Source organism: Pseudoalteromonas sp. S2755, assembly GCF_005886535.1.
In the GTDB taxonomy this organism is placed as follows: Bacteria; Pseudomonadota; Gammaproteobacteria; order Enterobacterales; family Alteromonadaceae; genus Pseudoalteromonas.
Genome location: NZ_PNDS01000010.1, coordinates 1 through 57,671 on the forward strand (window position 1 = coordinate 1; position 57,671 = coordinate 57,671).

At 41.5% G+C, this 57,671-nt stretch carries 29 protein-coding genes (1 of these 29 running past the window's edge); 1 reads left to right on the forward strand and 28 read right to left on the reverse strand.

Features of this window, described 5'->3' with window-relative positions; genetic code table 11:
• The 17 genes from CWC03_RS02500 to CWC03_RS02580 form a co-directional block, all read right to left on the reverse strand.
• Nucleotides 1–3,531: non-ribosomal peptide synthetase (locus CWC03_RS02500; RefSeq protein WP_138580447.1), on the reverse strand; the 3,531-nt coding region annotated here is incomplete at its 3' end.
• Nucleotides 3,532–3,736: 205 nt separating this feature from the next.
• Nucleotides 3,737–4,735 carry a TauD/TfdA family dioxygenase gene (locus tag CWC03_RS02505; RefSeq protein ID WP_138580448.1) on the reverse strand — a complete coding sequence of 333 codons (999 nt, stop codon included), beginning with the start codon at nucleotides 4,733–4,735 and terminating at the stop codon, nucleotides 3,737–3,739.
• Nucleotides 4,736–4,841: 106 nt separating this feature from the next.
• A complete protein-coding gene (locus CWC03_RS02510; RefSeq protein ID WP_138580449.1) occupies nucleotides 4,842–8,369 on the reverse strand; it encodes a non-ribosomal peptide synthetase in 3,528 nt (1,175 codons plus the stop codon).
• The gene (locus CWC03_RS02515) at nucleotides 8,366–11,404 is read right to left on the reverse strand and encodes a non-ribosomal peptide synthetase (protein WP_138580450.1); all 3,039 of its coding nucleotides are present in this window, start codon (nucleotides 11,402–11,404) and stop codon (nucleotides 8,366–8,368) included. The genes CWC03_RS02510 and CWC03_RS02515 overlap by 4 nt, the downstream gene beginning before the upstream one ends.
• 215 nt (nucleotides 11,405–11,619) lie before the next feature.
• Entirely contained in the window at nucleotides 11,620–12,651 is a 1,032-nt protein-coding gene (locus CWC03_RS02520) for a 2OG-Fe(II) oxygenase family protein (protein ID WP_138580451.1), read from the reverse strand.
• A 453-nt stretch (nucleotides 12,652–13,104) separates the two neighbouring features.
• On the reverse strand, nucleotides 13,105–14,106 hold the full coding sequence (locus CWC03_RS02525; RefSeq protein WP_138580452.1) for a TauD/TfdA family dioxygenase: 1,002 nt from the start codon (nucleotides 14,104–14,106) through the stop codon (nucleotides 13,105–13,107).
• Nucleotides 14,103–17,756 (reverse strand): condensation domain-containing protein, encoded by a 3,654-nt coding sequence (locus tag CWC03_RS02530; protein WP_138580453.1) that lies wholly within the window; start codon nucleotides 17,754–17,756, stop codon nucleotides 14,103–14,105. The genes CWC03_RS02525 and CWC03_RS02530 overlap by 4 nt, the downstream gene beginning before the upstream one ends.
• Nucleotides 17,756–25,813 carry a non-ribosomal peptide synthetase/type I polyketide synthase gene (locus CWC03_RS02535; RefSeq protein WP_138580454.1) on the reverse strand — a complete coding sequence of 2,686 codons (8,058 nt, stop codon included), beginning with the start codon at nucleotides 25,811–25,813 and terminating at the stop codon, nucleotides 17,756–17,758. The genes CWC03_RS02530 and CWC03_RS02535 overlap by 1 nt, the downstream gene beginning before the upstream one ends.
• 1 nt (nucleotide 25,814) lies before the next feature.
• Nucleotides 25,815–32,534 (reverse strand): non-ribosomal peptide synthetase, encoded by a 6,720-nt coding sequence (locus tag CWC03_RS02540; RefSeq protein WP_138580455.1) that lies wholly within the window; start codon nucleotides 32,532–32,534, stop codon nucleotides 25,815–25,817.
• Nucleotides 32,535–32,552: 18 nt separating this feature from the next.
• Nucleotides 32,553–34,256, reverse strand: coding sequence for a cyclic peptide export ABC transporter (locus CWC03_RS02545; RefSeq protein ID WP_138580456.1), 1,704 nt, complete (start codon nucleotides 34,254–34,256; stop codon nucleotides 32,553–32,555).
• A 13-nt stretch (nucleotides 34,257–34,269) separates the two neighbouring features.
• Nucleotides 34,270–37,602: a non-ribosomal peptide synthetase gene (locus tag CWC03_RS02550; protein ID WP_138580457.1), complete on the reverse strand. Its 3,333-nt coding sequence runs from the start codon at nucleotides 37,600–37,602 to the stop codon at nucleotides 34,270–34,272.
• Nucleotides 37,599–39,632 (reverse strand): AMP-binding protein, encoded by a 2,034-nt coding sequence (locus CWC03_RS02555; RefSeq protein ID WP_138580458.1) that lies wholly within the window; start codon nucleotides 39,630–39,632, stop codon nucleotides 37,599–37,601. The genes CWC03_RS02550 and CWC03_RS02555 overlap by 4 nt, the downstream gene beginning before the upstream one ends.
• A 9-nt stretch (nucleotides 39,633–39,641) precedes the next feature.
• Nucleotides 39,642–40,133 carry a VOC family protein gene (locus tag CWC03_RS02560; RefSeq protein WP_010376909.1) on the reverse strand — a complete coding sequence of 164 codons (492 nt, stop codon included), beginning with the start codon at nucleotides 40,131–40,133 and terminating at the stop codon, nucleotides 39,642–39,644.
• Nucleotides 40,134–40,263: 130 nt separating this feature from the next.
• Nucleotides 40,264–41,934: a hypothetical protein gene (locus tag CWC03_RS02565; protein ID WP_138580459.1), complete on the reverse strand. Its 1,671-nt coding sequence runs from the start codon at nucleotides 41,932–41,934 to the stop codon at nucleotides 40,264–40,266.
• Between the two features lie 59 nt (nucleotides 41,935–41,993).
• Nucleotides 41,994–43,361: a TolC family protein gene (locus CWC03_RS02570; protein ID WP_249313925.1), complete on the reverse strand. Its 1,368-nt coding sequence runs from the start codon at nucleotides 43,359–43,361 to the stop codon at nucleotides 41,994–41,996.
• A 101-nt stretch (nucleotides 43,362–43,462) separates the two neighbouring features.
• Entirely contained in the window at nucleotides 43,463–44,224 is a 762-nt protein-coding gene (locus CWC03_RS02575; RefSeq protein WP_138580460.1) for a thioesterase II family protein, read from the reverse strand.
• A 30-nt stretch (nucleotides 44,225–44,254) separates the two neighbouring features.
• A complete protein-coding gene (locus tag CWC03_RS02580) occupies nucleotides 44,255–44,491 on the reverse strand; it encodes a hypothetical protein (RefSeq protein WP_010376902.1) in 237 nt (78 codons plus the stop codon).
• A gap of 712 nt (nucleotides 44,492–45,203) precedes the next feature.
• Here CWC03_RS02580 and CWC03_RS02585 point away from each other — a divergent pair.
• Nucleotides 45,204–46,283: a ParB/RepB/Spo0J family partition protein gene (locus tag CWC03_RS02585; protein WP_138580461.1), complete on the forward strand. Its 1,080-nt coding sequence runs from the start codon at nucleotides 45,204–45,206 to the stop codon at nucleotides 46,281–46,283.
• A 46-nt stretch (nucleotides 46,284–46,329) separates the two neighbouring features.
• Here CWC03_RS02585 and CWC03_RS02590 read toward each other — a convergent pair whose 3' ends face one another.
• The 11 genes from CWC03_RS02590 to atpF form a co-directional block, all read right to left on the reverse strand.
• Complete coding sequence (locus CWC03_RS02590; protein WP_249313926.1) at nucleotides 46,330–47,355, reverse strand: ABC transporter permease; 1,026 nt, start codon at nucleotides 47,353–47,355, stop codon at nucleotides 46,330–46,332.
• A gap of 123 nt (nucleotides 47,356–47,478) precedes the next feature.
• Entirely contained in the window at nucleotides 47,479–48,180 is a 702-nt protein-coding gene (locus CWC03_RS02595) for an ABC transporter ATP-binding protein (RefSeq protein WP_249313927.1), read from the reverse strand.
• Nucleotides 48,181–48,291: 111 nt separating this feature from the next.
• Nucleotides 48,292–48,861: a hypothetical protein gene (locus CWC03_RS02600; protein WP_138580463.1), complete on the reverse strand. Its 570-nt coding sequence runs from the start codon at nucleotides 48,859–48,861 to the stop codon at nucleotides 48,292–48,294.
• A gap of 89 nt (nucleotides 48,862–48,950) precedes the next feature.
• Nucleotides 48,951–49,133: a hypothetical protein gene (locus CWC03_RS02605; RefSeq protein ID WP_138580464.1), complete on the reverse strand. Its 183-nt coding sequence runs from the start codon at nucleotides 49,131–49,133 to the stop codon at nucleotides 48,951–48,953.
• Nucleotides 49,134–50,272: 1,139 nt separating this feature from the next.
• Nucleotides 50,273–52,399 (reverse strand): winged helix-turn-helix domain-containing protein, encoded by a 2,127-nt coding sequence (locus CWC03_RS02610; protein ID WP_138580465.1) that lies wholly within the window; start codon nucleotides 52,397–52,399, stop codon nucleotides 50,273–50,275.
• A gap of 305 nt (nucleotides 52,400–52,704) precedes the next feature.
• Nucleotides 52,705–53,121 (reverse strand): F0F1 ATP synthase subunit epsilon, encoded by a 417-nt coding sequence (locus CWC03_RS02615; protein WP_138580466.1) that lies wholly within the window; start codon nucleotides 53,119–53,121, stop codon nucleotides 52,705–52,707.
• Between the two features lie 13 nt (nucleotides 53,122–53,134).
• A complete protein-coding gene (gene atpD / locus CWC03_RS02620) occupies nucleotides 53,135–54,520 on the reverse strand; it encodes a F0F1 ATP synthase subunit beta (protein ID WP_138580467.1) in 1,386 nt (461 codons plus the stop codon).
• A 32-nt stretch (nucleotides 54,521–54,552) separates the two neighbouring features.
• Nucleotides 54,553–55,413: a F0F1 ATP synthase subunit gamma gene (gene atpG, locus CWC03_RS02625; RefSeq protein WP_138580468.1), complete on the reverse strand. Its 861-nt coding sequence runs from the start codon at nucleotides 55,411–55,413 to the stop codon at nucleotides 54,553–54,555.
• A gap of 52 nt (nucleotides 55,414–55,465) precedes the next feature.
• Nucleotides 55,466–57,007 carry a F0F1 ATP synthase subunit alpha gene (atpA, locus tag CWC03_RS02630; RefSeq protein ID WP_128727187.1) on the reverse strand — a complete coding sequence of 514 codons (1,542 nt, stop codon included), beginning with the start codon at nucleotides 57,005–57,007 and terminating at the stop codon, nucleotides 55,466–55,468.
• A 14-nt stretch (nucleotides 57,008–57,021) separates the two neighbouring features.
• Complete coding sequence (gene atpH, locus CWC03_RS02635) at nucleotides 57,022–57,555, reverse strand: F0F1 ATP synthase subunit delta (RefSeq protein ID WP_125253645.1); 534 nt, start codon at nucleotides 57,553–57,555, stop codon at nucleotides 57,022–57,024.
• A 15-nt stretch (nucleotides 57,556–57,570) separates the two neighbouring features.
• Nucleotides 57,571–57,671, reverse strand: the 3' portion of a protein-coding gene (atpF, locus tag CWC03_RS02640) for a F0F1 ATP synthase subunit B (RefSeq protein WP_010376882.1). The gene runs 370 nt beyond the window's last position; only the last 101 of its 471 coding nucleotides appear in the window; its start codon lies beyond the right edge, outside the window; it ends in the stop codon at nucleotides 57,571–57,573.

Genomic DNA, 57,671 nt, shown 5'->3' on the forward strand with positions numbered 1-57,671 from the left:
GGGCATAATGTCCTCCGCCGAGCCTCCTTGTAGTTGGTCTATAAACCACAATCGTCGCTGCGCAAAAGAAACTGGCTGGATACTTGATGTACGCGCCACCGCTTCTACAGCTGGACGCATGTCACTGCCTTGGCTCTGATTGATGCGTGTCGCAAGCGCTGCCAAATTCTCCGCATCAAATACTGCCTGCACTGGCAGCGCTACGGCAAACTGCTGTCTTATTTCTGACATTAAGCGAATGCTCAGTAGCGAGTGGCCCCCTAGTGTGAAGAAGTTCGCCGTGGTGCTGATTGTATCGCTCGGTATATTCAGTAAGGCTGACCAAATATCAACTAACTTTTGTTCCACTTCGGTTACCGGTGCTACATACTCTCCTTGCAGTGCACTCCCTTCTGGCTCTGGTAAGGCTTTTCTGTCTACTTTACCATTGGCCGTTAATGGCCATTCATCTATTGCAATAAGTATACTTGGCACCATGTGAGCGGGAAGATCGCCATTTAACTCCTTTTGTATATTTTCTATCAAGTTCTTTTGATCAAAGCCGCCATGGTTATGCGAGGGTTTAAAATAACCAACCAACTGAGTTGAACCTGCAACTTCTTTTGCTAGAACAAGCGCTGAATCAACACTATGTAAACCACTTAACTGATGCTCGACCTCTCCAAGTTCAATACGTAAACCTCTAATTTTAACTTGATGATCAATTCGACCCTGATATTCAATTTCCCCGTCGGCTCTTAAACGTGCAAGATCGCCTGTTTTATATAAACGTGGAGAACAGCTACCTTGTCCTTCATCATAAAAAGGGTTATGAATAAAACGCTCAGAAGTTAGTTGTTCTTGGTTTAAGTACCCTCTCGCGAGACCATCTCCGCCTATATGTAATTCCCCTACTGATCCCTTTGGCACTAGGTTTAAATTAGGGTCAAGAATGAGCAACTGAATATTGTCGATAGGCTTACCTATCGGCACTCCTTTGCTGATATCCCCCGAGCAATCCCAATAACTTACATCAATGGCAGCTTCTGTTGGCCCATAAAGATTATGCAACTGGGTACTTGGTAAAACCTTTCTAAATTCTTCGACATGGCTTTGCTGCAACGCTTCACCACTACAAAATACTTGCTCTAAGCTATGACAATGTGAGAACTGCTTATTTTCCAATATCAGTCCTAACATTGAAGGAACAAAGTGTAGCTTAGTAATTTGGCTCTGCTGGATTAGGCGGCATAGATACTCAGGGTCTTTATGCCCATCAGGACGAGCAACAACCAGTTTCGCCCCGTAGGCTAAAGTCCAAACAAACTCCCAAACCGAAACATCAAAGCTGTACGGTGTTTTTTGTAGCACGTTATCACGATGAGTCATACCATACTTATTGTGCATCCAATGAATCCGGTTAAACAGAGCTTGATGCTCAACCATCACACCTTTTGGTTTTCCTGTAGAACCAGAAGTGTAAATCACATAAGCTAAGTGATTCGCAGTCAAACCTAGTTGTGATTTAGGTCCATTTGTTATGTCATAAGTTGAAAATTGCGCATGCTTATCCAATGCGACAGCGGGTGTTCCCAAGCGTTCAGCTATCTCAATATTACTTCCTTGAGTCAACACAACTCTAAGAGCAGCATCTTCCACCATATAAGACAATCGTGACACTGGGTAGCTAGGGTCAAGAGGGAGATATGCCCCTCCTGCTTTTAATATCGCAACGATACCGACGACCATTTCAACCGAACGCTCAGCGCATAGGCCAACAATATCATCAGGCTTAATATGGTGCTCTTCACGTAAATAGTGCGCTACCTGATTTGCTCTCCTATTAAGTTCTGCGTAGCTGAGCACCTCATCATCAAACACCACGGCGGCCCGTTCAGGATGAAGCGAGGCTTGCTCTTCAATCAATTCATGAATGCACATGTCCTTAGCATAAGGAACTACCGTATCGTTCACTTCATTTAACAAGTAATGTGCTTCTTCCTGAGACAGCATAGGCAGCGAGGGCAAGTCATTATTACCCTCTGCAACCATACAAGCTAACCCATTAAGTAATTTACAAAAATGATCGTTTAAAACTTGGATCCGCTGCTCCATGAAAATGCTAGTATCATACTCCCATACTAAGGCAACACCTGAGTCACTAATACTGATATCAATATCCAGATCAAACTTGGCATGAATGTAATCCGATTGATATGTCTGGAGTTCAACATTTGGTAACTTGAATGCCTGCTCCGAGCCTGGCGTTAAAGCATAGTCACTGTTTGTCGTTAACAATACTTGAAACAAAGGAGAGTGACTTTGACTTCGCGGTATTTTTAAGCGCTCAACTAACTGTTCAAAAGGGACATCCTGATTAGACTGAGCATCAAGGTGTAGCGCTCTAATATGTGCAAAATACTCATCCATAGCAACAAAACTGGTATCAGCTCGAAGTACCAATGTGTTTGCAAAGAAACCAATGAGCGGCTCCAGTTCTGACTGCAGACGATTAGCTATAGGCGTACCAATAACGATGTCATTACTATTACTGTGCTTAGCAAGCAAAAGTGAAAGCATTCCATGTAACAACATAAATGGCGTTAATTGATACATCTTAGCGATATTGATAAGCTCTTTCGCCAATGCAGATGAAAGCTGGCCATGTACGATACCGACTCGGCTGGCCGTCCCTTCAGTGCGAGGCTTATCCAAAGGTAAAGAGTGAACGACAGGAAGATCATCTAGTTGCTTTTCCCAGTATGCTAATTGCTGCTCTAAAACCCCATTGCTCAAGTACTGTTTTTGCCACAGTGCATAATCTGAATACTGGATAGAAAGGGCTGGAAGTGGGTTGGGCATACCAGCTATATACGAATGATATAAGGTAAACAACTCCTTCAAAATGACTTCCATTGACCACCCATCAGACGCGATGTGATGCATATTGAATAATAGAACGCCAGAATCATTCGTCCGTTTGATATAGCTTACGCGGAGCATTAGGTCTTGACTTAAATCGAATGGCTGGCCAATCAGCTCATCGATGTGGCCCTTTAACGCAGTTTGTAATGAATCACCACTGAGATTTGTAAGATCAACTTCTTGAATATCAAAAGCAAAAGCATCTATGCCCTTTAATTGTTGTACAGCCAAGCCATCGTGCTCATGGTAAGTAGTACGTAATATCTCATGTCTTGCAATGATGGTATGGAACGCTTTTTTCAACACCGCAATATTGAGTTCACCTGTTACATCAAAAGCCATCGGCATATTATATTCTTGAGTACTGCCTTTTAAATTATCAATAAACCACAGGCGCTGCTGTGCGTACGATAAGTTATGTTTTTGATCCGTTTGAGTTGCTTTTACAACTTTTTTATATCCGTCACTTCGGAGGTAGTACAGGATCCCTTCTTTATTGTCCTTAATTCGCTGTATTAACTCAGGGATGGCTTCCTCAAAGTTGATTTTGAGTTGGTCATTCTCCGCCAGCTCAAATGAGAACTGTGCCTCGGCACAATCGGCTATTAATTTTTTTATATTTTCCACAGAAATTTTACCTTTTTACATAGTGCAAGGTCTACAGAGCGCATCTTACTTCTCAACGAGCTAATAAGTGCAAACGACCAATTACCAATCCATGACTGGAGTATTAAAACTTTATATTCAACAGAAGCTAGCGACTAGCTGCTTTATCCTCAACCTATTGAGACCTAAAATAACAGAGTAAATCCGAGCTATCCGACCTTGCCCGTTAACTTACATATAAAGTCGACTCTACTTTTTTATTCTTTGCTTTCCACCAGCTTTCGACCACGAGCGTTCTCAACAACCAACGATCTTTGCCATCAAATCTGGGACTGTAGGCATTACGAGAATGAACCACTCTACGATTGTCAAAAACCAGCATTTCGCCTTCAGCTAAGGTCAAAGTCAAACATCCTTTTACGATGGAGTCTTTAAGAGACGAGAAAGCTTCGGCTGATGCGCTACTGCACGCTTCCATATAAGCTGGGTCATAAATAATTTCTGGATCTTCGGTACCATCCAGCACTTTTACCTTGGTACTACGTAAATCACCCTCGTTATTAAATGTGAGATCTTCCCAAATTAAATAGTCTAATTGGCTCAGTTGAGCACGCTCTGCATCTGACAAGCTCAGGTGATTTGCTGGCATCAAATATGTTTTTACTTCAGGGTCATCCCTTAAACATAGCAGTGTAACGAAATCAGCTTTCGTTTCGTGGAATCCATCTTCAACATGCCATTCAAGAAATACACTGTTAGTGCCCACTTGCTTGTTAGAATCTTTCTTTATTGGATAGATATCGTCTACCAGACCAGTGGTAATTTTATCCTTAAAGTTATATACATACCCTAATGATACAGAAATGATCGATTGTAATAGCGCGGCATAATCTCGCTGCTTACCCTTAATTTCATTTTTCGCGAGCGGTGTATCACGAAGCCCTTGTAGTAGCGGCAAATTCTTTATCAATAGATAGCTATGATCACCGCCTTTAAACTTGAATTCAAGCAGTTTTCTTTTAATTCTACGAGGAAATTTATTCCATGTTTCTAGATAGTTAAAAGTGATATCTGCACCATCTTTTGAGTTAACTGTATTATGCTGTCTGACTAGTTGTTCTATTTTTTCTTTTTCATCATCCAATAAAGTGAGGATCAAGCCTCCACAATCAGGCTTCGCTTCTTGTTGATGCTCAGCGGGGCTAAGCTCTTTTAATAATTCCATGTTTTTCTCCGAAAAGTTAGCGCCATCAAATCATTGATATCGTTTGATGGCCAGAGTCATGCTGTAGTAGATTGCGCATAACTCTGACGAGAATAAGGTTTACTTTTTATATTACTATCGAATTTTTCTTTTCTGACACCGTTGTTTCTACTTGCTTAACTGCTGCCGCTTTCGACGCATCCACAAGAGCTGCAATCCCTTTGATTGTAGGCAGTTCGAATACATCTTTTAACACTAGACTAATCTCATACTGTTCATTGAGTGCAGCAACTAAGCGACTGATTAGCAAAGAGTGTCCACCCAGCTCAAAGAAATTAGCTGTAGTGCTAATCTGTTGAACCTCAAGGTTAAGCAATTCAGACCACACTTTAGCTAGATGCTCTTCAACCTCTGTTATTGGTGCAATATATTCTTGTCCGATTGATGCACGGTCAGGTTCTGGCAATGCCTTTTTATCGACCTTGCCATTAGCATTCAATGGCCAGCTATCTATAATCATAACGATTGTGGGTAACATGTATTCTGGTAATTTCTCTTTGAGTACGCTCCTCAACGCCGCTTTAAACTGACTTTCTGAACTTTCCTCTGTGTTTGTCTCCACTGTTAGCTCTATCGGTTTTACATAAGCGACGATTTGCAGGCTACCTTGCACTTCTTTGGCCATCACCACAGCAGAGTCTACATCACTTAAGGCTGCGATTTGTGCTTCAATTTCACTGAGTTCAATTCTGAACCCTCTGATTTTAACTTGCTCATCGACTCGTCCAACAAACTCTAAGCTACCATCTGATAAACGCCTTACAAGATCGCCTGTGCAATAGAGTCGCTGTTCTTTTATATCTGAGCTTTCATTGCGCACAAACTTCTCAGCTGTAAGTTCAGGGTTGCCAAAATAGCCCTTCGCTAAGCCATGTCCCGCAACATATAAAGTACCAGTTACTCCATTTGGTACCAATTGACGGTTATCATCTAACACATAAAGTGCAGTATTTGGGAAAGGTGTGCCCAATGGGATCGACCCACTCTTTAAGTATTCAATTCCATACTTACTGGTATCGAAGTAACTAGCATCAATAACCGTTTCCGTTTGACCATATAAATTGAAAATTCGAGTACTGTTATCAACGACTTGATTTAGTAATTCTAAATCATCAACTTTCCACGCTTCACAGCCTATTGATATGAACTTAAGCCCATGCAACTTCTGCTCATTATTCACAAGGTAATGTCCCAGTTCTCTTACAACACTAGGGACAAAATCACCATAAGTTACTTGATGTATGTTTATCAAATTACAAAGTTCATGTGCTGAAATTAACGTTTCGTACGGGCAAATGATAAGCTTCCCAGCATTACTACAAAGCGCCTTGATTATATCACCCAGTAAAATATCAACCGACAGTCCTGCCATTTGTAAAACTGTCAGCGGTGCCTTATCAATTTCAAAAATATGGTCCCAGCCAGCTTTTCTCGCAAGTAGCCCGCAGTGCTGAACCATGATCCCTTTAGGTTTACCAGTGGTCCCGGAGGTATACATCACATAAGCAAGGTGGTTTGTGGTTAATCCAATCGTACTTTTATCTAAGTTATCAGTAGGATACTCAATAAATGGTGAATTATCTCCATCTATCAAATCGTCAACAATCAAAACCTTTGATGCTGATAACTCAAACTTATTGAGTAACTCAGATTGTGTTAGAACAACTTTAGGCTCTGTTTCTGAGATGATATCCGTCAGTCGATTATTAGGGTGACTTGGGTCTAACGGAACATATGCCGCCCCGGCTTTGAGAATCCCTAAAATACAAACAATCATCTCCAATGAACGCTCAACACATAGGCCGACCAATGTATCTGGCGTAATCTCATGCCTAGCCCTTAAGCAGTGTGCAACCTGATTCGCTTTCTGGTTTAGCTCAGCAAAAGTAAGGGCCTTGTCTGCAAACACCACTGCAGTTTGTTCTGGGGAGTTAGCTACTTGCTGTTCGAAAAGCTCATGAATGCACTTTTCACTATCATAACTTTGCTCGACGCCATTTAATTCATGAACTAAGCGGTTAATTTCAGCTTTCGACATCATCGGTAATGAAGATGGTGCAACCTTTGTAGGGTCATTAATAGAGCCTATGGCTTCAAATAATGAACAAAGGTGTTGGTTTAATTGTTCGATATGCTGGGTTTCAAACAAACCGTCATCAAAGGTCCAATCTAAGCTCGCACCAAGCTCGCTAATACTGACATTGAGCTCAATATCAAACTTAGCTTGTACTTGATCAGAAAGGTATGCTTTCAACTCTGCGTTTGGTAATGCTAATGTTTGGCTGTTTGAATTTTCATTCACTCCAAAATCGCTGCTCGTTGTCAGCATAATTTGAAACAGCGGACTATACTCCGAGCTGCGAGGAACTTTCAAGCGCTCAACAAGTTGCTCAAATGGTACATCTTGATTAGATTGAGCTCCTAAATGCACTTGGCGAATATGATCAAAGTATTCATGTAACGATTTATGCTCGGTATTTGCTCGTAATACTAATGTATTTGTAAACAGCCCAATCAGTGGCTCTAATTCTGCCTGAGTTCGGTTTGCAATTGGCGTACCTATAACTATGTCATTACTATTGCTGTGTCTTGCTAACAAGAGAGAAAATCCAGCATGAACCAGCATAAAAGGAGTAAGCTGCAATTTTTTAGCCGTATCTAGTAGGGTTTTAGCAAGCTTTTCGGAGAGTTGACCATGTACCAACTTCCCCATAGTTTGTTTGCTTTTTTGGCGCGAAAAATCACAAGGTAAGCTATGTATCATCGGTACATCTTTGAGTTGATTTTCCCAATAACGCAATTGACCTTCTAAGACTTCACCAGCTACGTACTCTCGCTGCCAATGACTATAGTCTGCATATTGCACTGGTAACTCTGGTAACGGGTTTTGCTCTCCCTCACTGAACGCTTGGTATAATGTAATAAACTCTTTGATGAGTATCTCAGTTGACCATCCATCGGACGCGATATGGTGCATATTAAATAGCAGTACACCCGAGTCTTCAGCTTTATGAATGTAGCTCACTCTCAGCATCAAATCTTGCGCCAAATTAAATGGGGTATTCATATCACATGAAATCAGATTTTGAACTTCAGACTCAAGCATCTCACCCGTGAGATGCTCAAGGTTCTCCACAGTGATGTTAAAGTCTATTTCAGCCATCTCACGAATGACCTGCTGTACCTCACCCGCATCTGATAAGTACACGGTGCGCAATACTTCATGACGCTCAATAATTGCTGCAAATACTTTGCGCAGCGTCGCAAGGTCAAGGGTACCGCTTACTCCAAAAGCAACAGGCATGTTGTACTCAGCAGATCCTTTTTGCATGCTATCAATAAACCATAGCCTTTGCTGTGCAAATGAAGCCATTTGAAGCTTATCTCCCTGCCTTGGATAGCGACTGATAGGGAGAATATCTGCATTTTCCTGTTGTTGCAACAAAGAAACAATTTCACTTTTCTTCGCTATAATTTGTGCTTTGATTTCGCTATCCATCGCTCCTGGCGGCGCTTTAAAAGCTAAGCTTCCATTCTCAAGATATAAAATAATGCCCTTATTTTTAACTTCTCTTAGCAACTCAACTACGTTCATAGTAAACCACCTTCCATACATTCTAATTCTTCATTACTTGCACTGTTTAACAGCAATAATGGTTCGATATGTGCTGCAAGTTCTGCAATTGTTTTATTTTGAAATAACACCCTAACACTAATGTTTATTTTGAACTCTTCTTGAATGCGATTTAGGACTTTCATAGCCAAAAGAGAATGTCCTCCTATAGCAAAGAAATCATGCGTGGTGCCAATTAACATAGATGTATTCAAGAGTTCTTGCCAAATATGAGTAAGCTGTATCTCGACTTCCGTTTCAGGCTTTACATAGTCTGCCTTTGTGTGGTTTAACGCACTTTCAATTAACGATTTGGTATCTAACTTACCATTGGATAGGTAGGGAAATGCCTCTAATTCTATTAGCTGTTTTGGCTGCATATATTCAGGTAATTTATTGGCTAACAATTGTATAAGTTCCGCTTCGGAAGCTGTAGGAGCAACAATAAATAGAGAAAGCCCACCTCCAGCAACAACACATTTTGCTTGCTCCGCAAGGCCTGCATTCAAGATAATCATAGAAACTTCATCCGGTTCTATTCTATAACCATTAAGCTTTACCTGATTATCTAGACGTTCTAAGTACATTAGGTTACCGTCTGATAACACTTGGACATGATCACCGGTTTTATAAAAATCTAAGTGACTAGTATCACAATGAACCAGCGCAGCCATCGTTAACGCCTCTTGACCGTAGTAACCATTGAAAACAGAGTCACCTGCAATTTGTAGCTCACCTGTTTCCCCTATTTCAGCAAGATCACCGTCCTCTTTCACGACCCGACAATGTAAGTTGTTAATTGGATATCCGATAGGCACAAAATCTGTTACTGTCGCACGCTCATAGCGCCAAAATAAAGCATCAATACAGCACTCAGATGGCCCATATAGATTAATAACTTCACAATTAAAAGTTTGCATCGCTTTATCTGCAGTTGAGCTCTTCAATGCCTCACCGCCACAAAATACACTTTTTAGCGTGAACGATACGGATCCATCAATGTGTTCAAGTAACAAGTCTAATAGTGATGGAACAAGCTGTAGTCGAGTGATCGAATAGTCATGCATCGTTCGCTTGAAGAGTGGTAGATCATAATTGATTTCACTTGGGGCAATCACCATCGTTGCGCCGACCATCAACGGTGCCCAAAACTCCCAAATTGATGCATCAAAACTTGCCGATGTTCGTTGCAGGAAACGATCGTCTTTTGCAAACGTAAATTCATCATTAATCCAGTTCATATGATTGAGCAAAGCTTTGTGACTGATGCTTACTCCCTTGGCCTTTCCTGTCGAGCCAGAGGTAAATAAAATATATGCTAGATCTGTTTCTTGAATAGTTACATCCGGTGCTGTCGCAGCGTACTGCTCGAGCTTGAGCTCATTTAAATCAATGTTTTTACACCCAGTGACCTCATACTCACCAACACTGATCACCGTAGTTGCTTGCGCATCTTTAAGCATATCGGTGATACGCTGATGTGGCAGGTCAATGTCGATAGGAACATATGTTGCTCCCGCTTTCATCGTCGCCAACATCGCAATGACGAACTCCACAGAGCGGACCATACATAGCGCGACGACATCACCTTTACCTATGCCTTGATGTTGTAAATAGTTCGCAAGTTGATTTGCGGCACAATCAATGTCTGCGAGTGTTTTTTCCTTACCATTTAACTCAACCACGTTACCGTTGCCTGCAGCGACGACCTTGTTAACGTGATCTAAAACCGTTACTCCCGATGTAGTAACAACTTTACCATAGCTTTGATATTCAGCTCCTAGGCGTTGAGTGGAAATACCCATATGGTTAATTAACGCTACTTTTATCTGATTAAGCAAATAGGTAACGGCTTGATCATCAACATAACTGTTATCATACGTTAGCTGTAGACGACTGCCACTCTCTTGCTGAATATAAGTAAACTGTAACTTACAAGCTTCAGCTAAGTGTTTTACCTGCTCGAGTTGCAGTGTCGGCTGCGCTACATTAACTACGGCATCAAAAATAAAGCTAAATCCTGCGGATTCATGATCATGGCTTTTAGCAAAACACTCTGCATAATCAACACCATGCTCACTACATTCAAGTTCGTTCTGTATAGCGTCATTAAAGTTGTCAGCAACTTCTGGGAATAAGGGTACAGCCCGGCTCAATGGTCCGATAGCATCGGCTAAATCACTGTCTGAACGGCTATCAAACATTCTAACAAGTTCGGCTTTTGGTGCGAACTTCTTTAATGCTAAACGCAAACTCGCGCATACTACCTCAGCACTCGTCGCTTGATATTGCTTAGCAAAACGTGAGATCTCATCTTGAATATCACCAAGGTTGATATAGTCAAATTTATACTCTGACTTTCCATCATGCTTATATCGTTGCAAAGTACACTTATCAACTAGCGCGGCCACACTTTTATCTCTCGCCCAAAATTGACGAGCTTCTGTTAAGTCGTCATCTAACAAGAAATCAGCTAACCAAGGTGCTAGTTCCTCATATTGGATGACTTCATTTTGCAACCAAGTCTGCGCATCATGAGTATACTCGCTGCCAGCGGAAAGGATCAGCTGCATTAGATGCGTCAATGTAAAGCTATCTGTGTTTAGAGCACTCATTTCAAGACAACACCAATAGCCATTGCTTTGCTGCGCAATTACTAATCGCAACCAAGGAGTGGCAAAGTCGCTCGATTGCTGTTCCCCGAATATCGTGAGCTCTGATTTACGCTGCGTTATCTGTGCATCTGTATAGCCACGCCAATCCTCTGTCACCAATTCAACCGGATCAAGATCTCTGATATTTTGCCAAAGCCCTCCAAATTCATCCACCTCATAGGCTGTGCGAATAATGTCTAAACGCTCTGCTAAAGTGGTCAAATATTCACTGACAGCTTCAATGTTTAAGCTACCCGTATGTAAAGCACTAATTGAGCCAAGCTGAATTGACTTATCTATATTATTGTTCAGCTGAATCCAATGCGCGTTTTGAATTGGAGACGCCAATACTTTTTTATTCATTGGGTTATTCCTTGTTTTTTCTGCATCAATATATGCAGAAACGGTTTACCATTGTTCATTTTTAGTTATTTAAAAGCAGAGAGCGACTAATAATGCCTAGTTCTTTGCTTCTTATTTAAGTGGTAAAGCAAAATAGTCAGAAACTACTTTCATCAATAGGATTTCTCAACCGGTATGCACTAAATATTAATACCTACCGAGAATATTTCTCGTCTCTACAGAAACCCGACCTCCATCTCTTGCTCTGCTTGATGGGCGAGAGAAGGAAAACTGCCATGCTCTATATAGTGTGCCAACTCTTGTTCTATTTCACTTAGTACTACACAGATATTATTCAATTTATCTTGATTGTTGCGAAGCTCTAGCTGTTCTCCGACGATGCTAAAGTCAATATATTTTTTGAATGAGGTAAAATCTTTAAATTGGGCATAACAGCCAGTAAACAAACCTTCCCATCCCGCAAATGGTGGGGGAAATCTAAATTCATCATGCTCTTTGAAACCGTATTTCGGGTTGGTAATAATGAACTTCATGGCAACACCGATACGCTCAAACTCTGAGGGGCCTGATGAATGGAATTGATTTGCTCTGAAAATGTAAGCATCACCTAACTGCGGTTTCACGACTGTAGTGCTCTGCATATCACTTTTTGGCAAAATATGAATTTTCCCTTTTGCGTCATGGTACAGGTAGCTATCGCGTAATTTTTCGATTTCTATGCCTGTAAACTCTTGAGCCAAACCGAGGTAGTCAGGTGCCTGAGTCGCTCCATCAATGAGAAAGTTGGTCTTTGGTATATTGTTATTCCCATAGAGGCTTGGTACCTGCTCTGACGTCATCACTTCAAATAGCGGTTGCTCACTTAACTTCTCAAGCGCAGATTGACGATATAACGGGATCCATAGGTTATAGCAAGGCCCTAACCATTGGTCAATTGAGTCTACGTGCCACTGATATTTATTAGCTTTGTTTAATTCAGTGACCGGCCTCACTGCTGAGTTCTTCAGATTAACGGGTGCAACAAAATCATTGACGTAAGCAATGTCATCTCGACAAATACCGGGGTGAATATCCTGTAACGCTGCAACAACAATATCGAGTAGCGCGTTAGCATGAGCTTCAACAAACTTCCGATTAACGTAATGAAGTTGGTTGTAAAAACAATCCTTAGCTTCAATTCCTCGAATGGTAGAGCGCACAAGCCCAAGTAAAAGCTCATCAGAGATAGCTTTATCTAGTTTTAGCATAAACATAGATCCTTTTTATATCGTAAAATTCTTTATTTCTGACTCAATGTCGATCTGTTCCATGGTATACGTAGCAATAACACGTAATCTCTACGCCCATCCACTTCAATTTTCAAAGAAGTAGTGCAAACCAAGTGTGTCCTTGGTCGTTGGATATAGTAGTGGGCACGCCCACCAAGCAAAACAAATAGCTCTATGAGTTTAGATTTTCACAAACTAACAAAAACAAGGTATTAGTATAAACCAACGCCATTTAGGAATGCGCATCACGCTTCTACCATTCAGGCTATTGCTAGCTCAATATTAAAGTGTATCAATTATTAAATATATTTAAATTTTTACACCGAGTCAATTAACAAAGGTATAAAAATGACTAATTTACAAACAAAGTTCCCTTGGTCGATATATTATCATCTCATGCGTGAGACGATAATATATCTCGACAGGGCTCACTTACCCCATGGCCACAAGCACTCTACGAGCACCTGTAAATGGTTTTCGACCATGTGCAACCAACCAATTATCTATCAGTAATACATCCCCTTCACGCCAGTCAAACTTCACTTCCTCTTTCGTATACGCCAGCCTCAGTGCTTCGACGGTCTTGTCATCAATGTCGCTACCATCACCATAACGCGTTGAATAGGGAAAATCCTCAAGCGCTAAGTCTTCTTGCATTTTTGCTCTCACATCTGGGCATAGGTTATTTGTGTGCCAAAAAGAGATATGGTTAAACCAGACTTTTTCTCCACTAATTGGATGTTGATGCACAGCCTTTCGAACCTGTTCAGTGACTACTTTTTCATCCGAAATTGGTGTCACTTTTAAATCAACCTTTTCTCCATAAGCTTTTATGTCTGCAATATCTGTCATACCAAACGCTTTCGCCACTGTTGGTCCATATCCATTGCCATAATTCCTACGCAATAACCAGCCTTCTCGCTTTTCGAATTCGGATACGATATCACGGTCAATTCGATTCAGCACTTTACGTACATCGACCAGTTGAGTTTGACCACCACTTTCAGGGGCAGTCAAACAGCAAAATGCTAACTTACTTGGTGGCTCTGTGACATACGACAACTCGTTATGCAAAGCAATTTCTTGATCAGAAGGAAACTCCGTGGCCGTATAAACCCCTTTTGATAGCTTTGTCCTCGGCGTTGCCCCTTCCACATACTTAGCCGTCTGTTTGATGCTAGTGGCAACAAACTGCTGGAAATCATCTTCGCTATGTATATTAAAGCCGCGGAATAACACAGCGCCATATTTAGCAAGCTCTTGCGCTATTTCCGACTCATTCTGATTATACCAAGTCGGTAAATCAACGTTTGCCGTATTGCACTTATACACTATAGGCAATGTAGGTGATTCTTCTAAAAAAACCTTTGAAACTAATGAACTTACCGACGTTGTAGTTTCACTTTTTTTATTACGCCATTTATTAAAACTCATGCTACGTTTCCTTCAACTGAGAACTGACTCTTATTTCTCACTGATTTAAATTTTCGCTTCGCTGAACGCAACTTGCTGCGGGCATCTTCGTTCAATATTGTTTTCACTTCCGCTAACGTTTTGCTCTGCAACTCATGGGATGCCAACATCGCTATTATTTTTTCCAATCGACGCAACGTTGATTGATCAAAACAACTGTTTTGCAAGCGCCATTGGCCCTCTATTTTTTCTGCGCTCAGTCTGTCTGAAACCAATAAGCTCACCGAGCTGTCTGTCACAAGCTCTTGCTGCATCATAGTATCCGACACAAACTTTAACTGATAGGCAAAAATAGTCTTCCAATCGGTGCCGCATTTTTGATTGTACTGTTGCGTTATCCAATTCTTATCAACAAACTCGTAATCCACACTTTGTGATAAATTATCCAGAATACCTTTCAGGTTGTCTTGAACGCGTGCATCTTTACAAAATGAACCAGACAAAACGCCTCTACCAACTGTAGAAGAAGATACTCCAGACACCGTACTTAAGATACAATCACTTTCAGAGTTAATCACTAGGGCCAAATTAAAAATCGCAGAAAAGGCCTTTGCAATTGTCACATTATACTGACACGCTAAATTCCGCAATGCAAATGATACTTCTTTATCGAGGAAAAAATCAACTGTTTCTGTTGTGGAACCTTGCAGTTGTAAGTCAGTCTCCAATAATTCCGGTTGAGGTAACGCAGCCAAGTTATCTTGCCAACTTTGCATATGACGCCACAGCGTATCACGATTGACCGTACCGCCATTTCGAATCGGCATATTTGATACTATTACGTATGACTTTGGTAATAGATATGTAGGTACCAGCTGTTTTAAATTATGTTGAACTGCTTTCAGCTGCTCTTGCTGTGCAGCACTGCTGCCCGACAACCTTAGGTAAACCACTTTTTCTATCACCGCAACTTGAATCGTTTGCGACTGAGCTGAGATAATATTTTCTAGAAATACATCATCACGGCTCATTCTCAAAGCACCATAGTGAATAGCTTCGATATTGCCAGCGTTAGTTTCTCGCACCAACATCTTAGTATTTTCAAAATTATTATTTTCATCAAAGGTATAGAGATAACCAATAGCACCTGTTGGGGCACGATTCTTGTCGTCAAACATCACTTTCGCTTGATGTTTATCAAAAGCTCTCCCCAACGAGATGGCCTGACCAGCAATCACTTTCTCTGCACAAATATAACCTTGTAGGTCAAGACTCAAGACAGATGTTACCGAGTAAAGCTCACTCCATCGCCACAGTAATGAATCAGCACCAGACTCTGCATGAATGATAAGCTGCTGAATAGCATAATCCTTACATAAAGTTACATCAGCAAGCAGTGCAGCTGTTAGCGTCAGGTGCGTCACTTCTTTTGTGATTAAAGTATCTTCGAGGTCTCGAGCAGTCTCTAACAACACCAGTTTAGCGCCTGACGCGAGCCCTGTAATCCAATCTATACGATTGGTTTTCTCTGTTTCCGGATGAATTAACAAGTTTGCATTCTTATGTAGCTGCATCGTTTGCTGCTGCCTGAGCACTTGTTGTAACAAAAGTGCATGGCTTACTCTACCATTATTCAATCGACTATCTATTATCGCTCGGTCAAAAGACCTGATAGAGACCTCATCCTGGCGCATATTTGCTGAAGAAAATGCCTTCAGCTCATCATCTGAAGGCACGCGTAATGCGTTACCAGATAAGCGGCTTACCGTGCACTCTGAAAATAGCAAGACGCTACCTTGAGCTGCGATGTTGTTGAACCAGTCTGTATTTTCAATGATGTCATGATATTCATATATCGCCCCAGCTTTTAATACAGCCAACTTGGAGACATAACGGAACACCCCTTGGATTGCACACAAATGTACTTGCTGTCCCTGCGTAACCCCATTCTGAATTAAAAATCTCGCCAGTTGGTTTGCCTTTTCATTTAACTCCTTATAAGTGAGTGAACAATCACCACTGTCGATAGCCGTCGCATCCCCTTTCGTCTCCACCATATTTTCAATCAACGAGTGGACCGACGTAAATGACTCCAATGGAAGCAGCTTCGGAGTTAGCGCTTCTGTCGTGTTTGCCAAGGCTAACTTATCTACCGCTATATCAACATTCACAGATAATTGACGCAATATCACATCAAAACTATTGGACATTGATTGAACCGTTTCAAAGTCAAACAGATCTGTTGAGTAGGTCAGATTTAACCAAAGCCCACCCTCACCTTCTTCAGCAACCATTTGCAAATCGTACTTCGTTAGTGAGTTTTCGCCCATCACAGGATAAGTTTCCAACCCGTTCAACTCAAAATCAGACTTTTCTGTGTTTTGCAGCGTAAACATCACCTGAAATAGCGGACTATGACTCAGCTCTCTCGGTATTTTCAAACGATCAACTAACGAATCAAAGGGTATATCCTGATGATCGAATGCAGATAACGTATTCTCTCTATTGCGACCAAGCAGGGATCGGAAACTTTCTCCTTCAGTCCATTCGCTACGATATGTCATGCTGTTAATGAAATAACCGATCATAGGGGACACCTGAGGGTGGGTGCGACCTGCAATAGGACTTCCAATAACTACATCTCTTGTCTGGCTCCAACGCCCAATCAATACTGAAAAAGCGGTGTATAGCATCATAAAAAATGTTGCTTGATTTTCTTTTGCTCTTGCTTTTAATCCCTGGACCTGTTCATTATCAACAAACCAAGAATGTGTCTTTCCAGCGAACTTTTGCTGTGCACCTCGAGGCCTATCGAACGGTAATGCATGGGAATAAGGCGCGCCTTTGAGCATTTTTTCCCAATACACTAACTGCTCAGATATGCGAGTTTCGGTATAGTAGTTCCGTTGCCAGTGAGCATAGTCGCAATACTGAATATCTAACATAGGCAGTGGATCTGGCAACTGTTTGCAATAACTTTCGTAAAGTGTCGCAAATTCTTGGATCATGATGGCCTGTGACCAAGCATCAGACGCTATATGATGCAGTGTAAAAAACAATACATGATCGTGTTCTGTTCGTGCGACTACTTTTGCTTTCAACATTAAGTCAGATTGCAAGTTAAAGACCTGGTTCATCTCTTGATTCGAGATCTGAAGTATTCTTTCCTGTTGCTCTTGCGACGAAAAGCCTTTTAAATCAACAATCGGCAGCTCCATGTATTGAAGAGGCTGAACTTCTTGGCAGACTTCTCCCTCTTTCTCAATATATACAGTACGTAATACTTGATGGCGCTCAATTAACTTATTAACAGCCCACTGTACTGCAGCCAAATTTAGCTCTCCTTTGAGGCCAAACGCTGCATGTATATTATATTGATTACTCCCCCCTTCTAGCTGATCAATAAACCATAGACCTTGCTGCGCAAAGGTAAGTGGCAATATTTTACTCTTATCTACTGGCGTGATCAGTGTTTCATTCTCCGCTTTCTGCTTTAGTAGTTCCTGTTCTCGTAAATAAGCACTTATTTGATCTTTGTTCTCACGGATCAACGTTTTCAGATCATCAGGAAAGCCACCTTCCTCGCTAATATAAGCTAACTGCTCGCCTTTTAAGTAAAGCACAATATTACAAGCTTCTGCGTGGGCGATAATTTGTTGTGGTGAATTCATTAAAATACTCCTTCTTCTACAGCTTTACCTGCTTCTAATATTTGCGCTTTCTTACTTTCGACTTCAGCATTTTCTAGTTCAGCCGCTATTTTTTCTGATAACTGGCTAATAATTGGCTTCTCAAAGAACTCTTTGATAGATAATGCAGATTCATTTACTGAGAACATTTTTCTTATTTCACTGATAACACGGGTTACTACTAAAGAATCCCCGCCTAAATCAAAGAAATTATCTTCAATCCCGATTTGCTCAATACCTAGCACCTGCTGCCAAATAGCAACGAGTTTCTCTTCAACCTCATTTCGAGGTGCGACATAATCACTCTCCAATTCAGGGCGCTCATATAAAGCTTGTTGCGACTCAGCAACCTTTTTGTCTATCCACTGGCTTAGTCGCTTCTCCAATGCACCGGTTGAATTCACTAATTGTGGGTAGTAAGCGATTGACATCATAGCTGCAAACGCTTCTATCCCTTCTTCAGGTGTCATCGAGAAATCATCTTGGGTGGCCTCCGAAAAACTCCATCCATCCCAGTTAACACTTACCCAGCGTTCGTCACCTTGCTCATGCTTACTTTGCGCAAATGCGTCCATAAATTGGTTTCCAGCGGCATAAGCCGAGAATCCAAGGCCGCCAAGTACTGAAGATAATGAAGACATCAATATACAAAAATCAACTTGTCGCGTTTGTAGCAAGGTTTCTAACACTATGACGCCATTCGCTTTGGCACGATATTGTTTTTCGAAGTCATCTTCAGTGGTCTCAATGAGTGCTGTCATTGAACCGTGTAGCTGGCCCGCAGCGTGGATCACTCCAGAGATCGCGCCAAACTGATTTTCTACGAAATTCATAGCATCTTGCATTTGTTGTAAATTTGCGGAGTCAGCACTTAGAATTATTACTTCTGCACCACTTTTTTCCACTTGAGTAATTTGCTCAATTTGCTTACAAAGGTCTGGATCAACTTTACCTTCCAGCAAGCTTGGCCATGTCGCGCGCTCGGGAAATTTAGAGCGCCCCACAAGTACCAGCTTAGGAGCTGCCACGGCTTGACTAATATATTTAGCAAGCAAAAGACCTATGTTACCCAAGCCGCCTGTAATAAAGTAAACACCGCCATCGACTAAGCGATGAGCAGCTGGTGTCTCTGTATCGATTAGCTCAGTTTCATAATCAGGCTCCCAACGTTGATTACCACGCAGTGCAACAAGTGGTGCTCGCTGTTGTGAATGTAACTCCAATGATAAACGCTGGCACAATTTAGCAATTGCATGATCACGCGTAGCTTGATTCAAATGTACGTCAATATGATGGCAACTCAACTCAGGATATTCCTGTGGTGCGACTTTACATAGCCCCTTAATTGTTGATTTACCTATGTTAAGAGTTTCATCACCAGTGACTCGCTCAACATCATTGGTTATGAAATCAATACTCAATTTATCATCTAGACCCGCTTTAACGATTGCTTGAACAGTATAGAGAGCACTGTATGCGCCATACCGTTGTGCTTGATTAAATTGTGTCATATTTAGCATATTCTCAGTTGCTGTTGGCGCAACACCTAACAAGTGTACAACGCGATCCAACTGTACCTCTTTATTGATGACTTCGAGCAGCGTTTCATAATCTTGACTATTGCCAATATCAATATTGAAACTCTGATCATCTAGACGGTTGAAGCTCTCTGCTGAATATGCTCGATATACAGTGTGGCCGTTCAACATAAGCTGAGAAGCTAACTCTTCCGCGACACCATGACTGTCCATAATTAACAACCAATGTTGCTTATCTGTGTTAAGTTGCGCCTTGGCTTTTTTCATTGCGGTACTTTGCTTCCATATCGGCACCGACCACCATTTATCAGCAGCTAACTTAGCACCATGAGAGGATACGCTCGTCAAAGAATCTGTTTTGGCGTCCACCCAGTAACGAACTCGTTCAAATGGATAGGTAGGTAACGGTACACGACGACCTACCTGCGCTAAGTTGAGCGCGAACCAATCTATATCCACACCATGACTCCAAAGAGAACCTACCGCACTTAACAATTTTTGTTGATCACAGATAGCTTCGTTCGCATGACGCGTAACCGACAGTACCACTTGTTGCTGCGCATCACGGTTTTTCTTCACGAGTGTTGTTAAACTTCTACCAGGCCCCACTTCTACAAATATCTTTTGATCAGCAAGAGAGTTTGTATCAGATAGAACTGTCTCAATACCATCAGCAAATAACACTGTGCCTCTTAGGTGTGCGAGCCAATACTCTGGGTTTTGTGCTTGCTCATTAGTAATGAACTTCCCTGAAACATTCGATACATAGCGAATCTTCGGCGCATTCAACTCCACTCGCTCAAATACCTTCGAGAATTCATCTAAAATCCCATCCATCATTTTCGAATGGAAAGCATGGGATGTATGCAGCGGACGATAATCGATGCCGCGCTCTATTAATAGCGCCTGTAACTGCGCAAGCCCTTGCTCTGAGCCAGCTGCAACACAGTTGTTAGCAGAGTTCACCGCTGCTAGGCAAGTATCACTTAGCTGCAACAACGGGCGGAGGTGCTCAACTGGCATTGCAATAGATAACATACTACCGGGTTGAGCCTGCTGCATTAAGGAACCTCTAGCACATACCAGCTTTAAAGCATCTTCTACCGTGAATACCTCAGCCAAACAGGCAGCAACATATTCACCGATACTGTGTCCTATCATGACGTCAGGCTTGATACCCCAAGACTGCATCAATGTTGCTAAGCTATATTCAATGGCAAATAACGCTGGCTGTGTTACACGAGTTTGCGCCAATAAAGACTGCGCAGCTTCAGGCGTTAACTGGCCGGTGATTTGAGGGTAAAGAACCGCTCTTAAATCTACATTGATCTGCTCACTTATCGTATCGGCACATTGATCAAATACCAATTTAAACTGCGGCTCATTAAGATAGAGCTGCTGCGCCATTTCAATATATTGCGCACCTTGACCCGGGAACATAAATACCACCGAGTGATCATCAGCTTCATTACGAATCACTTTTGGATGGCTGTCCAGCTGCGTAATTGCATCTTCCAACGATGAACAAGAAATATGAGTACTGTATTCGTATTGTGTACGACCCACTTGCAGAGTATAAGCAATATCATGCAAGTTCACCTGGTCGTCTGCTTTCGTCGCCAAGTAGGAACGCAAGTTCTCACATGCCGCTTTGACCGCACTACTGGATTTTGCGGAAATCGGCAACAGCCAAGTCTTACGTGGTGATGAACTGGGTTCGACCTCAGGAGCTTGCTCTAATATCACATGAGCATTAGTTCCTCCGATCCCAAATGAGCTCACGCCAGCACGTCTGCTTTGATCAGCATCACAATCCCAATATTTACTTTCAGTATTAACATAGAATGGAGATTGTTCGAAGTTAATCTGGGTATTACTCTGTGTGTAATTAATTGTCGGTGGTAGCTGTCGATGCTTCATCGCCTCAATGACTTTGATCATACCAGCAGCACCTGCCGCAACATCTAAATGGCCGATATTCGCTTTGACGGAGCCCAATGCACAATAACCCTTTTGTTCGGTCGCAAAGGCATTTTTGAGCGCTTTAACTTCTATCGGATCACCAATTTTAGTACCCGTGCCATGTGCTTCGAGGTACTGAATAGAATTCGCTTCGACATTAGCGTTTTTCAACGCTTGTTTAATTACTGCAGCTTGGCCCGAAATACTCGGCGCCATATACCCTACTTTTTCTGCCGCATCATTATTCACAGCAGTGCCTTTAATTACAGCATGGATGGTATCTTTATCTGCAAGCGCTTTATCTAAGCGTTTCAGTAAAAGAACACAACCACCACTGCCACCACGTGTTCCTGTCGCCTCAATATCAAAAGGTCGACAATGACCATCTGCAGAGTTCACGCCCCCTTCTTGGTAAAGGTAACCATCGGCCTTCAATGAAGCGATACGAGCACCACCAGCAAGTGCCATCTCACACTCATTTAGCAATAAGCTATTACATGCTTGGTGCACATTCACCAATGAAGATGAACAAGCTGTCAGTACGTTTACACTTGGCCCTGTTAGATTTAATTTATAAGACAGTTTGGTCGCCAAAAATGATGCACTTGTGCTTGCCACCAAACTCTGAGAGGCACTACTGACAACATCTGGATTGCGCAACAAGTTTTCAATCAAATAAGCACTATCCGTTACACCAACGAAGACACCCACATTTTGTGGTTTTGAGTGATCTCCATACCCTGAGTGTTCTAATGCATCGGAGGATACTTCTAGCATAAGACGGTGTTGTGGGTCTAACAACTCAGCTTCTCTAGGAGTGTAATCAAAGCGCTTTGCATCGAAGTCAGCTACGCCACTAAGGACATCCATTGATTTGATATAACGAGGATCTTTCAGCATTGCAGGCGCGACACCTGCAGCCACCAACTCCTCATCGGAAAAAAAGGTGATAGATTCTTTTCCAGCACTAATATTTTGCCAAAATTGATCAACATTAGTGGCATCAGGGAACCGACCAGCCATACCGATAACCGCTATATCTGTGCACTCTTGTGTGAAGCTTCTAGTCGTTAACGTTGCACCATGCTCAAGCCCATCATCGTGTTCACCAGACAGGAACTTGGCAAGTGCCCCGATGGTCGGATATTCAAATAGATCAGTTAGCTCAACGTCGACTTCCATATGTTGTTGAATCGCCTTCTGTAGCTTAATACTAAGCAGTGAATTCCCTCCAATCTCGAAGAAGTTGCTATTCACCGATACCTTGTCGAGCTGCAAAACATCACACCACACTTTCACTAGTGCTTGTTCAGTATCATTGGCAGCTACAATAAAGTTATCTTTCGACGCCATTTCAGATGGGTTTGGTAGAGCTTTGCGATCCATTTTGCCATTTGCAGTTAAAGGCCATTCCGTCATTGGGATGATCATGCTTGGGATCATATGCTCAGGTACACGGTTCCCAAGCTGAACTCTGACCTTGTTAGTAAAGTGCTCAGGCAGCTCGTCTGTCATCCCATCGCTCGCTTTCACGTAGCCAACGAGCTGGTTAGCACCGCCAATCTCATAGGTAGTCACCAGTGCTGAGTTAACACAGTCCAACTTCTCCAGTTGCGCTTCAACTTCACCAAGTTCGATTCTAAATCCACGAACTTTTACTTGATCGTCCGCACGGCCAATAAACTCCAAATTTCCGTTTGGTAAATACCGCACTAGATCACCTGTTTTATACAGGCGCTTAGAACTATTCTGATTGCCAACTTGATAGAACGGATTGGTAACAAATCGCTGCGCTGTTAAGTCTGAGCGATTTAAATACCCACGAGCAAGCCCTTGGCCTCCAATGTAAAGCTCTCCTACACTGCCGTAAGGAACAAGCATATCGTTATGCATGATAAACAGTGACTTTCCCGGTAACGCTTTACCAATGCTAACCGTTTCATCACATTTCAATAGTGCCACACTACTCCATACAGAAGCTTCCGTTGGCCCATACTCGTTGAACAACTTGACACCGGTTAGTGCAAACTTCTGATAGTGCTTTTCAACGACATTTTTCGAACAACTTTCTCCTGCGACAATCGCACCGCGCAAGGCTGGCAGTGCGGTACTGTCGACCTCATTTAGGATCAAGTCATAAAAACTTGGAACCATAAGCAGGTGACTGATTTCATGGCGTTTAAGCTGACTCACAATATAATTAGTATCAGCTTTCTTATGAGCACTAAGCAAACATAGTTTTGCACCACTAGTTAGAGAAGAGAATATTCCCGCAATGGAACTGTCAAACGACATTGAAGAAATCAGTAAAAAGCTAGAGAACTCTTCATAAATATCAAATCGACATACCGTTGAATACACCAATGATTGATGCTCAATCATCACGCCTTTCGGTTGCCCAGTTGATCCTGACGTATAAATTACGTAAGCAAGATTATTTGAGGTTAAGCCAGTTTCCGCAGAAGAAAGGTTGTGGCTGTCGTACTGTGAGAATAAATGTGTAGTACCCTGATTGGTTTCCGCCACGTGATCAAGGGACACTATAGTACCTTTAAAATCACTTAATACCGAGTCAAGATGCGATTGGCTAAGCACTACCTCTAATGAGGCATCATCAAACATGTAGCTCAAACGTGATTGAGGGTAATCAGGATCTAGAGGGACATACGCAGCTCCCGCCTTTAGGATTCCCACAATGCCAATCACCATTTCTAGTGAACGCTCTACACATAAACCGACAAAAGTATCAGGGCGAATATCATGGTTTGCACGTAGGTAACGCGCCACCTGATTCGCTTTTTCATTAAGCTGCTGATATGTCAGAGCTTGCTCATCAATGACCACAGCAATATTATTTGGGTGCAACTCCGCCTGCTGTTCAAATAGCTCATGAATACAATGATCTGTTGAACGAGTAAGTTCAGAGTCATTGATACTATGTACCAACTGGTGTGTCTCTGAGTCACTTAACATCGCAATTTCCGACAAAGCAACGCCGCGGTCATTTTGCAACGTAGAGATCTCCGTTAACAAGCGGCATAAATGTGCATTTAGTTGCTCAATATGATGCGCTGAGAACAGGTTCAGATCGTAAGTCCAGCGAAGTCCAACACCTTGCTCACTTATATTTAGGTCAATATCCAAATCAAATTTCACTTGGATTAAATCAGAGGCATTCGCCTGTAACTCAACACTAGGTAGAGAAAAGGTATCCATTCCACCATCATCAATGCCATAACTCGTACTCGTCGTCATCATAATTTGAAATAAAGGGTTGTAGGATTTGCTACGCGGTACCTTCAGATGATCAATGAGTTGTTCGAATGGAACATCTTGATTAGTTTGTGCACCTAGATGCACTGTTTTGATATGGCTAAGATAGTCTGCCAATGTTTTATGTGCTGTATTTGTACGCAATACTAATGTATTGACGAAAAAGCCTATAAGTGATTCAAGCTCACTTTGCTTACGGTTCGCAACAGGTGTACCAATAACGATGTCATTACTATTACTATGGCGAGATAGCAACAATGCTAAGGCACCGTGAAGAAGCATAAATGGAGTCAATTCATAAGCCTTGGCAACCGCTAACAATTTCTGTGCGATATCCTCTGGTAACGAGCCCCGCACAACATCTGCCTGTTGCTGCTTAGTAACTGGCCGTGCTTTGTCTAGCGGTAACGAGTGTACCGCAGGCGCTTCATCTAACTGGGTTTGCCAATAACTCAGCTGTTTTTCAAGTACGTCACCTGCCAGATAGTCTTTTTGCCACTGAGCATAGTCTGCATACTGCACATCAAGTGGCGGCAACGGATTAGGTAGCTGCGCATGGTATGCATGGTAGAGCGTAACAAACTCTTTAGTCAGCACTTCCACGGACCAGCCATCAGATGCAATATGATGCATGTTAAATAGCAACACACCGGTATCCACCGTTTTCTTCAGGAAACTAACTCGCAACATTAAGTCAGACTCAAGATTGAAAGACGTGGTTATATCCGCATCCATTCTTTGTGTCACAGCATCAGTTAACGCATTACCACTCAAATGACTCAAATCTTCGACTTGAATTGTAAAGTTAACTTCGTCCATAGTGCGGATCTGCTGAACGATACGACCTTCATGTTCAACATATACTGAGCGAAGTACTTCATGGCGCTCTAGTATTGTAGCGAATACTTGATGAAGCACTTGTAAATTCAGCTCACCCTTAGTATCAAATGCCATGGGCATATTGTATTCTGGCGAACCATTCTGGAGATTATCAATAAACCACAAGCGTTGTTGGGCAAAAGAAATATCAGCTTTACCATCTACCCGTTTTGCAGCCTCAATTTTCTTATTATTATCACGCTTGGTATAAATCGCATCTAATTGTTCAAGGTAAGCAACCAAACTCGCTTTGTGCTCTTTGATCAGCGTTCGAAATTCTTCTGTGATAGCACCTTTGGGCGCTTTTGCTTTAAGCTGATTGCTTTCGTCTAGATAAAGATCGATATCTGATTTAGCTAATGTATTTAGTATTGTTTTCGCATTCATATTAAAACTCGACCTCTTCAATTTCACAGTCAACACGTTGAGTTAATCGTTGTTGTAATTCTTTTTTCGTTATAATTACGTCGCAAAGTTGCGCCAGTTCACGGATATAAGGGCTCTCATATAGTGCTTGCAGCTCCAAAGTAATATCAAACTCCCTTTGGATATGGCTAAATAAACGCACCATCAGCAATGAATGGCCACCAATCTCAAAGAAGTTAGCTGTTGTACTGATCGAGCCCACTTCCTGATTCAATAGCTCAGCCCAAATAGCAACAAGGGCATGCTCAGTTTCAGATTCAGGCGCGGTATATTCGCCAATGACAGCATTATTTTCTGGTTCTGGTAATGCGCGCTTGTCTATTTTTCCATTAGGTGTCAGTGGCCAACTAGGCACCACAACCAAAGCACTCGGTATCATGTAGTCAGGTAAATATGCTCCCAACAGCGCTTTAAGCTGAGTAACAAAGTCGCTGTGGCTATCGGAATCAGTCGCCTCACTTGGCTTCACATATCCAATAAGCACTTGTTGAGAATCAACTTCTCTAACCAGCACTACAGCTGAGTCGACACAGTTCTGTTTCGTCAAATGCGCTTCAACTTCACCTGTTTCAATCCTAAATCCGCGGATTTTCACTTGGTCATCAACGCGACCGATATACTCTAAGTTGCCATCGTTTAAATAACGCACTAAGTCACCACTGCGATAAATACGCTCAACTTTGCCGATCGGCGAGGTAAATGTAGTGAATTTTTGCTCATTAAGTTCCGGTCTGTTCAGATAACCTCGGGTGACACCAACCCCAGCAATACATAGCTCCCCAACAGCCCCCATCGGCGCTGGCATATCGCCGTTCAGCACAAAGTGTTTCGTATTACTAATTGGTCGTCCAATAAGCACACTACTACCACAAGTCTGTAGCGAAGCCTCATTACTAATAGTGAAGGTTGTACATCCCACCACCGTTTCTGTTGGTCCATACTCATTAATATATGACGCGTTAGGTAGGCAATGTCGCTGCCACTTTGCCACAACATTTGTCGTTAATTGTTCACCACCAATCACTAGACTATGAGCTTGCTGACAAGGTGAGCTACCTTCAAATAAAGGGAATAAACCATCTAGATGAGTAGGTGTTAGCTTAAATAACCAGCTATCTCCTTGCTCGAACAAATACCACGCCAATTGCTCGAACATACTAAGCAAATCTTCAGCGAGTACGACTAATTGTTTACCTGATATAAGCGGAACAAATAAGCTGGTGACTGTTGCATCAAAGTTCAGCGGCGTACTCATTACAGCACCTTTATGATGAGGCTGTAAGTAATGCTGTCCATATGTAAGATAATTCACTACTCCATGGTGTTCTACTAATACGCCTTTAGGCTTGCCTGTAGAACCCGATGTATAGATGACGTAGGCTAGATGACGAGGAGTTAGCTCAATCATTTTCTTATCTAGATTATGATCCGATAGGTGTCTAATCAGGCTATAGCTCTCATGCTTTTCATCTAATAATGTATCAAGCGTAAGTAGCGTACATGCGTCGTTTTCGAATACAGATTGGAATCGACTTTGCGTCAAGATCAAAGCTAACTCCGCGTCATTAACCATGAACTCTAAGCGATCCTTAGGATAACTGGGATCAAGTGGTACATAAGCACCGCCCGCTTTCAAAATCGCTAAGATAGCAATTATCATCTCTGGCGATCTTTCAACACTGAGTCCGACTAAGGTATCTGGTACCACTTTACAGTTTTCGACTAAATAGCGAGCAAGTTTGTTGGCTTTGTCATTTAGCTGCTTATATGTCAACTGTGACTGCTGATACTGAATTGCTATCCGCTCTGGATTTTGTTCTGCCTGTATTTCAAATAACTCGTGAATACAGCAGGTGTCATCGTACTCGACTTTCGTATGATTAAAGCTATCTAATAAAGTGTTAAGCTCAGCCTTTGGAATAACCGATACTTGCTTTAACTCTACACTCTTTTCAATACTGTTGAGAATGTTAGTTAACGCCTCGATAAAGTAGCCGTGTAATCTCTTTGCGCAAACGCCATTGGCTGTTTGCACCGTCACATTAAAAGCGCCCGAAAGGTCGTAATCATCAACATTTACAAAGATTGAGTAATTATTTCTTTCGTGAGCGCCTAATACCTCCCAACCATCAATAAATTCACCTTCGCCTTCCATTTCCAATGAATGGCGATAATTCAGAACCGAGTTAAATAGGTCACCACCAAATGGCGTTAAATTAAGTACTGAAGAGAGTGGTGTTTGCTCAACATCAATTAGCGCTTGTAACCCACTGGCGATATCTCCAATCATAGAACGTACATTGGTCTTTGCGGTCTGTACTTTGAGTGGTAGGGTGTTTATTGCCATACCCATTGTTCTTTGCGTACTCGCAAAATTATTCAACCGACCCGATAACACAGTACCGAATACCACATCTGGCTCTCCCGTACATTGTGCTGCAACTTGTGCCCAAACCGTATGGAAAATAGCAGAGATACTGTGACCAAGATGTTTTGAGGTTTTACGAAGTTGCTCCCCGAGTGCCTTATCAATACGGCCGCTGTAGGTGTCCTCAGGTGCCGCTGTAGAGCCTGAAAATAATGTAGTTTTATTTTCCAAGTCACCTAGCAGTTCCTGAAAATACCCGATTCCCTGATCATCACTATTTTTCATCTTGGCATAGGCAACCATATTTCTATATGGTGTCGGTGTCAGTAAATGCTCATCATTGCCCGACATTACTGCGCTAAGCTCTTCAACAAGAATATCTAAACCAATATGATCGATGATGAGGTGATGATGCTCTACCAGCACAAGGTATTCATCTGACTCGTTGCTCTTGCCTACTTTCAACTGTAGCAGCGGCCCTTGGTGCAACGAAATTCGGTTAGATTTATGCTGCTCTAGTAGCGCACGACCTTCCGCTGTCGTGTCGTAGTTTTCTAACACGACATGTTCGACACAAAGCTCGCCCTGATTCAGTACAACCTGTACAGGCTCAGGTAACCCCTCCCAGAAAAATACGGTTCTTAACGTGTCATGACGCGCAACTAAACTCTGTAGCGCCGTAATTAATTGCTCTACCAACTCTGCATTAGCAAGCTTTAAAGTAAAGGAGGTTAAGTATAAGTCTTCCGTTTTGTCCATTATATGGTGAAAAAGCATCCCCTCTTGTAACGGGCTTAAAGGGTATATATCCGCGATGTTTTCCTTGCCACCAGGGACTTTGCCAATAAGGCTAGACAGCTCGACATTATTTAAAGACACCATGTTTAGTTTTTCAACCGTGACATCTTTCGGAGCTGTTATCTGGTTTTTTGGTGCCACAAACTCGCTATTCTCGCTATCAAGCTGTGTTACCTTTTTCGCTAACTGCTGGATTGAAATTGGCTGCAGAATATCCGTGATAGTTACAAACAACCCTTGTAACTTAAGTTGTGCTTGCACATTAAGAGCCAATAGCGAATGGCCACCTAATTCATAAAAGCTACTCGTAGTACTAATAACATCATATTCTTGTTGAAGCACCTCAGCGTAAACATCAACTATCGCCTTTTCATGCATAGTACATGGCGCGACATAGTTACCATAGCTAGATGCAATGTCAGGTTTTGGCAATGCTTTCTTATCAATTTTACCGTTTACGGTAAGTGGCCACTCGTTGACCACTATAATTACACTTGGCACCATGTAATCTGGAAGCATTGCAGCTAACTGATTTCTGATCTCAGAGCCTGTAGCTACTAAGTCTCTATTATCTAAGGATATCGCAGACTTAGCATAGCCCACCAACTGTTGGCTACCAGCTATATCTAAAGCCATTACTAGCGCGGAATCGACAGCGTTGAGGTCACTGAGTCTAGACTCGATTTCCCCTAATTCAATTCTAAAGCCACGGATTTTAACTTGATCATCAGCTCGTCCAACAAATTCGATATTGCCATCAGCCAAGTAACGAACAAGGTCTCCTGTACGATATAAGTGTACTGAACTGTTTGAACTAGATTGATTATAAAAAGGGTTCTTTATGAAGCGCTCAGCCGTTAGCTCCTCCCGCTTGAAATAACCTCTAGCCAAACTAGCACCACCGACATACAACTCCCCGATGCAACCAAAAGGAACTAAGTTTTGCTCCTCATCAAGAATATATGCAGTATTGTTATTGATAGGACGACCTATTGGCGCACCATACTCAACTGCCGATAGTTCACAAGCAGTTGCGTATACAACAGCTTCTGTTGGCCCATATACATGCATCAGGCTAACATTTGGATAGGCTTCTTTGAAACGCTCTACGTTTTTAACATCACAACGCTCCCCGCCAAATAATACTTGCTCTATCTTTGTATTAGCAAAAGCATTATTTTCCACTAATACATTAAACAGTGCCGTGGTTGTAAATAGGTTGGTGATCCCATCACGCGAGATTTGAGTGTGAAATTGCTGTGCATCAAGTGCAATATCTTGCGGATAGATATACAAAGAAGAACCATTAGTCAGACTAAAAAACAAGTCATACACAAACGCATCAAAAGCATGTGAGGATAAACTCGCCATTTTTGTTGATAAATCTACTTCGGCATACGTAGGTGAGGAAACAAATGCGACTACCCCGTGATGTTCAACCATCACTCCTTTTGGCTGACCTGTAGAGCCTGAGGTATATATCAAGTACGCTAAGTTATCTGCTGCAATATCTACATTCGGATTCTCTTGGCTGTATTGGTTACCAAGCACAGCTTTCGTATTTGCCATAATTTCATCAAGGGCAAGTATCGCTCCATTAAAGTGTGTCAAAACAGAACAAAGATGTGCCTGGCTTAAAATCAGATTAATGCCTGTATCCTCGCACATATACGTTAGACGTTCTTTTGGATAACTTGGATCTAATGGTACATAGGCGCCACCAGCTTTCAGAATAGCCAAAATGCCTACGACCATTTCTAAAGAACGACCAACACATAATCCAACAGGCATCTCGGCACACACACCGTGTTCATCAATCAAATAGTGGGCCAGCTCATTCGCTTTTTCATTTAATGCTTGGTAGGTCAGCTGCTCATCACCAAATACCACCGCTACCTTCTCTGGATGTAACTCAGCTTGATGCTCAATTAGTTCGTGAATACAAGCAGATTTTGAAAATTCAGTCGCAGTTTGATTCAACTCTTCAACCAAAAAGTGGGTTTCATTGTCACTCAGCAGATCGATTTGTGAAAGCGCACAATCGTCATGATCAGCAGCAACAAGTTGCTCTAACACCGCAATAAAATGAGTTGCCATTGAGCTGATAAACGATTGCTCAAATAACTGAGTTGCAAAATGCCACTGACAAGAAATCTCGCCTTTGCTTTCAACACAATTTAAATGTAGCTGAAGGTCTGTAAGCTTTTGCTCAGGATCAAGTATTTCAATATCCATGCCGCCAAGTTGCTGCACGCTGGACTCAAACGCTGAGTAAGTAAACATCACTTGGGTTAGTAATTCATTATCCAAAGAGGATACTTTAAGGATCTCATTCAAGGGCAAGGCTTTGTGAGTCATGACCTGATTTAACATGTCCTGATATCTAGGTAATGCAAGCGCTAGCGTTTCTGATTGCGCACATTCAAAGCGGATCGGAAGCGTATTAACAAAGTACCCAACTAATGGTTGCAATTCCACTTCGTCTCTATTGGCAACAGGTGTACCTATAACCACATCTTTTTGCTGGCTGTATTTGGTTAGTAGCAACGTAAATGCAAACTGGAATAGGGTATACATAGTTGTGTTGTATTTGTTACACAGCTGCTTGAGTGTCTTAGCCAAGTGAGAAGTAACAGGTACTGTCACGGTCTCCGCTACCAACGGTGAATTATTGCTTTGACTAAACTGCGCAAGATTTAGTGACTCACATTCCCCACTGAGATAAGTTGACCAAAACTCTCTGTCAATTTCCGCATTTTCGTGGCTGAGATAAAAATCCTGCCATAGGCTAAAATGCCCATATTCATGAGTAAGTGTTGATAACTCGAGTTCTTTGCCATTCACCAGTGCAGTGTAAACGGAGTTCAGCTCTCTGTTGATAAGTTCAAGAGACCATCCATCTGTTGCTATGTGATGGCATTTAATAAGAAGATAATGTACCTCTTCAGACTGGCTCACTACAGAAGCTTTTAGCAAAACATCTTTATCCAACGCGAATTCATGTTGTTGGAACTCACTGATAACCGTATCCAGCAATTGCCCTTTATCTCCTTCACCTGCCGAATACACAGGCAGTGAAAATGCAGGCTGAGATTGGCAAGTTGTGGTTAGTACACCATTGTTATCGTGATACGTCATACGTAACTGTTTGTGCCTCATAACCAGTACATGCAACGCTTGCTCAAGTACATCAGTATTTAATGTTCCGTTTAAGCGCAGGATACGAAAGAAATTATAAGGCTGTCCGGAAGTCAGTTGCTCCAGTAACCACATCTGGCGCTGTCCTGTCGAGATAACACCCGTATCATCAAGCGGTTTATCAAAAATTGCTGATTTTTCTTTTTTCAGCTCTAGCGTCTTAATGATGTCAATAAGCTGCTGTTTATTCTCTTTAATAAAGCTAATCTGCGCTTGTTGTAGCACGCCTTGCGGGGCATTAACTTTCAGTTGCTCATTGTCCACACTCAAAGCAACATGATTGGTGACACAATAGTCTAAAAAGGTACTAATATTCATAACGCGATTCTTCTTATTTTATGCTTGAGCCATACTTGGCATCGCAGGCTTTGCCAAACTAATTGCTGCGGTGTTCATCATGCTTTTTACCGCGCCAGATTCCATTTTGATAACTGAGTCTGCACAGTTGAAATATCTATCATCGTGTGTGATCGCGACCACTAACTTACCCTGAGCTTTTAGCTCTGGCAGCACCTGGGTATAAAAGAAGTCTTTAAATTCAGGATCTTGATCTGCAGCCCACTCATCAAAGATGTAGATATCTTTATCTTCCATTAAAGCAACTAGTAGTGCTAAGCGTCTTCGTTGACCATCAGAAAGTTTAGTTGTAGTGAAAATATTGCCGACAAGCTCTGTCTTCCCAGTCAATTTGAACGTTTCCATATATTGCTGAACTTTTTCCCTGTCGATTTTTTCCGTTGGAATATAGAGCTTCTTAAACAAATGATAGTTTGAGAAAATAACACCGACTTTTTCTCGCATTTGCATTAAATTGTTTTCTGTAACAACCGTATCATCAAACTGAACGCTGCCTTTAGTTGGACGGTAGTGGAAGGAAATCAGCTTACTTAATGTTGACTTACCAGAACCATTACCACCCACGATGAAATATATTTTTCCCTTCTCGAAATTGAGGCTCACCGGCTTGAGCGCAAACGCTTCATCTACTTCATCAGATGTATATTGATATTGAACCTCTGACAACGACAGTTTAGTCCACTCGGTGTTTTCAACCGTATTTTTGCTAGTACTGTAAACCTCAGGCTCTAGCATTTGTAGCTGGTGCACCCGCTCTAAAGACACCTGAGCAATCTTAAGAGTTTGCATCATTGATAAAATACTCGCGATTGGTCCTGTGATGTAGAGCAATGCCATCACCACACCAAAAGCACTTGTACCTGAGCTTAAATACCCAGTTGGTAACAAAAAGACCACTGCGCCAATTACGAAGAAGCAAATCATTTCACTGGCGTTACCCGCCAAGTGAATAATCGCATCACCACGTTTTTCTTGCGATGTTGAGCTCGCTAGCGGCACGGCAATTTCTTCGGCTAAAAATTGCTTTCCTTTCTCGTGACTCAGCTTCATTTCATAAGCACCGAAGATCAGCCCTCGGATCCCTTCTTGTAATGCATCTTTATCGTTTCGAGAGCGGGTATACAGCCCTTTAGCAAACAACACGGGAAGTTGAAAAAGTAAAACTCCGATGACAATTGCAACACAAATAAAGGCAAATACTTGTAAGTCTAAATAAGCCAGATAAGTCAACATGCCCAATACGGTCACCAAAGATACAATCATCATTGGTATAGCAACGGCAGCATTCGTTATTTTATTCACATCATCAACGACGATATTCAGAATCTTAGAAAAGCCTATACGTTCAACTGTATCAACACCTAAAGCTTGAATGCGTTTTGCAACACTTAACTTTAAATCGGCGGAGGCTGATTTCGCGATGTTGTTGACAAAAATTACAGAAGCAACCTTAGTCAATAAAATAGCAGTAACAAAGATGAAAAAACCAGCACCTCCGTCTTCTAACAATACATAATCCGATACAGTAAGAGAATCATCCTCCAGTCCACTCAAAATAAATGGAATAATTAAGCTATATAGGGCACCTGACAGCATCCCAAGCACGACAGCAAAAACAAGTTGTTTCGGCGAGTAATTAAAAAGGAGCCTACTCAGTGAGGTTAGCTTTCTATTTTTATTCATTGTTTTAAGCCTTTTAAAATACTAATTCTTCATTATTTGTTTGATCAACCACAGCGGCGCTGAGTTGCTGCATCTTTTGCTTATCCAGCTCAAGGTCGATTTGCTTCGCACACAAACGTATCGTCGGTGACGTCATAAACGATGCTATTGAGAGATCGATAGAAAATAGAGCATTTGATTTTGCGACTAACTTACTAGCAAGTAGAGAGTGACCGCCGAGCTCAAAAAAGTTACCTTCCACAGAAATCTCTGGCATCTCAAATAGTTCACTCCATAAACCTTGAAGCGCGACCTCCGTTGCAGTTTCAGGCTCCACATAATCACTTTGCAATTGTGGTATGGGTAGTGACTTACGATCTACTTTTCCGTTGGCGTTTAACGGTAAAGCATCCAAACAACTAAATAGTGTTGGTCTCATTGAAGCAGGGAGTTGCTCATCCATCTGCGCTTTAATTTGCGCTAGTACTTGCTTTTCATCCGCTTCATCTCGGAGACAGAAATAGAGCACAAGGACCGTTTCTGTATCATTTATTGTTTGCGGATGAACCACACAACTTTTTACTGCGTGGACTAAATTAACACAGCTTTCAATGTCCCCTAACTCAATACGCACACCTCTTAAACTGATTTGATTATCTAAGCGGCCATAAAACTCGTAATAACCATCCGAGTTTCGCTTGGCTCTATCACCGGTCTTGTAGATACGTTGTGCTAATTTCTGCTCAAAGACAAAATGCTTATTGCTCTGTTCTACATTGTTAACATAGCCAGCTGCAAGCGATAGACCGGCGACACATAACTCACCACTGACGCCATCAGGCTGTCGAGCTCCGTATGGATTCATCACATAATAATTGACGTTTGGATGTGGCTGGCCGATACAATAGCCCAATGACTCTACTCTTCTGGCATCATAGCTACTGCTGACCACTGACGATTCAGTCATGCCATACAATACTCGAATCTCGACGTCGGGTCTCCAATCTCTCAGTTTCTTAAGCAATGCTTCTGGCACCGGCTCCCCACCAACCAACAGCAATCTTAGTGCTGGATAACAGCTATCACCTCGATGCAGTACTTCATCAATCCAAGGAGACATCAAACTTGGTACAGCATGAAGTACAGAAACATTTTGAGTGCGCTCTACGAGATTTGGTATTAGCGACACATCTTCTCTGGAAACAATTTCTACTCCTCCTCCGCTAAGCAGCGGCACAAGGATTTCTAGTAGTGATACACCAAAAGCCTGAGAGCCTATCGTGGGCATGCTGTCGCTTGCCGAAAAGCCAAAGACATTGCGATTTGCTTCGATAGAGTAGAAGATACTTCCATGCGGAACAGCCACTCCTTTCGGCACCCCGGTTGAACCTGATGTATATAACACGTAGGCAATATCATCCGCTGCTAGTACCGGCAGCCTTGTAGGTTTACTCCCTTGTAATAGCTGAGAAATGGCCACGATCTCTGGCTGCCAGTCTTCCAATACAACATCAAACTCTCCATGTGCAGTAACAATACAACTCAGCTCAGCGTTGCTACAAATCTGAGCAATACGCGCTTGCGGATAACTCGGATCGATAGGTACATAAGTCAACCCTGCACGCATAATTGCGAGCATAGAAATCACCATCTCAATCGACTTGTCCATACATACACCTACACGACAACCTGGTGCATAGCCTCGTTGCAATAACGCACCTGCTGAACGGCTAACACAGTCTTCGAGACTCTCGTAGGTTAATACGTCATCATGATGACGAACAGCTATACATTCTCTGCTTGTTTGCGCTTGTTCAGCAATCAATTCAGGAAGACTCTTAAAACAAGGAAAATCTTGTACTGTCGCGAGTGTCATATCGTCAGTCGCGACAAAATCAACTTTTGCAAAAGCCCGTTCCGGTGCTGAAATTAACGTCGCAATAAACTGCTCAAAATACTTTCCTAGTTGTACGATCCACTTTTGACTAAACAGCTCGGTGTTATACTCCCAAACAAAAGCTAATTGCTTGCCTTTCGTAAATACATGGATAGAAAAGTCAAACTTTGAAACCTCCTGTTCATTCTTAATAAACTCAACCTGACAATCCTCTAGCTCGAACTGTTCAAGCGCATTGTCTTGTGCAACCAGCATAATTTGCACCAGAGGCAAATGATTTGATTGATATTCAACCTCTGCGCACTTAACGATTTCATCAAACGGAATGTATTGATGTTGTTTTGCTTGCTGAACTAGTCCTTTACATTGCTGTAACGCATCCGCTAGGCCGTCTTCTGCTGAAAATTGAAAACGAAACGGCAAGGTATTTGCAAACATACCGACAGTGTGCCCTACATTGTCACAACCGCGATTAGCGTAGACAGAGCCAAACACAACATCTTGACTATCACTCATTCGTGATAGAAAACAAGCGAATAACGATTGCAACATAGAAAATCTAGACACACCATGTTGTTTAGCCGCCACTTTTATAGCGCTAGATAGCTCAGGACTAAGCAGTTGTTCGGTTCGCTTTCCTTTTACCGTCATCCCTGCTGGTCTTTGTTTTTGTAGCGGAAAATTATGGCAACTTGGCGCTCCTTGTAATAGTGTCCGCCAATACGCAACACCTTCCTTACCGGCTTCTGAGTTAAGATATTGCTGCTGCCACTCACTAAAATCAGCATATTGGGCTTGGACAGGGTAATGCTGCACATCTCCTTTTGCATAAGCATCGGAAAGTGTTTGAAGTATTATTTTGGCCGAAAAACCATCCGCAGCAATATGGTGGACATTGATACTCAACACACTGTAGTCCGACAACTCAAAAACATGCGCTCTAATAGGCCACTCGGCCGTTAAATCGAAACGATAATTCGCTTCAACCTGCAGAGCATGCTGCAGCTCAGATTCACAGTCTAATTTAGTATGTGATAATACAAAATCACTCATAGGCTGAACTTGCTGTGTGTTATTCGCTTCAACGTATACGGTTCTCAATACATGATGCTGTTCAACTAGTGTCGAAAATGCATGCTGCAATTGATGAACATTCAACTTGCCCACTATTTTGTATGCCACAGGCAAGTTGTAATAAGACTGCTGAGCTAATGACTCCAACAAGTACATACTTTTTTGGTGACTCGACATCGAAGCCGTATAAGTCTCTCCTCGCGCAATGGTGTTAATATCAAAAACACTATTTTTCGCACCACTTAAGGCAATGATTTCTTGTTTTCGCTCTCTCAACAATGCGATTTCAGATTCTGATAACTCGCTTACGTTACCTTCTAATAACAGCTGACCATTTTGACAGCTCAGTACGACACCTTTACTTGCAAGTAAATCAAATAGCTCAGCTAACCTCATAGCACAAGCACTCCTTCATCCGTAGTTTTAGCTGTTGGCGTAACAAAGTTACGCATTAATGTTACGTAATCAGCCATCGCTCTCACGCTATCTTTTTCAAGTAAATCCCGTTCTTCTAGCTCTAGTTCAACAAATGCTTTTTTCACCTCTGCGGCAATTTCAATTGCAGAGATAGAGTCACCACCTACTTGATAAAACTTGGCTTCAACTGAAACCTGTTCCGCCTCTAAGTGATTGCACCAAATTGCATGAATTTGTTCTTCGATTTCATTTTCAGGCGCTATGTGGAGATCTTCTAAGGCATTTAGCTGAGCACTGAAAAGCGGTGACAATACACCCTGTTGCCAGTTTGCCTTTGCTTGCTTTCTTTGGATCTTACCGCTAGAGGTCATTGGGATAGAATATGGTTTTAGCAATACAACCTCTGTTACCTTCGCTTCACATTCACGATAAACATGTGCACGAATGCTATCACTCACTTCTTGATAATCCGCTTTGCGAAAAGCCTCTCGAGTGAGCTCTGTTACTAATACCAGCGCCTCTTCACCATCCTCTTCCACAGAAAAGGCGGCATTGTACCCACTACGAACGGCTGGGTGTGCTTGACTTGCTGCTAGCTCAATATCTTGTGGATAGTGATTTTTCCCTTGGAAGATCACTAGATCTTTATGGCGACCAGTAATGTAAATTTGATTGTCTTTTAGTAAACCTAAATCGCCCGTCCTTAGATAGAGAGGCTCACTTTGCTCTCCATTTAATTTTTGATAACTTTGTGCAAAAACCTCTGAAGAAATCTCATCTAATCCCCAGTAGCCACTGGCAACACTAGGCCCTGCAAACCAAACTTCCCCGACAAAGCCATCTTCAAGTTCTCGCTTTGTGTTTGGATCAACGATACATACATGGTGATCTCGTTCAGCAAAACCACAACTGACTAATTTGCTAGTTAGGCCGTCTTTTTCAGCATCAGTTTGCTGTAGTTTAAACTCCCCTAGTGCAACTTTGTCACAGATAATGATATTCGGCGCTTCATCCCGGGTAACGCCAGTAATAAATACGGTAGCTTCCGCCATACCATAGCCGGGATAAAAGCTATTATGATCAAAGCCACACGCTGCAAACCTCTTAGAGAAAGCATAAAGCGTATCAGCATTTACTGGCTCAGCAGCATTATATGCAACCTTCCATGAAGACAGATCTAACTTGCTAATTGCCTCATCAGACACTTTTTTCGTGCACAGGTTATAAGCGAAGTTAGGAGCACCACACATCGTACCTTTATAATCATGTATCGCTTGCAGCCAGTTAATAGGCTCCCTAACGAATGTTGCAGGCGACATCAAAGTCGAGCTCGTGCCAAGATACACAGGCCATAAGATGGCTGTAATAAGCCCTAAGTCATGAAACAGAGGTAACCAATTTACAAATACATCGTTATCGGTTGCAACGGATGTCTCCGTTAAGTGAGTCACATTACCGATAATATTTTTATGTGAAATCATCACACCTTTTGGTGCACCCGTTGAGCCGGATGTATATTGCAAAAAAGCAACCTGTTCAAACTCTAGTTCACGATTTACGTATAATCCCATCTCAGGTAGAGCATCTACAGCGACAGCCTTAACCTGCGCTTGCAGTGTGGCATCATGAGCAAAGCATTCATTGATCTTATCAATTTCAGAGGTAATAGTAAGCGCAACTTTTGCGTTGCAACTCTGAGCAACTTTTGTAATTCGATCTACTTTGCTGCTTTTGCTTGGCTGGTATAGTGGTACCGCAATCACCCCAGCTGCCAAACAAGCGTAAAATGTCACAACATAGTCTAAACCTGATGGGAAAAGTAGCAATACACACTCACCAGGTGTTGCCTGTTGACGCACTTGTTCCGCTCTCACCTGCACAGCATGCCAAAGCTGAGAGTGTGTCAAACTAACCGGAGATAGATCTTTATCATTCAAAAAGCGAAATGCAACTTCGTTTGGTTTGGTTTGGCTATTTTTTTCTAAAAAATCAATAATCGTATACTTCATGACAACCTCTTAATACGCCCCGGCACGCTCTAACTGTTCAAATAAGTTCTGAATACTGGTTTTTTCAAATTGTGACGTTTGCTGTTTCTTCTCGATAAATTCAAACATAGTTCCCGAGTTCTTATCTCTTAGTGTAAAGATTTGTTTTAGTTGGTCGCCAAAGATAACATCGGTAGAAAATGCCAGCCCTGCATCAAGCAGGCGATATCGAGTTTCTTCCAGATTTTCCACTTCGATAGCAACATGTTGCACACCTGGGCCGTATTCATTCACAAAGCGTGATACCTGTGAGGCCTCACTAGTTCCTTGCACTAAGACTATATTGAAACCGTTGCCACACAGTTCAGCAGCTAACATGCCAGAAAACTTACCTTCTACTTCGCGACGTTTTAGTAATTCGAAACCGAGTATCCCACAATAGAAGTCAACGGCTTGATCTAAGTCTCGGACTGCGATAGCAAGATGATCAATACGAGTCGTATGGTCTAATATGTATTTCATTGTTATTTTCCTTTTTCACACATACCGGCGGATAACTAGCTGCCAGTTAAACTAACGTGAGTTTTGATTTTTATGTTACTTTCTTTACTTAAGTGGCTAATCACTCAAATTAAGAAATGTGTTGTAAAGCTTATTCACTGTGATCATCTCCAACACGAGTCCAACGATATACCCAGTTGAAGTGCTCAACATTATCACCTCTAGTAAATTGTCCACCCCATGCAGTCGCGTTATAGCTTGACACCAAACTATTTCCTTCTTGATGCAGAAAAGTAAACTTTCGAATATGCCCAAACTTTAGTTGGTTGTCTTCGCTGCTAACTTGTGCCATCAGCTCCCGGCAATGTGCTAGCTCTGTAATAATGGCTCCGTCTTTGGTATCGCATTCAAAGCTAATAATGTCTCCCTCCTCTGTCATCTCCCAAAAGCCTCCTAGGCTAATTGGCCCAGCTTGGATCACAATCTCACCATTATCTTTAAAAGTTACATCAACCTGTGATAAATCAGTATTTTCTAGCTTAAATTGACCAGGAACTATTGCCATTGGGTCAACATAACCACGATTCAAAAAGTCATGGCTTATGGTGTCATGTCCTTCGTTGTATAAAACCACGGTCTTTCCACCTAGTACATTGCCCGTGAATCCCATACTCCAGGTTGCGCCATTGGCAAATTCAATTTGTATTTCTTGGTCATCTTTATATTGCCAATGAAACGACTGCTGGTTGTGTTGTGTTACATTACTTGGATCGGTATAAGCTATCACTCCTGTATTATCAATATTAAAAGTGATTTCGCTTCCCGCTCCATCAGCTGTGTGAGCGAACCCTGCAGGTATCTTTGAGTAGTATGTTGTATCAAAATCTATACTCATACCATTATTGAGAGACACCACTTCATTAAATACCGTCGTATAATACTGAGACTTTTTGAATTGAGACAAATCCAGCATGTCCGCTGTTAAGTCATTCGGTAATTTAATCTCTCGTTGAATCTTATAATCAATGATGAAACCGGTGCCAATCCCTTTTCTTAAAGTAACATCACTTAATGTCGTCTTGACTTCTAATAGCCTATCAGCATTATCGGATACTTTAAAATAGACTTTCTCTGTAATATCGTTTCTATCTTTTACTTCCAGTGAAATCATGTCTTCAGCAGCTGCCAAGTCGCCAGAAAAAGTACCGTATAAATGCGTTGTGAATGCACTTATGGGTAAGATAATATTCAACTGATTATCAGCAAATTCTGCGATTAGTGGACGATCAAAGTTCTTCGATTGCTTAAAAAACAACTTACCACTGTATGTGCTCATTGCACTCAAGTCTACCCTCGTTAATTTCGCTTCCATCGTTTCATCTATTACACCATCCAGATCACTGTCTAACTTAATGGCCCATTGCGCTGTAGTAATATCAGATCCTGTTAGCTCAATTGACCTGCGCGATGCCACTTCACAATAATCAATTGGAATAATGGTACATGTACTATTTATCATGTTGACAGTTATCACACCGCTACCACCATCTAAACTCCAGTGGAATTGCTTAGTTTTCCCATCCTCTATAAGTCGTCCAGTTTTAACTTGCGATTGTTGAACCAGTTGATTTGGAAATACACGGTTATAGTGACTACCATGAAACTCAATTTTGAGATCCTCACTCTCCCATGCCCCAACAAGATCTAGTTCATTTTGCAAGCTGATTTCTTTTTTCTGTTGCGCGACTTGCTGCTCATCATAGCGCTCATCTGAGCAACCTAATAATGTTGCCAACGCACACGTTAGCCAGATGTATTTCATTATAGCGATTCTCCTAGTTATTTACTGCAAAGCCACGTTTGCAGCTTCTTTATTCCGTGTTATTTGATATTGCTTTTATGTGCGATCTCACCGCCAAATAAATTGCTAAAGTAACTAACTTCCTCAATAGTTAATTCACCAACAAGCTCCTTCAAAGCGACAAACCGTGCCATATAGTCATATTTATCTTGAATTAAACTTAAGTTTTCTGATAACAGCTTTGCTCGGTTATCTAACACTCGTGAGAACGGCCCAACTCCAGTAAAGTACTCATCTTCAGCACTTTTCAAAGCAAGTTCAGCAGCTTTAACAGCCTCACCATTTGCCATAATTGAACTGTGCATGGCATTTAACGTACTAAAGCTTGCAATTATTTGCTGCTTCACTTCATGACCCTTCAGCTGCTTTAAGTAACGCTTTTGCTCAACAGACAATTTCGCAGCTTCACTCGCAGAACTTGTTGCACCTCCACTATAAAGTGGCATTTCTAGATAAACACCTGCGTTCCAGCCACGTCTCTCGAGTGAATCTGCAACTTTATAGTTATACGTATTGTCGTCATCATTATCAGTGTAGCTCAATCGCCCCGTTACCGTCGGTAAATGCTTTGACTGTTGCGCTTTCAACTTTCGATCTGCGACACTTTGATCCAACACAGCTAACTTATAATCGAGGTTTTTCTCGTACTTATTTTTTAAAGTGGCTAATTCTTGCTGAGGCTGATGTAAAACGGGCACTTCAGCTGTTAGCACTTGTATGGCACTTACTTCTGTTTGAGTTAAGAGTGACAACCTCTCAAATGCGATGCTTAAGTCATTCTGCGCCAGAGCTTCCTGCGCTTTAACTTTTAACTGTTGAGATTCAGACTCTTTCACTTCACTGATCTTAACCAGTCCAAAAGCATATCGGCTGTTTATAATGTTATTCTGATCTGCGTAAGCACCTAACGTTTCCTGGATAAACAATAACTTTTCTCGTGCTTTTACAACTTCAAAATAAGCAACCAAATAATCATTTGTGTAGTTAGATACGGCTTTTTGGAACCGAACTTTTGCTTGTACCGTATTGAGCTCACTCGCTTTGAAGTTATGATACGTAGATAGATCGAATAATAACTGGTCGACACTTAGTTCTACTTGTCGACTATCCGTTGTCGATTTTTGCTCTACTTGATAACGTAGCAAATTATCACTTGAAGACCAACTCTCTTGATCTGTGTATCTTACATTAGCCGTTAGTTTTAAATTAGGTAGAAACTGCGCAAAAGATTGCTTTTCCCCCTCAATCCCCGCAAGGTAAGCTGATTGTTCAGCATTCACAGCTAAATTTTTTTCAGCTCCTTTTTTATAGAGATCGAGCAACAAATCTGCATGTGCCTCACTACACAAAGAGAAGGCAGTACATAGACATATTATTTTAAGTTTCAACGAAACCTCCAAAAACACCATACATCTCACGAGTGAGACATTACTTTGAATTCAAAATGATGGTTAACTACTCAGTAATAGCCCTATTGGCTACATTGGAATTAACACGCAGCCTCAACTTCTCGAGAGAGAAAGGTTTCCTCGAAAAATGTATTTAGCTTATCGATAACTTGCGTTGAGTGAGTATCGATAAAAAAGTGCCCCCCTTCAAAAGCATGACAATCAAACTCAAGGAATAAATCGGCCCACATTTCAATTTCTTTCGTTGATACCGCATCCTTTTTCCCATAAAACACTGTAACCGCAGAGGGAATTGTGGTTTTGCCTTGATATGAATACTGCCCAGCCACTTTAAAATCAGCACGAAGCATGGGTAAATATAGTTCCATCAGTTCACGATGCTCCAATATTTCCTTGGGTGTACCATTCATTTTCTCTAGCTCCAACATAAACTCTGGATCTGCATATTCATAAACTCTATCTTTGAAACACTGTCGCTGAGGACCTGCACTACCTGATGCAAAAAAATGTTGTGGCGCTCTCAACCCAAGCGCTAATGCTCTTCGTGCAACTTCGAAACCGATACGACTCCCCAAACTATGACCAAAAATCACATAATCATTAGATAACAGGTGGCTAATATTTGGAACAAGCCCATCAATCAACTCATCCATGTTGTCTATTGGAGCCTTATCAAAGTGCGCACCTCTTCCTGGTAGTTGAATAATATGCACCTCAACATGATCAGGCAATAATTTGGGCCAGGAACTAAACGAACCAGCGCTTCCTCCTGCGTAAGGAAAACATATTAGTTTAACAGTAGCCTTGGGTCTTGGACTTGGCGTTACATACCATTTATTCATCTATATACTCCCGAGAAACACTTTAAGCATTTAATTAAGTTGCTGACTCAATTGCTCTAAATCCATCTCCAATTGAAGGCTCACAGCTTGAGATTGTAAAAAGACGCCATCTAAACCATCAACTTTGCCGCGAGAATAACCTTGCTCATATGCCCATTTAATAAGTTGTAATTCTTTGCTTGATAACGATTTCGCAATTGGCATGCTGCGCCCCTTAGTCTTGTTGTAGAGTTTTACGTATTGTTTTTCTTCTGCTTTATCGAACATTTCAGCTACACCTCTGCTTCATTACACAAATATAGTGAAGCTGTTAATTGAAATGCCTCACCGTTTCGACAACACAAACATTACAGCTAATCCAGCACTTTTGGTAATTATGAAATGTTATTAAACCTCGTAGAACAAAAATCATAACAATATGAATCTTATAGATATTTTTTATTTTTTAAGAATCTAATGAAATAATAATTGCTGTAAAAGTGCTAGCATTTGTACTAAAAACCTGTCCAAAGCCACGAACAGCGCGACTTTGCACTGAATTATGATAATTTATTCAATATTACGCGTATTTATAAGCACTAAAAAATAGTGCGCAGCCATCGTTCACAAACTCAAAAACAATAAAAACATATCCATACATTTCAAATACTTAACAATGAAAGTTATTGAAAGAGCAAATCTTATCACCATCACTAAACCAAAATATCTAGTCAATTTTGGCTTTCAATTTTCAAAAAGAATAATAATCGAAACTAAAAAGAGATGCTTCGTAGCAGTGAATAAATTTAGGTAGTAGCCTAACTAAATCGGCTTTGCTACAATGAATCAAAATATTGGAATCCTCATTTTTAGGTCTAAAGCAGATACGTAATACGCAACGTATACCAAACTTGGTCTTGCAGTTGTTTTTATGCGCTCAGTCTATCGCTACCAGACCTGTTGTATTCCACTTTTAATTACTTAATTGAGCATAATTTCAATGTCTGAAAAACTAGAACAACTTATTTTATCCAACGTGAACAATAAAGAACTGTTTCACTCAGAGACATACGAATATCAATCGTTATTTCTCAGTTCAATCACCCCTGATGCATCAAATGCTAGGTTTCTACCATGTATTTTTTTGGAGGATGAACACGCCAAACAGTTTGTGACACGTAATATATCCAAAAATCAACTAAGTAAGATATATCAAGCTGAAGATCATGTCTTGATAGGAAAATCCTGCATCATTAACTGCCTAAAATATGGTAGTCCAGAATGGAAGAAAGCGAACTCAACTATAGAATCAATTGTCGAGTTAGGTGAAAACATCGCAGTCTCAGAAATGATCCAGGCGCCAACCGTTTATCCTGTAGCAGATGGCAGATACCAAATTCTAACAGGCCATCGGCGATTCTTTGCTCTTGTTTTCGCATATGGTTTTGGCCATGTTGCACAATTTAAAGTCTACGAGAGGAAGCCACTACTAGCCAAGGTAAAACAGTTTCAAGAAAATGCCAGCCGAGAAGATCTACCTCAATACGGTAAGCTTCAGGCATTTCTATCTGCGATGAGGGAAATAGATACACTTGATCAAGCACGGCTGAAAGTAGGTGAAAAGAAGCTAACTGTAAGAGACAAAGCTAAAAACTTGGGTATCTCGATGGGTGCTTTTGATAATTACAATGTTCTAACTAGATACCCTGAAGTTATCAATGCTTACGAAAAAGGCTTATCTCACTCTTTCGTCAGTGCAAAAAAAATCGTACTAAGCATCGAAAGTGATTACAAAGAGAAACACCAAAAAACCCAATTAAATCTGACGGATAGAAAGCATATCGGTGAAGTAATAAAACAAAAACTCACGGGGCAGAAACCAAGTTCAACCAAACCAAAAGCGTTCAACATAAAAGGAATTTCTTCTCCAGATGTGCTTAAAACCCTATTATTCACTGATGTGTCGACACTAGATACCCAGATAGATTGGGAACAATTGAACTGGCAAGACAGCCAAAGTGTCAATGATGCCATCACGCAATTAATTAAGTGTATAAACTCACGAGAGATAAAAGAGTAAGTAATACACCCAGTGAAGCAAGGCTTGATAAGGATTGTACGAGCCTTCAAAACTCTCGCTTTTGGTAGTAACTATAACAACAAAAGGCAACGATACAGAGCCAAGCTAATGCAATGAAACTTAGTATCGCAAAAATACTAAAGAGTAACCAGCGACCATAATTTAGCTCCAACCCGAATAGTAATGTTATCAATAACCAGCATGTAATTAGGAAGTATATTCCCCAATGAGGATGGCAAGTTTTAAAAAAGTTTCTTACTGTCAAATTTACAATTTCTTGACACGAAGCTCCAGCCAACTTATGTGCAGACACTTCAACTTTTTTATGAGTGATTAAGCTTAGTAACATATTCAAAATAGAAGCATAAGCTATCACCATTAACAACAATATACTTGGCTTTACTAAGTGCTCAAAAGCCTTTAGTTGAACATCTTTAGCCATATATTCCCAGCCATGACCCATTATTACTGCTATGCAACTCACCGTCACACCTTGTATTAGAAATACAAGGTTAGCTATGCGGCATTGCAGCACGGGATATGACTTGCGAGCAAGTACACGAGAGTAATCAACAGATGCAGCAAGGATAGCTGGATAAATGTTAGAGATAAAAACAACTGAAAACATGATTAATAGTAAACAGCATATCGTTGAAACGGAGTAAGGTTGAATGGTCAAACCTAATGTAAAAGCGCTAAAGTACAAAGCAAAGCATTCAATTAACACCAAAGAAACTAAACCAGCAAGAAATGTGAAAAACACGCTTTCAAGTAAAAACAAGCTAATGAGATCTACTTGACTCGCACCCAAGATTTTTCGGATGGTCATTTCTCTAGCTCTTGACTTAACGTACACCAAATTTGTACAGAGAGAGTTTAACAATACAACTATCAATACTATACCACTGAAGCCTACACCTAATACTTGAAATAAAAAAACTTCTGTAGACTGAGTAATCAAAATTGAAAGTGTAATTATTGTAAAGCCCGTAACGAGACATACAAAGTTAAATATAAAATAGCCAATCGTGAACGGCTTGAAGATACGAGAGGTGATCGATGCACTTTCCAACTTACTACTTCCTATTGCCATGCTTAAGTTAAGGCATAATTCTTTGCTTTCCTGAGCATTGACAACAGTTCCTTGTGTGCCATGAAAAATGTGTTTATCGAAGGACGAAACACAAACGACGTGTTATGCAACTCCTGGTAATGTATTTACATTATTGATATCTAACATAACTTGGCCATCAAGCAATCGTATTTTCCGACTGGCAAAATCACTTTCATTTTCAGAATGAGTGACCATGATAATAGTTGCACCTGCGCGATTGCATGCTTGCAACATCTGCAAAATTTCTGTGCTGTTGTTGGAATCTAAATTCCCTGTGGGCTCATCAGCTAAGATCACTTTAGGTTCGGTAACTAGTGCCCTTGCAATTGCAACCCTTTGTTGTTGTCCACCGGATAACTGGGTAGGTAAGTGCTCAGCTCGATGGTTCATACCAACACGCTTTAGTACTGCTTCAACCTTTTCCTTTCTTAGTGCAACAGGAGTGTTTTGGTAGAGTAGCGGCAGTTCTACATTTTCATATACGCTTAACTCGTCAATCAAATTGAAACTCTGGAAAATAAAACCAACAGAACCTCTTCGTAATTCGGCTAACTGCCTTTCATTGTATTCAACGATATTATGGCCAAAAAAATGTATCCTCCCAGAAGTTGGTTTATCAAGCATCCCCAAAATAGACAATAGGGTTGATTTTCCGCATCCAGATGGCCCCATTATGGCTAGAAACTCTCCTTGATTGATGTGTAGGCTCACTTCGTGTAGCGCCGTTGTTTCAAGCAATCCAGATTGAAACTTCCGACCTAAATTCTCAAGTTCAATCGTCACTTTTTTGCCTCCATTTTATCGTTTCAACTTGTAAGTGATGTGCTCATAACAATGTAAAGCATGGTTGGCACCTGCTGCACCTATCAAGTAACTTTATAGATTACTGCAAATTCACTTATGTTCCGCAATATTGATTCCACGAGATTTTATGCAATCTGCTTTATCAAAATAAAAATTAACTTCTTGCTGGGGATCAAGCCCAAGCAACTGGCTATTATAAGAGGGCAGCTCGAATGTCGTGAGCAGATGCTCTCCTGTAAACTTTGTCACAGTGAGTTCCACTTCTTCATTATTCAAGCAAAGCCAAAATGATCCATCAATCTGTGTTTGATCATACTGCGCCATATGAAGATCGACGACTGCCAATACTTTAGAGCTAGAGATAATTGAAACCAAAGATCCTACTTTTACCTCTTTGTTCAATTCATCATTCCCCATGATAAATTTTACAAATCCATCCTCTTGCGCTCTCACATCCTTAATTTGCGCTCCATGATCTGATTTATATTTCAATAATGTTTGCCCCTCTTTCACACGCTCTCCTGGTTTCACAGGAAATTCAACAACTAAAGCGTCTTCTTGAAAGTAATAAAATACCTCCGCTGGTTTTGTGACTTGAATATTCCCTATCAAATGTGATGATGTCAGCATCAATAGCGGTGCCAAACTAATGGAACTCAATACGTTCTCCTTGATGTTAAGATAAAATAGTAACTTGCTTTTCCTACCTGCTCAGGTTCCAGTTCCTTTGTGGTGCTGAATAACTGTGGTTAACCTGTTGTGTAGCTAGTAAAGTCATGTGTAATTGCTTCATTCGTGCCTTCTTCAGCACCATTATTTTCCTGAGGTGGATTAGGTACAGCCCCGCCTGCAATCTTACGGGTGTGAAGAAGTTCAATACCTTTGGTATTTGAAAGCTTTTTAAGTTGTTTCTTTTTTAGTGTTAACAGCATCGTCATATTCCTTAGCTTCTTGTTGTATTTATTTTTTAGTTTTTATGTTCACACTTGTAATGACTGAATCATCTGGGTGCCTAATTACAATAGCTAAGAGGCATGAAAATTAGTAATTATCAAAGCTTATTTTTGATATAAGATTCCTATGTAACACTTTGAATTTAAAGGTTTTAAAAAACATTCGGAACAGATATCATACTGGTAATGTTTAAAACCGCGGTTAATCGATGAAATGCTCTAAAAGTGGAGCAGAAACCTATAAAAATTGGTGTCTATCTAGCTATTCGATCTGAAGTCCAACAGATTAGGTAGCCCCACTCATCGTAAATGTGGAAGTAGACTGAGCTTTGATGGTGGATTCCTCAAACAACCAATTTCATGCTAACGATGTGAAAACCCTTTCGAATCGCTCGTCATTAAGTACAAAAACTTGCCATCTCGATAAGAAGTAAGTAACCGCCCTTCTAGCAGTCAGTTTTAGTGCTAACTGCGTTGAATTCACTTCCACCTTGCCTACAGGATGTAGGTACCTTAGCGAGAGCAGGACGTGGAAGCGGTGTTATTCCCAACACTGTCTGGCTAGCTAAGGGTATAATTTAATGTGGACTTAAAAACAATGAGTTAGCTCATTCCTTATCCAAACTTCAGTTTAAGTACTTGCTTTCATAGATCGTAGGAGGGAGAGTGAAGTTATTTACAACTGATGGGCTTACTGGGGAGAAGTATAGGTTTAGCTTAAGCTATATACATTATGCTTATGGCATAAGGTAACCTAATCTTCGGATATTAATGCCTTCCAAGCGTCCAGTTTCTGCGCTAATTACGTTGAGTTCACTCCCAACAATAATAGCCAGCGATTGGTGCGTAAATTCGCCTTGCCTATGAGGGGGTCGGTAGTCGGCTGGTGACAGAATGCGAGCGTGGACCTATTCCAACACTCTCTGACTAGCTAAAGAAGCAATCTAATGCAATTTTTAAATAATGGGTTACTTAAGCACTTATCCAAACTTCAGGTTTATTAGACTACAACCAATAAAAGTTCTTAAGGGGCTAAATTTTATTAATGGCAACATCCCGCATACTATGCACATAAAGGTCTTTTACTGAGTTGCCAATACCTGCTTAGTTAATCAAGACTAGTGCTCCGCTGTCTCTTCATATTTAAGTTGAAATAAGTGGTTATTGATAGGTTTAATCACATCAACGAGCAGCTTCCCTTCATGAAACTCTATTCCTTTAATCGTGCCTTGGCTTGGTAAGGTGAATATCAATTTGGTACTTTGTTTGGACTGGTAATCGATCTGGTAAATATTGTATCCATCAGTGTGATATATCATATTCCCAGCAACGGTTAATTTGTGTTTACTAAATGCCTTTGATAAAGGGATTTTAGCAATTGACTCACCAAGATTACGATCAAAAACTTCCACTTTGTCTTTAGTTGATAAAGAAACGTAGAGATCTTTGCTAATAGATGATAACCATAAAGCATCTTGAACGGGCAATGTCGAAACAAGGTCGCTTGCCTTTGAGTAAATAAATGCTTTATTTTTTGACTTATTCTCCGTTACATACGCAATATCACCATTATGTAAAAATTCCGCCGATATTACTCTCCCCGAAGTCTGAATACTTTCTTCTAACTTCCAACTTTGAGTATTATAGACTTCTAGGCGATCTTGAAACTTCAACAATATTTCATCAAATCCTTTTCGAGTTTCCACATCAAATGGCTCTTCAACAGAAAGGCGGCTCGCAACAACAGCGCCTTCAAGATCCAACTCAAACAATGTTGACTTACCATTCTCCACAGCAACAGCGAAATATCCATTTTCTTTCGGTGAAGAAGATCTGTGATAGGCTATTTCTTTTTGCAGCTCCGTAAAAGTTAAGCTCTCAATATCAAGCTCGTTTAGTTGGTGCAAATATGGATAACCCACCACAAGCATATTTTTCCAGTCAATAGATTGATAACTGGAATAGCGACTTTCCCCTAAAACTTGGATCGTATTAATCAGCTGTTTTGAGGTCAAAGAGTATTCATAAATCTTCTTTTCAAAAGGTTGCATCCAAATTAATGTATTTCTGGAACTATCATAATTTGCAGACCAAATTCGGCTTTTTGATTCATACAGCTTTACAAGGTTTCCACCCTCTGAGCCTGTCATATACAATTCAGAGTACCCTAATTGACGACGTTCAAAAAATACGCTATCGAGTGCCTCAGAGTAATGTAAAAAATGATCACCATGTGAATTGATATTTGGAGAAGTTATTTGAAATTCTTCGCCGGTGAGTAAGTTTCGGTTTACCAATGCCGATAGCTCGTCCCTATTTCGATAGTTGCTTTTTGTGTAAATGAAAGAGTTGTCTCCAACCCCCGTACCGAATGTAATACGCAATTCGCAATCAAATAACGGACTATTACTTGAACTAAAATCTCGACTTATTCTCCATACTTTACAACTCTTATTGGCAACATCGATTACTCGGTAAAACAAGAAAGAGCTATCTGATGCCCATCCCATTGGAAAGTAATGAAACTTCGCTTCTCCAACGCGCTGCTCTTTACCATCTCTTAAATCTTTAACAACCAAATAACTTTTGTCCTGTCCTTCAGGAATAAAAGAGAACGCTGCATAATTTTTATCTGGAGATAAAAGTAAAATATTGTACTGACCGTCCATCCAGGATAAAGCCTGTTCTTCATAGTGCTTATTTTTAAACTCAGGTATGACGTGTTGCTTATTCTCTTCTGATGCTGAATAAAAATATCCGAACCCGACAAGGCAGATCAGAACAAAACTAAAAATCGCTGCGAAAGCAAACTTTGAGTTTTTAGGCTTAAGCGGATCAGTTTCTATAACTAATGGAACTTCGGTCTTAGTAGCTGATGCCTCATAAACATCACTTTCTTCATGATAAATAACAATAGGCTCAACAAAGAAGCTGTAACCCTTACGATAGTGAGTTTTAACTATCGTTCCTTTTTGCCTATCTGACTTGAGTACTTTACGAAGCTCAGACATTGCTCTGTTAATGGCATTATCATCAACGTAATTCTGTCTCCAAACATCATCAATTAAATCCTGCCGTGTGATGATCTGATCGCAGTTAATTGCCAAGTAACAAAGGATATTGAATAAAAGAGGCTCTAATTCACGCTCGACTTCCCCATCGGATATGCATTGACGTCGCGGATCTAGTGTCCACTCGCCAAACTTCACTTCTTTTACCTTTCTGGGAAAATTTACTTCATTCATGATGAGCGCAATGTAATTATTATTAATTCCTTAATTTTATATAATGACACATTGAAAACAACTACTTATTACAAACAGATAAAAAAAGAACAAAAAAAACATCAACTTTACAAATTGGACAAATTACAACCAAGTACTTTAATACCAAAATACAAAATAAAACCCACAAAAAAGAACTAGAAATAGTTCAATTAGTAAACAAATAGTGCTCAATTTTAAATTTAAGTTAATTTTATGTGCTTTATAGTAAAGTATAAAAAAACCCACGCAATGCGTGGGTTTTTGATAACCAGATAGGCGGCTGCTTATTTTCGCAGCTGGCGTAGAAGGCGTAGTTGAGCAAGAGCTTCTTCAAGCTGCAATGCTGCACGCTGGTAATCCAGCTCGCTTGCAGTGCCTGAAGCTAATTGCGCCTGCGCTTCACGTTTAGCGCTCTCAGCAGCTTGCTCATCAATTTCATCCGCACGAATAGCCACATCCGCAAGAACGGTGACTGTTTGTGGTTGAACTTCAAGCGTACCGCCGGCAACGTAGATAACTTCTTCTGAGCTATCAGCTTTAACCAAACGTACCATACCAGGTTTTAGGCCAGTCAGTAGTGGCGCGTGGCCTGGGTGAATACCAAGCTCACCTTCACTACCTGTCACTTGAATCGTAGCCACTTCGCCAGAGAATAAACTCTGCTCTGCACTTACTACGTCAAGGTGTACTGTCATTGCCATAACAACCTCCTAATTACATGTTTTTAGCTTTATCAACTGCTTCGTCGATTGAGCCAACCATGTAGAATGCCTGCTCAGGCATATCATCGTAATCACCGTTTAAGATACCCTTAAAGCCAGAGATTGTGTCTTTAAGAGATACGTATTTACCAGGTGCACCTGTAAATACCTCAGCAACGAAGAATGGCTGAGATAGGAAACGCTGGATTTTACGTGCACGAGATACAACTTGCTTATCTTCGTCAGATAGCTCGTCCATACCTAGAATAGCGATGATGTCTTTCAGCTCTTTATAACGCTGTAGAACAGTTTGAACGCCACGCGCTGTGTCGTAGTGCTCTTGACCGATAACCTGTGGGTCAAGCTGACGTGAAGTTGAATCTAGAGGATCTACCGCAGGGTAGATACCAAGAGACGCGATATCACGAGAAAGTACTACTGTCGCATCTAAGTGAGCAAACGTGGTTGCTGGAGATGGGTCAGTCAAGTCATCCGCAGGTACGTATACCGCTTGGATTGAAGTGATTGAACCTGTCTTAGTTGATGCGATACGCTCCTGTAGAACACCCATTTCTTCAGCTAGTGTAGGCTGGTAACCTACCGCAGAAGGCATACGACCTAGAAGTGCTGATACTTCAGTACCTGCTAGTGTATAACGGTAGATGTTATCTACGAAGAATAGTACGTCACGACCTTCGTCACGGAACTTCTCAGCCATTGTAAGACCAGTTAGTGCAACACGTAGACGGTTACCCGGTGGCTCGTTCATCTGACCGTATACTAGCGATACTTTGTCTAGTACGTTTGAGTCATTCATCTCATGGTAGAAGTCATTACCCTCACGAGTACGCTCACCAACACCTGCGAATACTGAGTAACCGCTGTGCTCGATTGCGATGTTACGGATAAGTTCCATCATGTTTACGGTTTTACCTACACCCGCACCACCGAATAGACCAACTTTACCACCTTTAGCGAACGGACATACAAGGTCGATAACCTTAATACCAGTCTCTAGAAGTTCAACTGAGTTGCTCTGCTCTTCATATGTTGGTGCTGAACGGTGGATAGACCAACGCTCTTCTTCACCGATAGGACCTGCTTCATCAATCGCGTCACCAAGTACGTTCATGATACGACCTAGTGTTGCGGTACCAACTGGAACCTTAATTGGCTCAGCTGTACCTTGTACTGGAGTACCACGGCGTAGACCGTCAGTACTACCTAGTGCGATACCACGTACCACACCGCCACCTAGCTGCTGTTGCACTTCTAGTGTCAAACCAACTAAGTCGCCTTCTGTAACTTTTAGTGCGTCATATACGGCTGGCACGTTGTCTTGTGGAAACTCGATGTCCACAACGGCGCCGATAATTTGGACGACCTTACCTAAACTCATGTCTATTCCTCTTATTAAACTTTGCCGAAGCGTTATACGGCAGCCGAACCGCTCACAATCTCACTAATCTCTTGTGTGATTGCGGCTTGACGTGCCTTGTTGTATACCAGCTGTAGCTCATCAATCAGGCCACCTGCGTTGTCAGTTGCGGCTTTCATCGCAACCATACGGGCAGCTTGTTCAGAGGCAGCATTCTCAACTACACCTTGGTAGACCTGAGACTCAATAAAGCGCACAAGTAGTGTCTCTAAAATCGCCTCTGGGCTTGGCTCATATAGATAATCCCAAGCGTGAGCTGATACATCTTCTTCAGCTTTTGGCAAAGGTAATAACTGATCGATAACAGGCTCTTGTTTCATTGTGTTGACAAATTGGTTATACACAACGAATAAGCGGTCAATTTTGCCTTCTTCAAATGCTTTCAGCATTACTTTTACAGGACCAATAACATCCTGAACCGAAGGTGCATCTCCTAACCCGGTCTTCTTGGCTTCTAGTTCACCACCAAAACGTTTAAAGAAACCAGCAGCTTTGCTGCCCAGAGCTGCGAACGTCGCCTCAACCCCTTTGTCTTTCCACGCTTTTGCGTCTCTTACTACTTTTTTGAACTCGTTTGAGTTCAAACCACCACATAGACCACGGTCAGTAGAGATAACAATATAACCAACTCGCTTCACTTCACGTTCTTGTAAGAACGGGTGAGTGAAATCAAGATTAGCCTGAGCAACACGACCGATCACTTTGCGTAAGTTTTCAGCGTATGGACGACTAGACGCTACGCGTTCTTGTGCCTTCTTCATTTTAGAAGCGGCAACCATCTCCATTGCGCTGGTGATCTTTTGAGTATTCTTGATACTCCCGATCTTGCTTTTTATCTCTTTTCCGCTGGCCATGACTCTCTCTCCGAATCTCGGTGAGTAGTACCCTACTCACCTTAATAACACATTACCAAGTTTGCGTAGATTTGAACTTCTCTAGAAGTTCTTTAAGCTGCGCTTCGATCTCGGCGTTGTAGTTACCAGTTTCATTGATTTGAGCCATTAGCTCTGCGTACTCGCTCTTAGCAAATGCGATTAGGCTTGCTTCAAAATCAAGGATTTTGTTGATTTCGATGCCTTTTAAGAAGCCTTTCTCTACTGCAAATAGCGATAATGACATATCAGCAACAGACATTGGTGCGTACTGTTTCTGCTTCATTAGCTCTGTTACACGCTCACCGTGTTCAAGCTGTGCACGCGTTGCATCGTCAAGGTCAGAAGCGAACTGAGAGAACGCTGCTAGTTCACGGTACTGAGCTAGCGCTAGACGGATACCACCACCTAGTTTCTTAACGATTTTAGTTTGCGCTGCACCACCTACACGAGATACCGAGATACCAGCGTTAACCGCTGGACGGATACCTGCGTTGAACAAGTCAGTTTCCAAGAAGATCTGACCGTCAGTGATTGAGATAACGTTGGTAGGTACGAATGCAGAAACGTCACCACCTTGAGTTTCAATGATTGGCAATGCCGTCAATGAACCTGTTTTACCTTTTACTTCACCATTTGTGAACTTCTCAACGTAGTCAGCGTTTACACGTGACGCACGCTCTAGAAGACGTGAGTGAAGATAGAATACGTCACCTGGGTATGCTTCACGACCTGGTGGACGCTTAAGTAGTAGTGAGATTTGACGGTAAGCAACAGCTTGCTTAGACAGATCATCATATACGATTAGTGCATCTTCACCGCGGTCACGGAAGTATTCACCCATAGTACAACCAGAGAACGGCGCTAGGAATTGTAGCGCTGCAGATTCTGATGCAGAAGCAACTACTACGATAGTGTTTGCAAGTGCACCGTGCTCTTCTAGTTTACGTACTACGTTAGCAATTGTTGACGCTTTTTGACCAACCGCTACGTACACACACTTAACGCCTGTGTCTTTTTGGTTGATGATAGCATCGATTGCTAGTGCTGTTTTACCAGTCTGACGGTCACCGATCACAAGCTCACGCTGACCACGACCAACTGGGATCATCGCATCGATAGACTTATAACCAGTTTGTACTGGCTCATCTACTGATTGACGCTCGATTACGCCAGGTGCGATTTTTTCAACTGGTTCAAAACCATCGTTATCAACAGCGCCTTTACCGTCGATTGGCTCACCAAGTGTGTTAACAACACGACCTAGTAGGCCACGGCCTACTGGTACTTCAAGGATACGACCTGTTGATTTAACTTTTACGCCTTCTTTAAGGTCAGCGTATGGACCCATTACTACAGCACCTACTGAGTCACGCTCAAGGTTTAGTGCGATAGCATAACGGTTGCCAGGAAGCTCGATCATCTCACCCTGCATACAGTCAGCAAGACCGTGGATGCGGATGATACCGTCGGTAACAGATACGATAGTACCTTCGTTACGCGCTTCACTTACAACTTCAAACTGCTCAATGCGTTGCTTGATCAGTGCAGAAATTTCTGTGGAATTAAGTTGCATGCTCTTTTTCCCAATTACGATTGTAGCGACGTCGCAAGACGATCTAATTTGCCGCGAACAGAACCGTCAATTACGGTGTCACCGGCTTTAATCACAAGGCCACTTACAATGGCTTCGTCGATGCTACAATTCAGCTTAACTTTGCGTGCGAAACGTTTCTCAAGTGCCGCGACCAATTTTGCTTGCGCATCATCCGCAAGCGCTGTTGCCGAAACCACATCTACTTCGATTTCTTTGTCATAATCTGCTTTAAATTCAGCAAACAATTCTGCAACAGCTGGAATGGCAGCTAAACGCTCATTTTCGGCCATCAGCTTGATAAGGTTTTGACCTTGTTCGTTGAGTTGCTCTGCACATAACTTGATAATGATTTCAGACTGCTGTGTTTCAGTAGCAATGCTACCTAGTAGTGCCTGAACCTGCTCATCGCTGGTAACTTGACCAGCGAAGAACAGCATTTCATTCCAAGCTTCAACTGTGCCTTTTTCAACGGCAAGTTCAAAAGCCGCTTTAGCGTATGGGCGAGCGATAGTAGTCAATTCAGACATGCTCATACCCCCTGCTTAAAGCTCAGCGACAAGTTTTTCAACGATGTCACTGTGTGTGGCTTGATTGATTTCACGCTCTAAAATCTTCTCAGCGCCTGCGATAGAAAGTGCAGCGA

What these genes read in the sequence shown, in the direction of transcription:
- CWC03_RS02550 (WP_138580457.1), bottom strand. Translation starts at nt 37,602, where the DNA reads ATGAGGTTAGCTGAGCTATTTGATTTACTTGCAAGTAAAGGTGTCGTA.
- CWC03_RS02505 (WP_138580448.1), bottom strand. Translation starts at nt 4,735, where the DNA reads ATGGAATTATTAAAAGAGCTTAGCCCCGCTGAGCATCAACAAGAAGCG.
- atpG (WP_138580468.1), bottom strand. Translation starts at nt 55,413, where the DNA reads ATGGCCAGCGGAAAAGAGATAAAAAGCAAGATCGGGAGTATCAAGAAT.
- CWC03_RS02510 (WP_138580449.1), bottom strand. Translation starts at nt 8,369, where the DNA reads ATGAACGTAGTTGAGTTGCTAAGAGAAGTTAAAAATAAGGGCATTATT.
- CWC03_RS02520 (WP_138580451.1), bottom strand. Translation starts at nt 12,651, where the DNA reads ATGCTAAAACTAGATAAAGCTATCTCTGATGAGCTTTTACTTGGGCTT.
- CWC03_RS02545 (WP_138580456.1), bottom strand. Translation starts at nt 34,256, where the DNA reads ATGAATAAAAATAGAAAGCTAACCTCACTGAGTAGGCTCCTTTTTAAT.
- CWC03_RS02585 (WP_138580461.1), top strand. Translation starts at nt 45,204, where the DNA reads ATGTCTGAAAAACTAGAACAACTTATTTTATCCAACGTGAACAATAAA.
- CWC03_RS02580 (WP_010376902.1), bottom strand. Translation starts at nt 44,491, where the DNA reads ATGTTCGATAAAGCAGAAGAAAAACAATACGTAAAACTCTACAACAAG.
- CWC03_RS02540 (WP_138580455.1), bottom strand. Translation starts at nt 32,534, where the DNA reads ATGAATATTAGTACCTTTTTAGACTATTGTGTCACCAATCATGTTGCT.
- atpA (WP_128727187.1), bottom strand. Translation starts at nt 57,007, where the DNA reads ATGCAACTTAATTCCACAGAAATTTCTGCACTGATCAAGCAACGCATT.
- CWC03_RS02535 (WP_138580454.1), bottom strand. Translation starts at nt 25,813, where the DNA reads ATGAATGCGAAAACAATACTAAATACATTAGCTAAATCAGATATCGAT.
- CWC03_RS02530 (WP_138580453.1), bottom strand. Translation starts at nt 17,756, where the DNA reads ATGAATTCACCACAACAAATTATCGCCCACGCAGAAGCTTGTAATATT.
- CWC03_RS02515 (WP_138580450.1), bottom strand. Translation starts at nt 11,404, where the DNA reads ATGAATAAAAAAGTATTGGCGTCTCCAATTCAAAACGCGCATTGGATT.
- CWC03_RS02565 (WP_138580459.1), bottom strand. Translation starts at nt 41,934, where the DNA reads ATGAAATACATCTGGCTAACGTGTGCGTTGGCAACATTATTAGGTTGC.
- atpH (WP_125253645.1), bottom strand. Translation starts at nt 57,555, where the DNA reads ATGTCTGAATTGACTACTATCGCTCGCCCATACGCTAAAGCGGCTTTT.
- atpD (WP_138580467.1), bottom strand. Translation starts at nt 54,520, where the DNA reads ATGAGTTTAGGTAAGGTCGTCCAAATTATCGGCGCCGTTGTGGACATC.
- CWC03_RS02575 (WP_138580460.1), bottom strand. Translation starts at nt 44,224, where the DNA reads ATGAATAAATGGTATGTAACGCCAAGTCCAAGACCCAAGGCTACTGTT.
- CWC03_RS02555 (WP_138580458.1), bottom strand. Translation starts at nt 39,632, where the DNA reads ATGAAGTATACGATTATTGATTTTTTAGAAAAAAATAGCCAAACCAAA.
- CWC03_RS02610 (WP_138580465.1), bottom strand. Translation starts at nt 52,399, where the DNA reads ATGAATGAAGTAAATTTTCCCAGAAAGGTAAAAGAAGTGAAGTTTGGC.
- CWC03_RS02560 (WP_010376909.1), bottom strand. Translation starts at nt 40,133, where the DNA reads ATGAAATACATATTAGACCATACGACTCGTATTGATCATCTTGCTATC.
- CWC03_RS02615 (WP_138580466.1), bottom strand. Translation starts at nt 53,121, where the DNA reads ATGGCAATGACAGTACACCTTGACGTAGTAAGTGCAGAGCAGAGTTTA.
- CWC03_RS02605 (WP_138580464.1), bottom strand. Translation starts at nt 49,133, where the DNA reads ATGCTGTTAACACTAAAAAAGAAACAACTTAAAAAGCTTTCAAATACC.
- CWC03_RS02525 (WP_138580452.1), bottom strand. Translation starts at nt 14,106, where the DNA reads ATGAGTTTTAATAAATGGCGTAATAAAAAAAGTGAAACTACAACGTCG.